Below are 52,083 nucleotides of genomic sequence, written 5' to 3' on the forward strand. Positions count from 1 at the left end.
CGTCCCGCCCGTCCTTTTTGGACGGGCGGGACGCCCATCCCACAATAACAATTAAAATTGTAAGTTATTTAATTCGCGATCCTTAGTCGTAAATTTTATTCCCGATCGCCAAACTTGCCGATCGAGTTTCATTTTTCTGTTTTCATTTTTTTTCTACTGTGCCGAATTCCGGCTGGCGACGGCAAAAAGCCCGATCGAACCCAGCTAAATACTTAAATCATTTTATACCACCGATCGGCTCAGTACAAATATCGGCTTTGCTTCCAACAGCCGCTGCTTTATCCGTTACGAAGCCTTTGACGTATCGCTGACACTCGATGCTTGGGTGGCGGACTCGGCCGATCGGTATCCGTAGAAATCTATCCGGTAGTCTACTATTTTGACACCCGTTTGCTCTTGAATTTGCTCGATCAAGTCGATCGGCAATTCCACATGAACGTCGAGAATCTGAGCCGTATCAAGACAATTGACATGAGAGTGAGAATCGCTGACATTGCCGTACAAGCGTCCCTCCGAGCGTTCTATGCACTCAATAATCCCTGCTTTCGACAAAGCTTCTAGATTTTGATAAACAGAAGTATGCCCGATCGAATGAGCTTGTTTGTTGAGGCGATCGTAGATTTCGCGAGCAGAGAGGTGTTCTTTTGCCTCCCACAAAAGTTCTAGAATAAATCGACGCTGGCGGCTCAAGCGCATTCCCATCGCCTGACAGCGGTTTAAAGCATCTTCTAATGAACTAATTGGTTTCACAGCTACCGCCTTATAAAGCCTGCTCGATTTTTAATTCTGGTACAATATTGCACGCCGATATATTCACTAATTCTAACGCAGGGTTGCCCAACAGTAGAAGGTAGAGGGCAAAAATCTCGAATGAGTGAATTTTTTCGAGTTGCTGCTCAACTCTATCTTCTACTGCCACACATCCTAGTTCGAGGATTTGATGGCGTTAACCAGTAACTTGGCGATTTCCGAAAGTTGCTTTTTGTTGAAAGTTTTGAGCAAAAGCTTGACTACCGCCTTCGGTTCGGCGGGAAGTGCGACTTGCTTCGACGCGGAGGCTGGGGCTGCTGGGGCTGCTGGGGCTGCTGGGGCTGCTGGGGCTGCTGGGGCTGGTTTTGGGCTTGCTGCCAAAAGTAGCAAATTTTTACTCGGAACGATCGTCTTAACTTTCCCCACTTGTACTAAATCGCCAGCTTCCTTGAGTTCTTTGATAATCAACGGAGCTAAGACTTTATAAGAGTTTTTGGGATTAACGATCGCTGCTCTAGCTGTTTTTACTAAATTTTGCCAAGTCTCTATTTTACCTCCCAACTTATAGAGGCGAACGCACACAGCCGTCAACTCAGAGCGACTAGCAGCCGATTCTTTCTGCTTGAACACCTGCAACATTTCTTTGAGTAAAGTCATCACTTCAACAGCAAAATTTGGCGGCACAGCGCCCGCTGTTGGAGCGGCGGGCGTACCAGACCCAGCAGCAACCACCTGCACTTTACCCGACGCCAATTTATCGAGGTGAGTTTCGAGTTGAGCAAAAACAGGCATCACCTGCTGCACGAGTTTTTCTCCCTCCTCATTCCTCAAGCCGAAAGGCCCCTCCAGTCGCCCCAGCAAGTCCTTAAGCGTATCAACTCCCTTTAAAAATAGGGATTCTGCCGTTTGGTCAACCTGCTTAACTGGCCCGTCCTTGAGCACCTTAAAACAATCTTCCAAGCGGTGAGCGGTTGTTTTAATACTATCTAAGCCAAGCATAGCCGCCCCTCCTTTTACCGAATGGGCAGCTCGAAACATCTCTTGGACGCTTTCGGGGTCTTTCATCGTGGACTTCAAATCCACTAAACCATTTTCTAGAGTATCGAGGTGCTCCTTAGCCTCCTCTATAAACAAACGCATTATTCGGTCTTGCTGATCTGACACGACAGTCCTCCTAACAATCTGTGCACCCTCCAGAAAGCACCCTCTTCGCGGGAGAAAACACGACTCCTGCCAAAAGTCGGAAGCTCCCATGCAAAACATTCTAGCCTGCCTCAGCTAGCAGACTCAAAATACGGGTGTGAGGGCAATCTTAGCTCTCAAACTGCTGCGGTGGAGATTGAGCCTAGAGTTCTGAGGGAGTATCTGGAGCGACTTCAATACCCATTCCTTGTTTCATCATCTGCTGAGTCGTAATCAAGTCGTTTAACTCCTTGACTTCGACGCCGATGTCTTGGCAAGCCTTTTTCAGTTCCCGCTCGAAGGTGTTGAGGTCGCTTCCGTAGCCGCAGAGCTTCGCGGCTGTGGCGATTCCTTGTTGGGCGTTAGCTTTGGCGCAGTCGATCAATTCAATGCCTTTGAGGGGTTGGGAGGATGCCATAATTTCAAGCCACAATTTATCTTTTCTCCCACTGTACCTAGAACGTTGAGGTCGATCGATCTATCGAAAGGCATGAAAAATCCTGCCTGTGCTCAGTGTTGCCCATTCATAGCTATTTGTCTGGGAGTTCCGGGCCAGATAGCAGTAGTTGGGATTTTCTAACCCCCATATTCGGAGCTGAAACCATGTTTTTGCGTAAGTCTTTATGTTTATTGACAAAACGAAGTCATAACGAGTATGATTTAACCATAAGCAAAAAAGAGAGCCGCCATGAGGATAGAAGAAATTCCCCTCAACCAGATTCGCCGCCCCCTGCCGCGAGTCAACGACCAAACCAAAGTCGCCGCCCTTATGGAATCCATCCGCGAGGTAGGTTTAAACGAACCCATCGACGTGCTAGAAGTAGATGGTCAGTATTACGGATTTTCCGGTTGCCATCGGTACGAAGCTTGCCAGCGTCTCGGTTTAGAAACTATCCGCTGTAATGTACGCCGAGCTCCCCGTACCGTGTTGCAGATGCACTTAGCCTGAGCCTCTCAACAGAAATTCATGACAGGCAAATATTCGATCGCCCAAAGCTTTCTAATATATTCGATCGACAATCACTAATAACAAGCTAAAAACCTATGACTACCAACAACCACAAACAACATCTTTACCCCACCCGCATCGATATGTCAGCCGCCACCCGCTCTCAAGTAGTCGGGCTGCTCAACGCAACGCTAGCAACGACTCTGGACTTAAAAACTCAAGTCAAGCAAGCTCACTGGAACGTCAAAGGCATGGACTTCTATCAGTTGCACTTGCTATTTGACGAAATGGCAACAGAACTCGAAGAATACGTTGATACGGTTGCAGAACGAGTCACAGCTTTGGGCGGTTTGGCTGTAGGAACAGCCCGCACAGCCGCTGCTGATTCGATTTTGCCAGAATTTCCTTTCGACATTTTAGACGGGAAAGAATATGTGACGGCTTTAGCCGATCGCTACGCACCCTACGCCCAACACCTGCGAGTCGCCATCGACAAAGCAGACGAACTCGGCGATGCCGATACAGCGGATTTGTACACCGAAATTTCGCGGACAATTGACAAGCGTTTGTGGTTCCTAGAAGCGCATTTGCAAGGTTCTGCGACAACTGCAACAGCTGCCGCTGCAAAAGTTGCCGTCAAATAGCACACTTTCAATAATTGAACTTGCATCTTCATAAATCGCCAAACTCTTGTGGGGCGGGCTGTTGGGCCCGCCCCACAGATGTATTTCCTTAAGGCTCCTGACAGCTTAGGATCGAGAATATGTCCATTTAGTGAACAAACCTGACGGTCAACTGAGTACAGTTAGACCGCAGGCTTCTTGTTCCTTTTTTTCAAAGGCTTTTTATAGTGAGGTAGTTCCACCTCCACTTGCTAATATAGTATCAGAGTATTTCCAGAGCATCTTGGGGTATAAAAGAATAATTGTCGGTTTCGGTACCGAAACCCGACGAGCCTTTCATCCCAAGGAGTAATTCCCAACGGGGTACGGGGCCGAGTGCTCAGATTAATCCCCTCTAAATATACCGAGGGACTTCCCGGCTAATAGTTAATTTGGATGAGTTTTTCGTGACTGCCAATATTCCAGATTATGCTCTTCAACTGCAACGCCTGATGGAACAGGCGGGGCTTTCGAGCGATCGAGAACTCAGCCAAAAAGCAGGAGTTTCCGAGATCCAGCTAAGTCGCCTGCGTCGCGGCTTAGCTTTGCAAACCCGAGCCGACATCCTGCTCAAAATTAGTCAAGCTTTGCAAATTTCCTTAACCGAACTGCTCGCAACCTTGGCGCCAAACTATGTAGATTTAGAAAAGACACCACCGACAGCCCTAGAACAAGAATATCAGCGCCTGCAAGCTTCGATCGAACAGCAGCGAGAATCTTTGATGCAGGAATTCCAGCTATCTAGCCTGCAAATTTTAGAATCTTGGATGTTGCAGTGGCCGACTGCTGCGAGCAAAGCTCAGGAAAATCACAACTTGCGGGCTCAGAAACTACTGCCCTTGCTGCGGCCAGTCGAGCAGTTATTAGAGCATTGGGGAGTGGAGTCGATCGCCCCAGTCGGAGCCGAGATTCCCTACAACCCCCAACAGCACCAGCTAATGGAAGGAACAGCCGAACCCGGAGAACCCGTCACAGTCCGCTACACAGGCTACAGACAAGGTGAAAAACTGCTCTACCGCGCCAAAGTTAGCCCAGTTTGATTCATACCAGAAGGCATTCGGCAGAACAAAGATTGTCCCCCTCTCAAAATTCACTCCCGGCGAAGCGCTGCGACTGCGATCGGCCTTAAGATCCGCGACGAGCACCATCTTTTGCACTCAAAACTATTCTCCCGCTCTCAGGCTCTGGCGCTTTCCCCCTCTCTTATTTGGCTCGGAGTCCATCTCGCAGCTATACTAGCCTAGTCTGGCTAGAAATTCTGACATTCCCACCGCAAAATATGAGTCCTGTAGTTAAAATTATTCAGCCCTCTGGCATTTTAGACGGCACCAAGGCAAGTCAATTCCGCCAAGAGATTAGCGACCTCGTGGAAGCGGGAGCCGATGTGGTATTGATAGACTTCACTGATGTGACATTTATGGATAGTTCTGGTTTAGGCGCTTTAGTCTTGGCGCTTAAAACAGTCCGGGCCGCTGGGAGTCAATTAGTTGTCTGTTCTATCAACGAGCAAATCCGCATTTTATTTGAACTCACCAGCATGGATCGAGTTTTCGAGATATTTCAGACCCGCGATGCTTTTAATAGCAAAATTCTCTCAACTAACTAAATCTTTGGGCTGCTGTCTTCTTGCTATTTTGTCACAGATGCACTGCAAGAAGTCAGCTAGCCAAAGTTTACCTTGAGTAAAGACCAATCATCATCAAAAACTGCTTTAGCGTTCAACTTTTGAATGTAGTTCAAAACCAGCTCTAACTGGTCGGCACTTGCACCGTTGTAAGCTGCTAACAAATCTACGAAAGGGTCAAGCCCCCAGATATTGCCGTCAGGTTGGTGGATCTCGTATACCCCGTCGCTAAAGATGTAGAGAGTGCTCAAATCCTCGACATCGCAGCAATTATCGACATAGGGGGCGTCAGGGAACATCCCGACCGGCATTCCGGGGGTTTTTAATCGCTGGATTTTAGCGGTGCTCGCAGGGGACTGGGAAATTAACACTGCCGGTGGATGGCCGGCGCTGGCATAAACTAGCTGGCGAGAAATGCGGTTGTAAACGCCGTACCAGATGGTGAAATACTTGTCATTTTGGTAGCTCATCTGGAAGGTGGTGTTCAGGGCGCGCAACACGTCGCTGGGTTTGTAGTAGTCTATGTTGGGGAGCGTGCGCGATCGCAGCAAATTCAGCACGGCCACCGAAGGCAGCGCCGCCCGCAAACCGTGACCGGCTACGTCTAGCAAGTAAATCGCCAAATAATCGGCATCTAGCCAGTTGTAGTCGAAGCAATCTCCCCCCAACTGCCGGGAGGGAATGAATTTTGCTTCGATGCTGAAAGGTTCCGTCATCGGATCTGGCAACAGCGATTGCACGTACTCGGCGGCCTCGGCTAACTCTGCTTCCAGACTTTGCTTGGCTATTTTCAAATCTCGGCTGAGTTGGTGCAGCCTCAATCCCGCGCGTACTCTTGCCTGTAACTCGTTGAGTTCGATCGGCTTTGAGATAAAATCGTCGGCACCGGCGTCGAGGCCTTTGACTCGATCGGCGATCGAACCCAAAGAAGTCAACAAAAAGAATTGTGTAGTTGACAGATCCGGATCTGCCTTGACTCGACGGCAGACATCGATGCCGGTCAAGCGCGGCATGATCCAATCGCAAATTATCAGGGCCGGACGCAATTTTTGCGCCTGGGCTACACCGTCTTCGCCATTGCTTGCTACTGTTACTTCGTAACCCTGTTTTTTCAGGGTTCTTCTCAGCAGTTCTTGAACAGCCGTATCATCGTCAATAACCAGAATTTGAAACATGGGCACTTAGGTACTACAAGTTTTTCAAGGTCTGGGGGTCATTTAAAATATATCCTGTCAGCGCCCTTGTCTGAGATTGAGTATAGTTGATTGACATCGCTTTCGAGGTAATTGCTTTTGAGGGCGGGTCGGTGAGTTCAATTTACGTTAAAATTTGATAGAAATTTGGCGCGATCGAACTTCACTCAGTTTATACTCAGAATATAAATTTTTATAGACTTTTATTTGCCACAGGCGATGGTTGACATGGAAGTGCTATTTATGGTATAATGGCTAACCGATTAGTGGATTAAACATCGATCGACGGCCCACCAAAGCTAGTATCCTCAAACAACCATTCAATTTGGCCGCCGTTATACTTTGTCTCGTGGTATTTTATCTGGTTGTATTTTGTCTCGTTGTATTTTGCCCACCGGCCGATGAAGAACTTGTGTGGTGAGCGTGATTGAATTAAAGGGTTCCGAAAAGTTGCCGATGCTAAAAAAAGCGGATCTTCAAGTCAATACAGGTCTGAATGGATTAAGCTGGGTTTTGTCGTGGTTTGCACAATTGTACGACTCGCGAATCCCTACAAGTGTGTGGATCAGGTGTCAGTTGGCTTTGGCTGAGGGCTTTACGAATGCGGTGCGTCACGCCCACAAGGGCAAACCAGCGGATTTGCCTGTTGACATTCAGGTGGCGGTGTTCGCTGAATCTTTAGAGATTAAAATTTGGGATTGGGGCGATCCGTTTGATTTAGAGACAAAAATCAAAGATATTTCGGAAAAAGTCGATATTCACTCTCCGGGCGGGCGGGGTCTAAAATTAATCAAAGACATCGCAGACAGTATTAGTTACGAGAGAATGGCTGATGGACGGAACTGTTTGTCGATCGTCAAAAATTATTCGCCCTGTATCGACGATCGATGAAGCTGATATTTTGTTGGCAACTGCTGATGGAACTTTCTGGTTAATAGGCTTTAAGCTGTGGAGCATTTAAACCAGTAACGAGGCTTGTATGGTGCGTCAGTTATAACACTTACGCGCTTATGCGGGAAACACTTCTGTACGCTGGGCACCCTACTATCGTCTTTTAAATGCCGAACAGCTTAGGAATGAGAATTAAATAACTTCCACAAGTTTGTGGGATGGGCTCTTATAGACCGTCCACTCATGACGGGCGGGACGCCCATCCCACAATAACAATTAAAATTGTAAGTTATTTAATTCGCGATCCTTAGAAGCTTTTAAACGCGGGACAGAGGATTAAGCCACAGCAGAATTGTCCGTTTTAATTCATTTAATTCTCGATACACTTCTTGTTTGACCCACTGCCCGATCGCGTCGAAGGGCGTAAAAATTTGACCCACAGGCCAGCTAACATCTTGGCCCAAGGGCGTTTGATGGTTGCCCGCCAGAGTCTGAACGGTAATCATGTCGGGAAATCGTGCTTTTAGCAGTTTGGTCAACAGCAGGGTTTGGTCGATGTTGTCACCGTTAAATTTGACTAAAAGATTGCGCCGGATTTGATAGCTATTTTGGACGAGGCGATTAGTCTCTTGCGGGGAAGGGGTAAACTCGACGTTAAAGACGGGGGAAATTTGCTCGACGATCGGGATTGCTTCGGATGCCGCATAATTGTTGAAAGAAATCAGAATATTGCCTGCCCTTTCTATGTCAAACACAGAACCGATCAGCAAGTGCAGTTTGCATCCCATGCTGTGTCCCATGCCGTAGATGGGGAGATACGAAGATTTGAGCAATTTAGTGGCGCGCAGCCGATCGAGGGCATTTTCAAATTTGTTGAGGACATCGCGGGCGATCGCAATATGATCCAAAGTATTGACAAACGGCGTTGCGACTACAAGATATCCTTGGTTTCCCAAAGCCTCTAACAGCCAGCGATAGGTCACTTGCGGTGCTGTCGCCACAAATGCACCGCCGAGAAAATGCACGATCGCGATCGGTCTTGAAGGAATTAATACCCAATTGCCTGAAATTTCTTGCCAGTCCATAAATTCAATCTAATAATAAATAAAAAGGCGATCGTTCTCTGAAGGTAAAAGGCAGAATGTTGGATAAATTTTTGCTTTTATTTTCTGCATCAAAAAGGGGTTTGCTACCCATTTTTAAATTCCAAAAACTTTCTTTTTTACTTATACATTATTTATTCTAACTGTTGTGGGGGTAAATAGCACGGCTGGCGATCGCTGCTATTTGCAAGCTGTATAGGGTTGAAGCTAGTAACCGAATAAATCAAGGCTGACATCCGCGGCTTTCAAAGATTTGTATATCGTGTCCTATCGCACGGCTGCAAGCCGCTGTAGCTGGTATCGCGGGTAATTCACCCGACAGGATATTAACAGTCAAATACCCCTCAAAACCCCAATATCGCGTATTAATCAGCCCCTGGGCGATCGGCTTCGATTCGGCTATACAACTATAACATCCTTTAGGACAGCCCCCCGATTTCAGACGATCGCTGGGGGTTTAATTCTGGCGAATGACCAATACCTTCTGCCGTTTGATGACTCAACTTTTCGTGAGTCTTCATCCATTTCCACTTGTTGACAGTAGCTTGAGGATTGAGCACTGTGGTAGCGATGCCGTAAACAATAGTCGGCAACACCTCCCGATTTAACCAACTTTGTCCCAGCTTTCTCATGTAGTGCAGTGCCAAAACTTCTCGAAATTTGTTCAGCCTTTGCAAAAGCGGCAAATTCTTAAAACATAACTCTTCGTACTCGTGGAGTGATAACTCTTTTTCTCCCCGCAAGCGCCGCAGTTGGTTTTCCTTGACACAATCAGAAGCTATGCGCTTTTTGAGCCAGTGCTTATCTGTGAGAGAATTCCCTCTAATTCGATAATTTCCCAAAGGTTCTGTCGCCGCTAGCAAGCCATACTTTTGAGCAAGTTTAGTAAATAATTCTGTATCTTCTCCTACCTCCCAATCTTCTGGAAACCCGCCTTCTTGGAGTAGAATAGAGCGATCGACTACAACAGAAGACGGGAAAACCCAAGGACTTTCGCCTGTCTCCTTAATCGCCTGCATTTCTGCTTTAGTTGTAGGATAGGTGGGAATATAACTCAACTTGTTGCCACGCTTGTCTAAATACCGCAAAGCGTGAGCGACAGCTTTGACTTCGGGATTGTCTGCGAGCATTTTCAGGCAAACTTCTAACTTATTGGGTTCCCAGGTATCGTCGCTGTCGATAAACGCTACATACTCGCCTGTGGCGCGATACATCATTAAATTTCTCGACTTAGAAACCCCGTAATTTTCGGGATTTCTGAAGTATTGAATTCTCGAATCTTGCTCTACCAGCTTAGCAGCAACTTTGTCAGTAGCGTCAGTAGAGCAGTCATCAACAATTAAAATTTCTAAATTCTTGTGGGTACCATTGAGTACGGAGGCAATTGTCTCGGCCAGAGTGTCGGCAGCATTGAATGCAGGAATGATGACGCTGACTTTTTGGCTGTTCATAACTTGCATTAAGGTGTGGTTTGGTAGTTATTCGCCGAAGTATAGTCTCGAAGCAGACACTCTGACTCCTTTACGTGCAAGTACCTGTAGTCAGGAAACTTGCCTACATACTGCCAATATAACAGGTTTACCACGTCAGTGTTATCTACCATAAGGAGGCAACAGCCCTTAGCAGGCGGAGTGCAGACTATGATTTGGCGGCCAATTTTTTTGACACAAAAGCCACGGGTGCGAGGGATTGAGGGATTTTTCTGGGGACTGGAGTTGTCCTAAATTCGATCGCATCTTTTTTTTTTGTTAAATAGGACTTACCCAGAAAAACCCGGAATCACCCAAAATTATTGGTTTGAGAAGTATGCAGCTACACAAAAATTGGTTTCTGACTCAGTTCGATTTCTGTTAATAGCTAATCATATTTTTTCGCCCGCCAAAACCGGGAATTTAGGAGTGTGAAACTTTACTATAGCAATCTTAAATCAATACTTCGGACAGTTTTATATCTAATCGAGTGTCCGAAACCCAGACTGGCTATATGGTGGACTATTATTTCAAGGTTTAACTCCAGCGCTAAGTTTCCTAAAATGCGTTAAAAAGGGCAGGGCTTTCTCTGCAAGGCTTACAGGCCCGTTAAAAAACTGTCCGAAGTATTGTTAAATCAGTTGTACAAATATGTAGGGGTAGTGCCAAGAATGCCTACCCCCAAGGATCGGGGCAACCGGGCGCGAGTTTTGGCCCTACAACACTTACACAATTCCTTGAGAATCGCTATACGAACCTAATTTAAAAATATCAGCCAAAATAGCATTTTCCTCCACCATTCTTCCCGCATCCGGCGAATCGTAAACCACTAACAGCGAATTCTGGCCTCCCAAATAGGGAAACAGGCTCAATCCCTCAGCATTGTCCGTACCCACCTTAAAAGGCAAGTCAAACAATACCTCCAAATCTCCCCCATCTTGCCCCGTAATACTGTCGCCCGATCGCCCTAAAATTCCCTTTAACCGAAAAACCCTCATCGCCCCAGATAAAGTCATCGTCGGCCCGGCTAAAACCATCAAATCTTCTCCATTCCAGCACAATTCTCGCACCCCCAAACCGTTCAAATCAACAAAATGTTTCTTGTACAATTTTTCTCCTTCCCCAATAGCCTTAAGCCTTAAAACTCCCGGTTCTGCCTCTTCAACTTCTATCTCTAAAATTATCGCCCAACCCCGCAGCACCGGCCCCCGCAAACCAAGAAAAATCCGATTTCCGCGCACCGCCAACCCTTCAATATCAAAGCCATTTTCTTTACTCGGAATCGGCACAGATAAATATAGACCGAGGTGGGTGTCATCTTTGAGCGCGTCTGTCAGCAAATTGCCTGTTTCTGTCCGCTGCAGGCATCCCACTGTCTGCTGAATTTCGGGATTGTCTGAATCGGGAATTGACTCGCACAAAATCCCGTCTTTCATAGGAATGCGCGCCAGTAAATAGCGGTTGACTTCTGTGACGATTTCTGCTAATCTTTCAATGTCTTTACCGGGGTCTTTGCCTTTAGCTTTCTTGCGTTTGGTGCTGTGAGAACCGACTAGCCAAAGATAATCGTTGCTGAAATCAATTCCTTCAATATCGATTTCAGATTCTCCAGATAAATCTATAAAATCTGCGATCGCAAATTTTTGATGTTCTCCAAAAATATGAGGGGCGACAGGCGACAAACGCTCGATCGAAGTCGTTTCATCGGAACCCAGCCACAAATGGCCGTCTGGAGTTAAAGCAACAGCGGATAAGTCTGTAATGATATCCGCGGCTTCGCTGGTGAATTGCAGCAGCAGCCGACCGAGCAAAAAAGATTCTGGCATAATTATTAGCACTAAAACTATTGTTATGGTCAGTCATTATAGCTAAATATGCTTAAAATTGATATCTTGCCACAGGTGTAATAGCTATAGTAGTAGGGTGCGTCATAACGGGAGATATTTGGGAGAATTAATCAGGCATCAACTGACGCACCATGGGATTAGGAAGGTGCGTCAGATGTATAGCAGGAGGCAGAAGGCAGAAGGCTTGAGGCAGGAAGCAGGAGGCAGAGGTAATCAGAGCAAGGGTTTCAGCAATCGATATCGTCGTAACCGCCAAGGCGGTGGCTATAAATTTTCCGAGAATAAATTAGATATGAACTGAGACACCCTAGAAATTAAGTTAATTGTCGATCGCATCTCTTCGCCGCTGGCTGTAGCGTTTCAATTCATCAATTAAATGAGTATCGTTAGATGCTGTTCTCGCGCCCGCTTCCGCCGCCCAGCGCTTCAAATCTTCAATTTGCGATCGCGCGATCGCAGCTAAAGGTACTGTATCCTCGATCGACCTTAAAATATCCTCGGTCATCAAATCCCGGCGCTGTCCGTTGACAAAAGTGCCAAAGGCTCGATACAATCCATCTATTACGACTTGTTCAATTTCTGCACCGCTAAAATTCTCAGCGCGTTTCGCCAAAACTCCCAAATCAAACTCGCGCAATCTAGTTGGCCGCAAACGCTGCAAATGCACTTTAAAGATATCTTGCCGTTCCGATTCTGAGGGCAAATTCAAAAAGAAAATTTCATCAAACCTGCCCTTTCTCAGCAACTCTGCCGGCAAAATCCGCACGTTATTTGCAGTTGCGACGATAAACACCGGACTGGTTTTTTCCTGCATCCAAGTAATCAAACTGCCGAATACCCGGCGCGAAGTTCCCGAATCGCCGTCGCTGCCGCTGATAATGTTGCCGAAGGCTTTATCTATTTCATCGATCCACAAAACGCAAGGTGCGATCGCCTCTGCTAATTGTATCATTTGCCTGACGCGACTTTCGCTTTCCCCGACCACGCCGCCAAACAATCTTCCAGTATCCAATCGCAACAGTGGCAAACGCCATTCTGAGGCTATTGTTTTCGCCGATAAAGATTTGCCCGTTCCTTGAATTCCTACTAACAAAACTCCTTTCGGATTCGGTATACCGTAGCGACGCGCTTCATCAGTAAAAGCATCTTGCCGCATCTTTACCCACTGTTTCAAATTCTCCAACCCGCCCACACTTTTTAGGGATTCTCTGGAGTTGAAAAACTCCAAAATTCCCGTTTGGCGAATTGCTTGTTGTTTTTCCTCCAAAACTCCGTCAATATCTGACTCGTTAATTTGCTGTTTGGCGGCCAAAGCTTTAGCCAAAACCCGCCCGATTCTAGCGCGACTCAAACCCTGACAAGCTTTAACCAATTGTTCCCTTGCTAAACCGCTAACTTGCAACTGTTGCGGTTTTTCTACAACGTGGGAAATTAAACTGTCGATTTCTTGGACGTTGGGCAAAGGAAAATCAATTACTGTGACTTCTTCTTTCAATTCCTCCGGCAATTCCAGGGTGTGAGAAGTAAGAACTATAGTTTTTTTGCTACGCTTCAATTCCCGCGTTAAATTCCGCAATTCCCGCACTACCGCCGCATTTTTTTCGGTGTAGGGATATTTCAAAATAGGGTGCAAATCCCGCAGTACAAATATGGTATATTCTTCAACAGCAGTTTTGCTGACGCGATCGAGCGCCGCCATTACCGAACCTTTCCCAGAACCGTTATCCTCCCAGCCCCGCACAAGATCCCAGAACAACACCCGGCGCGCGGGAGTTACTTGCAGCGCTACTTGGGCAATTACGGCTTCGACTGGTTCTTCCTCCGCGCCGACAATGTACAGCAGCGAATAGCGGGCGCGAATCATCAAATCTAGTCGTTTTACCAGTGCCTCGAAATGGTTATTTTTACTGCCATTGACGACATCTAATTCTTTGGGGTTTGGGTAATTTTCTGTCATTTTATTGGATATCTTAAATATATATTCAACCTTATTAAATATTTTGTTTGCAGTTAGGACTTTAGTCCTTAAAAAGGATTTAACCGAACTAAAGGTTAGTAGTAAGGACTTTAGTCCTTAACAACTATTTAGCCGGACTAAAGTCCGTACTGCGAACGTTAAAATTATAACAGAATCGTGAGCAGTTGGCTACTTAGCAGCTTTTCGAGCTTGTTTCACCATTTCAATCAGAGTATGGTGAGCATCTTCGGCATCGGTTAAAGTGCGATCGAAATTTACTCTGACGGGCACTGTTTCGTCGTTGACTTTAGCGGTTAAATCCATGCCGTTGGCATCAATAGCGAGCATTTGAGCTTCTGTCGCCTCCGGTTTGCCGCCAAATGCTTGAGCATATAGCACTACAGCACTAGCGTGGTCTTCGTTCATGTGAGTGCAGATGCGATCGCTAATCTCAGTGGAAAACTGTTCTGACATGGGGAGATTCCTCAGATGCAATATCGATCGATTGTACTGCGATCGGTACAAAGTTTTCAACCGCGATCAATTGCCTCAAGAGTTATGAGGGATAAATAACTAAATTCTATCCGCGTAAATCGGCGTTAATCTGCGGTTTTCAAAATGCCATCTTTCAACTATAATGATAAAATATTACTTTCTTAATAGTGCATAGTCAAATGAAAAAATCTAGCGCTTATATCGAACTACTCAAAACATTTCCGCCGCGACCCATAAGTGCTGAGGAGGAGTTAATGGCAACTCAAGAAGCGATCGACTCTTTGTTGGATAAAGGCGAACTGACTCCCGACGAACGCGACTATCTAAACGTACTTGGAACTCTCGTTTATGAATACGAGAAAACTTTAGAACCCATACCTGACATTTATGGTATAGAAATGTTAAAAGCTTTAACCGAAGAATTGGGTCTGAGACAAAAAGACCTAGTTCCTATTTTTAAAACCGAGTCTATTGTCTCAGATATCCTCCATGAAAAGCGTCAACTTACAACTGAACAGATACAAAAGCTTGCAGAGTTTTTCTGCGTCTCGCCGGCTGTTTTCTTTCCGCTGCATCCAGTTAAAACAACTGCTTGAATTGAAAAACATATTTTTGTTTGTAGTAAGGACTTTAGTCCAGAAACCTGGTTTTTACGATAACACGCATTGTCACCGAGAGATTCTCTAAAAACCCGGTTTCTTGAATCGGAGTGCGTAAATCCTGAGAATGCTTCCTTTTCATTGTTTTTTAAAGGCGAGACAGTTTATCATAATTAGCAACTAAATAGAATTTAAACAACCTGCCATGCTGTGGACACCCGGACAAATCCTCAAAACTCGCCCTTTCCGCATTGACACCATCCTGGGAATGGGGGGATTTGGCATGACTTACAAGGCCACACACTTGCAACTTAACTATCAAGTTGTCCTCAAAACACCGAATCTGAGTTTGCAAAATGACCCGGAATACGCCAACTTTGTTCGCAGATTTATCCGCGAAGGGCAAATCTTAGCAAAATTTTGCCAAAACGCACATCCTGGAATTGTCCGCATTAGCGATTTGTTTGAGGAAAAAGGCCTTCACTGTTTGGTAATGGATTTAATCGTCGGTCAAAGTTTATTTGATACAGTACGGCAACGGGGGCGACTCCCTGATACAGAAGCAGTGGCAATTATCCGCCAAATTGGAGAAGCATTAAGTGATGTTCACCAAGCCGGAATTGTCCATCGAGATGCCCATCCGGGTAATATTATGTTGCGTCCCAACGGGCAAGCAGTGTTAATTGATTTTGGTCTTGCGAATGAATTAATGCCAACTATTATTAGTAGCAGACATCCTCATAACCCTGCTTTTGCTCCTTGGGAACAGCATATTGAAGGTAGTGGTAAACCAACGGTTGATATTTACGCTTTAGCTGCATCTTTATATTATGCGGTAACGGGAAAAGTGCCAACAGCTTCCCTCAATCGGCATTTTAGGAATGAAGCATTGCCACCTGCGAAAAATTTTGGGGTGAAAGATTGGGTGAGTTTAGCAATAGAAAAAGGGATGGCATCCGATCCGCAAAAACGGCCGCAGTCGATGAAAGATTGGTTGGGTTATTTACGGGAACCGATTCCGTCAACGGTTGTCGGTGTTTCGGTACAGCTTAAATCAGCGCAGGGTGTTGACTATACTCGTCTGCGGGATTTATTGGCGGCCGGGAAGTGGAAAGAAGCGGATGAGGAAACACTCAAGGTGATGCTAAAAGCTGCTAGACAGGAGAAGGAAGGTTGGTTCACAAAGGAATCTATCGAGAATTTTCCTTGCGATGATTTGCGGACGATAGACCAATTGTGGGTAAAATACAGTCAGGGTCGCTTTGGCTTTAGCGTCCAGAAAAAAATCTGGTTGGAAGTAGGCGGTAAAGTTGATTATGACACTGAATGCAAGCTAGGCGATCGTGTCGGTTGGAGAAAAGGAGGACAGTGGTTGGACTACAGTAACCTAACCTTTAAGATTGCAGCACAAGCAGGCCACCTCCCTTGGGCTTTGGCGCACGCGGGGTGGTATGGTGGTTGGGGGGGGGCGGGGTTTGGGTGGGTCTGTTCTCTCGCATCGAGAGCTGTAAGCTGTAATCTATAGCGATTTCAGCCCTTTGTCAAGTCTTTTTTCTCGAACCTTTGTTTACGAAATTATCTGCTTTTAGTCATTTCAATATGTGTTACACCTTGATATCACTCTTCAAGCACTAGACTCGCGAAATTCGGGTCATAGCAATTGGCAAACACAGACTGTTTGGGGTTCAGAAACCGGGTTTTTTACGAAATATTTGGTTGTAGTCAGCAGATTCGGTAAAAACCCGGTTTCTTTGGTCAGTGTGTAAGTCCTAATCAACTCTAAATTCGAGACTATTAGTCCAACAGTAACAACTATATCATCCCAAATCCGCAAGAGCGACTTTCAAGCAAGCACGAACCTCCTTCCAGTCACGTTCCGACAGATGACCAATTAGAACTAAGTTGGAAGATGGGGGTAGAGTGACAATAAAACTGCGAAAAACTGAAGCGACTCGTAAACCTGCTGCGGCCCAATCTTGGAGTATATAATCAGTTAAACCTAAAGCAGTGGTCTGTGTAGTAAGGAGTCCAGCTATGACATCAGAGCGGGTTGTGTTATAGGTAACTGATGATAGAATTACAGCCGGACGACGTTTAATGCCAGTGACACCAGGAAAATCTACTGTCACCACATCACCAGGATTAAAAGACACTATTACATCTCCTCATTTTCAGAAAAAATGGTTGCCGCGTACTGCAAAGAAAATGCCGTCACATCGAGTTTATCTTCCTCAGTCCAAGTCTCGCTTTCATCGACAACCGACTGATTTTGCTGCACCAAATCGTTGAGAATAAGAGTTGCCAAGCGCAGTCTATCCTTTGGTGAAAGGGTAGACAGAACGCGATCGTAAACTTCTCGAACAGTAGTTAACATAGCAAATCCTCTTGCTTCTTATCTTGTGGAACACTTAGGACAGGTTGATTTGATTATAGCTCAAAAATTTAATAAAATTATGCTATAATTAAGTTCTAATTTTTAACCCCATATTCACCTATGCCAACTTTAACTGATATTGGCACTTTAATTATCCGCGATCCGCACCTTCGCGGTGGCATCCCTATTATTGCAGGTACTGCCACATCGGTGCAGCGAATCGTAGTCTTATACAAACAAGGTAATAGTGCTGAGGAAATAGCAGCGGATCTGGATCATCTCACCTTAGCACAGGTTTATGCTGCACTGACTTATTATCACGCAAATCGAGCAGAAATAGAAGCAGATTTAGCGGCTGAACAAGCAGAATATGAACGTTTGGCAGCATTAAATCGGCTAAAAATGCCGGAGAAAGCATGAGCCAAATTCGTCTTTACTTAGATGAAGATTCACGAAGTAAAAAACTATTGCAAGCTTTACAAAGTCGTGGTGTAGATGTTATTACAGTTGCCGAAACAGGGATGTTATCTCGCAGCGATGAAGAGCAATTAACTTGGGCTTTTACTAATCAAAGGGTAATTTATAGTTTCAACATTAGGGATTTTTATAGAATCCATACCAATTGGCTAGAAAGAGGAGATTCTCATGCAGGAATTATTTTAGGACAGCAAAATTATTCAGTGGGAGAACAAATGCGTCGCCTTTTGAGTCTAATTTCTGCCAAATCAGCGGCAGAAATGCAAAATCAAATAGAGTTTATCAGTGCTTGGAGTGAAGAGTAAAGATATTATCGATCGAGATAATTAGAATCCCGACTTCTCCAAGAAGTCGGGGTTGTGAGTATTCTGGTTTGTGACTACAAACTGCACAGCCTAACTAAAAGATCGATCGTCAAACGGCAATTCATCAAACAGCGGAGCAATATCAGCCTCAGAATTGGCAACAGGGGAATTAGCGCGAGATGCCGACGGCTTAACAGAATTCACCTGGGCTACTGATAACTTGGCCGCAGGTTCCGATTTCTGTAGGTTAACTAACGGTAACTCCCCGCCATTTTCTCCATTTTTGCTCGTTTGATTCCACATCATCATTCCCAGCAAACCATCAACCAAACCGCCACCGCTACCGTTGCCTGTTACCGCAACATCCGGCACAACTCGCACGTTGCGATCGCCTATAATTTGCATTAACTGCAAAGCCGTATAACCCGAACCTCCCAAAGCTACAACACCCGCGCGATAAGCTTCAGCTTGAGCATTTCCCTTCACCCGAATCGACTCAGCTTCGCCTTGAGCTTGTTTCACCTGAGAATTCGCTTTCAACTCAGAAATCTTCACGCCTTGTTCCGATTTCACCATCTCTTGTTGAATCTCAGCCAGTGCCGTTTCCCGCACCAATTGTTGCCGCTGAGTTTGTGCTAATTGCTGCACCTCATAAGTCTTGCACTGTTCCTCAGCAATTTTGCGATCTGTTTGAGTTTGCATCAACTCTGCAGGTGGCAAAATATCCCCGATCAAAGTATCAATTGCTTGCACGTCGTAGGTACGCAAAGCTGCTTTGATATACTCGGCGGCTTCCGCTTGCCTGCCGCTTCTTGCCGAGAGAAAATCTAATACAGAATAAGCTTGAGCCGAATTGCGGAAATAATTCCCAATTGTCGGCTGCAAAACGTGGTCTACTAAATTCTGCATCGAACCGACGCGAGAAATCACTTTGGGAGCATCCAAGGCTCCAACGTGAATAATCTGAGCTACTTCTAAATCAAAGGCAAAACCGTCTTGAGAACGCACGGTTAAAGACGAAAGTTGAGAATCGTAACTGTGCCTTTCTGTTTTTCCTGACCAGTTCAATACTATATTAGTAGTCGGCACTAACTCTACTTTCAAAATGCGAGTATTCAGCGGATGTTTCCCCGGATAAAGGGGAGTTACCCAAACCCCTTTATTGCCGACATTTACTAAATTTCCGTGAGTGAAAGCAGCGCCGCTCACATCTTCCGAGGTTTGGCCGACATAGGAAATAACCGCGCCGACATAGCCGATCGGGATTTCGGTCATCGCCACTTGGTCAACCCCGACAAACCAAGGATTTAAGTTCCACGAACCGGAAAGCAAAACCTGTTCCTGCAAACCGCGCCGCCCGCCGGCGGTGATAAATTTTTGCGCGTTTTGGAAGTTGTCGTGATTCGGAATAATTGGGCCAGCAATTTCGCCATCTTGAATCGGAACGCCGTCAAAAGTTGTGACAATTCCCACTTTATCAGGGGCAATTCTGTACAGCTTTAATTGTTCGGCTGTCATCCCGTGTTTGGCAGCATTTGCCGCTGTAATTACTGTAAATAATGCTGTATTAATTCGATAGCTACCGCCAGTCAAAATGCCGAGTTGTCTACCTTTTTCGCCGCCGCCTTTGAGGAATTGGCGAGCATCTTGAAAATTGTCACATTCTGTGATTTTGCCGAGGATGCGCTGCGGTGGAATTGACTTACCACCTGCTGCGATAATCAGGGCAATTTCACCTTGGGGAACTACAGTTAGAGACTCTTTGCGAACGTTGTACTGCAAAGGCCAATAACCCCAGTGCCAACCGGGGGGCAAAGTATCAGCTTGATATCCCGCTTCTCCGTTTAAGGCAATTAAATCTCCGGGCGGTAAAGACTTGCCGCCGAAGCTAAACTTTTTACTGACAATGCCAACTTCGCGATCGCCAATTACTACCAATCCGCCAAAAAATAATGGCAGCACTAGAATAATTATCATACCGCCGATCGCGATCGGGATAAATCCGCCCGGATCGAGCTGCATTGTCTGCACGGGAACAGTGGTACGCAACTGCCCTAACTGCAGGCTAGAATCAGGTTTTGCGACTAACTGAATCGAGGTTCCATTTGCGAGGGGGATATTGCTAGCTGCTAATACCGGCGAGGGTTTCAAACTGGTTGTTGCACTAAGTGCTAAAGACGCCGAAACAGCGGCTACAAACTGTTTTAAAAAGCGGATTTTGACTTGAGATTTGGACAAAAATGAATAAAGCATTTTTTTTTAGCAGGGCTAATTTATCCTAGGAGTTCCAGCTTAGCCTTACTAAAAAGTTTTGGCGTAAAACTTAAGGTCTTATCATTATTTGCCGTCATAATAGTCATATAGCAATCCTTGCAGGAGTCGTAAAATGTTTACCCCACCCCAACCCTCCCCTTATCAAGGGGAGGGAGTAAGAAATTCACAAATGATTTAGGATTCCTATATTTGTCAGTAAAAAAAATACTGCTCATTAAACTACAGGCTGACAATCCCCCGTTTTAAGGCGGAAATCGCGGCCTGCGTGCGATCGCTAACTCCCATTTTGCTCAAAATATTGTTGATGTGAAACTTGACGGTGCTTTCGCTGATGTGCAAAACTTCACTAATCTGGCTGTTGCTTTTACCAGCGACTATGAGGCGGATGACTTCTAATTCGCGATCGCTCAATTCAGGCCCACTCAGGCGATCGGCTAACTTAACACCCACTGCCAGCGGAATGTACTTTTTACCCTCAAAAACAGTCCGAATTGCTGCTAAAAGTTCCTCTGGTTCCGCATCCTTAAGCAGATAGCCCTTAGCGCCAGCTTGCAATCCGCGATAGATGTTTTCATCGCCGTCATAAGTCGTCAGCACCACAATCCGGGCGCTGGAAAACTCCGCACAAATCGCAGCAATGGCGGCGACTCCATCCATTTGGGGCATCCGCATATCCATAAGGGTGACATCGGGCTGATATTCGCGGAACATTGTTAATGCTTCCTGCCCGTTGCTTGCTTGCGCCACAACTTTAACATCTGATTCCTGATTCAGCAGCGCCACTAAACCTTGCCGCACAATATAATGATCGTCGGCAATTAAAACGCGAATAATATTTGATTGGTTAATCATGTTTACCCTGTTAATCTTATTAAAAAAACTGAATTTCTCACTACAAACTTACTATGTATGGTGCGAAATGTGCACCTTTACTGGCGATTAACTGAAACTATAACTTCTGTTCCGTTTCCGGGGCGGCTGTTTACTGTTAGCTGCGCGTTAATGCGATCGGCGCGTTCTCTCATTCCCAATAAACCAAAGCCATTCCTAAAACAGATACTTTCTGTATCAAATCCCTGTCCGTTGTCTTGCACCCGCAAAAGAAACTTGGATATTTCGTATACTAACTCAATTTTTATCGCCGTAGCTTTGGCATATTTGAAAGCATTTGTTAATGCTTCCTGCCCGATACGCAACAGATTATTTTCTACCTCTAATGGTAGGGAATATGCCGTGCCAACCACTTCAAAAATAGTGTACGTATCAGTATCTGATGACAGTTGTTTAGCGATTTGGTTGAGAGCGCTATACAAATCGCCCTCTTCTAACAGTTGCGGGCGTAAAGATTCTACGGATCGCCGCGCTTCGGCAAGTCCAGAGCGAGCCAATTCGCAGACTGTTTTCATGTATGCTTGTGCTTGTTCTGGATTGGCTGCTATTACCCGTTCGGCGGCTCCCAAATGTATGATGATGCCTGTAAAAGTTTGCGCTAAAGTGTCGTGAATTTCCCGCGCCATCCGGTTGCGCTCTTCGAGAATATTTTGGTCTAGGAGTTGTTTAGACATCCTTCTCAGACGCAATTGATTTTCGACGCGCACTAAAACTTCTTGTTGTTGAAAAGGTTTGGTAATATAGTCTATTCCGCCCAGAGAAAATGCTTTTACCTTATCTAAAACTTCTTGCAAAGCGCTGATAAAAATTATTGGGATATCTTGAGTTTTTGGAGTAGCTTTGAGCTGCTCGCAGACTTCGTAGCCATCCATGTGAGGCATCATAATATCCAGTAAAATTAAGTCGGGTAAATTGGCATTGATAAAGTTAAGAGCTAATTTCCCACTGGGAGCTAGGTGAACTTTATACCCAGCGACAGATAGTATGCTGCTTAAAAGTTTTAAGTTCTCAGGACAATCATCAATAACTAAAATACTTTCTTCGCGGGTAAAACGGAGGTTTTTCTTCATGTCTCATCCCTTAATGTGTGTATTAAATTTAGCAACTGTTCGTACTGAAAATTTTTAATGCAAGCTGCGATCGCCCTCGCTAAGGGCTGATTGATTTCGCGAATTTGACTGATGACTGTGTGCATCTGTTCCAAATCGAGATTGCTAATGGCTTGCTGAAGATTGGCTAGTAACTCAGGAGGCAATTCAGAAAAAGCGCTTTTTGTCAATACATTTACTTCATTTTCTGTGAAGCTGGGCGCAGCATTTAGTTCTTCAAAAACGAATTGCACTCCGATATGTTTGTGCAGAATATCAAATATGTTTGCTTCTCTAAATGGTTTGCGAATAAAATCATCGCAGCCGGTAGAAAGGACAACAGCTTTCTCTTCCTCAAAACTACTTGCTGTTATGGCAACAATTGCTGTCTGGGGTAGGCACGGGGGCACTACCCCTACAAAATCATCGTTTTCCGTAGGGGCAATCCCCCTGTGGTTGCCCTCTTTAATTTGTTTGGTGGCTTCATACCCATCCATCACCGGCATCCGCATATCCATAAAGATTAAGTGCGGCGAATATTGCTCCCACTTTTCTATTGCTTCTCTCCCATTTTTGGCTTCGTAAACTTCAAAACCGATCGCGGAAAGCAGTTTAACTAGCAGTTGGCGGTTGTCAAAAGCGTCGTCTGCAACGATAATCCGATAGCGGGGTTGATTGGGCGCGATCGCCATAACTCGTCTGGTTGGCTGTTCCCGTTGGCGATCGGCTTTTTCAACTGAATTAACTTTAATGTCAAATTTGAAAATAGTACCGCCTCCAGGACGAGAACTGACTGTCATTTCACCGCCCATTAAGTGTACAAAAGAACGTGCGATCGTTAAACCTAATCCTGTTCCTTGTTGCGATTCTTCCCCGGTTTTGGTTTGAACAAAAGCTTCAAATATCTTGTCTAATTCAATAACATCAATTCCATCTCCTGTGTCTTCAATCTCAAAGCTGATTTTCTGAGCAAAATCCTGATTTTTAACTTTTACATGAATGCCGCCTTCGGAGGTGAATTTAATCGCGTTAGAAAGCAGGTTAATCAAGATTTGGCGCAATTTTATTTCATCAGTTCGCACATATTGGGGAACGTCTTGCCTCCGCTCTACTAATAACTGCAATCCCTTATTTTGTGCCGGAATTTGGAACATATTTTTGATGTCGTCCAGCAGGCGGTGGAGGTCAAAATTGGTCTGGTTGAGAGTCGTGCGTCCCGCTTCTATTTTGGACAAATCTAATACTTGGTTAATCAGTTCGAGCAAATGTTCTCCGCTGCGGGTGATAATACTCAGGTGTTCTTGCTGTTCCTGCAATAAGTTAGAACCGCGATTTATTAATTGGGAAAATCCGAGAATTGCATTGAGGGGAGTCCGCAATTCGTGGCTCATATTTGCGAGGAATGTACTTTTTGCTCGGTTGGCTTCTTGTGCTGCTTCTTCAGCTCGTTGTCGCTCGATAATTTCCCGCTGGAGTTCGAGAGTGCGATCGCTCACTTGCTGTTCTAAAGTGCGGTTGTAGTCGGCTAAAACTTTTTCTGCTTGTTTGCGATCGGTGATGTCTTGAAATGTGGCGATCGCATAATTAATTTTACCCGTTTCATCCACAATTGGTGTGCTGGAAACTTCCAAGGAAACAATCTTATCAGGTAGGTGGAACTCGATATCATCTACTTTGACAGTTTCACCCCCCAAAGAACGCACGATTGGTATTTGTGCGGTGGGATATAACTCGTTAGTTCCCGCGAGATAAAGTTGATAAGCTTCTGCTAATTTCTCAGTATTTGCTTCGGCTATTGTGGGAATGCCACTTAGTTGATGTGCTGTCTGATTTGCGTAGGTAATTTGTCCGGTGGTGTCATGCACGGCTACCCCGATCGGCATAGCATTGATAAATTGAGTAAGCCGATTTTCGCGTTCTTTTACTTCTGTGTAGAGTTTAGCGTTAGTAAGTGCGATCGCCGCTTGTCCCGATAACAATTGCAAAACTTCCAGGCGATCGGGCGTAAAAGCTTGTGCGGTAAGGTTATTTTCGAGATAAACAATAGCAGCCAGTTGACCTTGATTCATCAAAGCAGCACACAAAATAGACTTGGGCTGACGTGCTTTGATGTAAGGGTCATTCGTAAACTTTCCTTCACGGGTGGCATCATTTAGCACTAAATTTTCTTGGGTTCGAGCGACATAATTGATAATAGCTTCGGAAAGTTCCGGGCAATTTTCAACTGGTTCAGATTGCAACACTGTTATCTGTTCATCATTCATTACACCTTCAGCTTCAATCAGCAATTTTCCCTGGGTTTCTATAATCAAATATCCTTTTTGAGCGCCGACATTTTCAATCAAAATTTTCATCAATCTGGAGAGTAATTTATCCTGTACAATTTCCCCAGCAATTGCCTCGGAAGCTTTCATGACTGTAGCGATATCCAAGGAAGAACTAGAACGGCTGCCCGTAGTTGATGTAGTGGTTGAAATTTCTTTATTTATCGGTTTATCGATCGTAAATAACTGCGGATATCGAGTTTCTAAATCTTTGACTTTAGCCGCTGCACCCCATAGCTGGTAGCAGTAACGAGCTTCCTGCATATAAGCTTTGGCTGTTAATTCTTTACCCCTAGATAAATAGAACTTAGCGGCGAGTTCGTAAGCGAGGGCGGCTTCGTGGATGTACTCGTTTTCTTTGGCGAGGGAAATTGCGCGATCGTAATAGTCGATCGCCCGTGCATCTTTACCAATAACCCGATATCTTTCTGCCTCAACTAAATTAAATTTGTGCAAGTGATTCATCGGAGCGTGATGCGCCCATTTTTTCATTTTTTTCTGATTAGCCCTGACTTTTTTTAAACCGTGCTTTTGCTGGTCAAAAGAAGCATTAGAATAAAACGAAAGTTGAGCCAGCGATTCATAAAAATAGCAGTAGGATACTTGCAGAGTTCCAGCGGCACTATCTACATACTGCATTGTGGAAGCTGCATTTGATACCGCTTCAGCATATTGCCCGAATAAATAACAGAGAATCATTTTATAAAAATGCAGGGCAAAAATCGAAGTGCGATCGTTAGCTTCAGTTAACAGTGATAGCGCAGTCCGCTCATCATAGGCATCCCCAATTAAATAGCAGGGATTTTCCGACTTACCTAATAAATTAAAAACCGACTGATCTAAGGGTCTAATCTGCCAAATAATTGGATCAAATTTTAACTTTTCTATCCCCTCGCGATAAGTAGCAATATCGCGTTCCAGCCCTGACAATTCAGCGCCGAAGAGGTACGAATAACCGCAGTAAGTTTGAGACGCACAAGCACGTTCTTCAACTTGTCCTGTTTCCAATCCGCTTTTGTAAGCTTCTAACAAAGATGGCAAACTTTCTTTAGCTGGTGCTTTCCAATGACGGATGAAGTCATTAAATGGAATAAGGACTTTAGTTTTTAATTCTGGCTTGCCAAATTGCTCCAACATCCTCAATGCTAGCTGACCAAATTTATAACCACCTTCAATATCTCCCACCACTCCGCACAAAATTAATCCATAAACTGCATAAGCATGGAGAGACTCAGGATAGTTGCCATACTTTACAGATAAAATCACCTGCTTAAACACAATTAAAGGCATCAGTTGAGGGGCAACGCCATAGGCGACAGTAGCCATAAATGACAAGATACGCAGTGCGGCTTGTTTAGCAGGATCGCTTCCTTGAGGTAAATTGGCTAAATCCTCAATGCGTTTCCCAGCTAGGGTTAACTTAACTTCCAGCAATCCGATTATGCTATCTAGATTGTTAGGCTTTGCGGGCAGTTTGACTCCCAACTGCCTCAGAATTTTTAGCCCCATATTAAGTGCCATATCTAGTTGATTTTGGGCAGCATGAGTACCCATTTTTACCTCGATAACTTTGACGCGATCGAACACTGTTTTAGCATTTGTTAGCACGAGGTTCCCTAAACTTTCCATCTGCTCAAAATCGCCCAATATGTAAGCTAGCTCTGCGGCTTCTTGATGCAGTTGTAAACTTAGCTTGTATTGCACCACCCAAGCGTTTTCGGCAAGCAAATTTATCCCCGTTTGCAGATAGTTAAAAGCTGCCTGATAAGCTGCCGATGCCTTGGCTTTTTTGCCAGCCATCAGATTTAACTGAGCCAGTTCATCTCTTTCTGTTTGATGGGAAATTAGCTGGCAGCCGAAATTGAGTTGATTAACAATGTCAAAAATTTGTTCTTCTGTGGGACAGGCATCTTGCCTGTCATCTGCGAGGGTATTTTGCAGCAGCAGTTTTCCTATTTGATGGTGAACCGCCGGCTTATCTTCTTCGGAAATCAGGGAATAAGCGGCTTGCTGAATTCTGTCATGAACAAACTTGTATTCTACGGATTGGGTACTGGGTAATTTGCCTGCAATTTCTAATTCCACATCTCCCATATTCCCCAGCAACACGACTAAATTCTCAGCAAGTGCTGCGTACAAATCATCCGCCGTTTGTCCCACAGATTTTTCGCAAAGTGAGGCGAGGGTTTTCAGGTCGAATAGATTGCCAATGCAGGCTGCTATCTTTAACGTTTCCTGCGTTTTCTCTGACAGTTGTTGAATTTTGCCAGCCATCAATTCGACAACATTATCAGTGAAATTTCTCGCTTGAATTTCTTCTAAATCCCACTGCCAACTCCCCTGTGTCCCCCCTTGGTGAGGCTGGGCTGTTTCATTCTCTTGTAGGGGCAATCCCTCCTGAAGAGCCCCGATATCTGAAACCCCTACCCCATCGTCTATGGGCTGGGCGGGCACGGGGGCACCGCCCCTACAAAACCCTGGTTTTTCGTAGGGGCAATCCCCCCGTGGTTGCCCCGAAACAGCCCTGGGGGTAAAGTCAAATTGTAACAGCCCTTCTGTATAAAGCGATTTGAGAAATTCATTCATAAAGAAAGGATTTCCGCCCGTTTTGAAAAAGACTAACTCGGCAAGGGAGTTGACTCTTGCTTCCGGGCAATTCAGGGCATCGGAAATCAGTTGAGTCACAGAGGATAAATCCAAAGGTGACAGGAAAATGCGATCGACTTTTGCCCCATTTTTGACAATCTCTTCAATTGTTAGCATTAACGGATGAGCAGCAGAAACTTCGTTATCCCGATAAGCCCCAATTAAAAACAGTCCCGCTGGCGAAGCATTCATCAGCAGTTGCATCAGTTTCAGAGATGCCCCGTCAGCCCACTGCAAATCATCGATAAATATTGTCAGAGGATGTTCTGGTTTAGTAAAAACTTTAATGAAGTTTTGAAACACAAAATTAAAGCGATTTTCCGCTTCACCAGCACCCAATTCTGGCGGGGCGGGTTGCTTGCCGATAATTAATTCAATTTCGGGAATCACGTCAATAATAACTTGACCGTTGATTCCCAATGCGGCTAATAATTTTTTCCGCCATTCTGTGAGATTGGCTTCGCTTTCTGCTAACAGTTGTTTGGCTAAATCCTGAAAAGAATTGACAATGGCGCTGTAGGGAATATTGCGCTGATATTGGTCAAATTTGCCGGAGATAAAATAACCGCGATGTTGAGTAATCGGTTTGTATAATTCTTGCACCAAAGCTGATTTGCCGATACCAGAATATCCCGAAATCAGCATCATTGAGCTTGTGGCACAGGCATCTTGCCTGTGACTGCTGGTGGCACAGGCATCTTGCCTGTGACTGCTGGTGGCACAGGCATCTTCCCCATGTCCACTTGTGGCACAGGCATCTTGCCTGTGACTGCTGGTGGCACAGGCATCTTGCCTGTGACTGCTGGTGGCACAGGCATCTTGCCTGTGACTGCTGGTGGCACAGGCATCTTGCCTGTGACTGCTGACTGTTTCAAAAGCTGTTAGTAAACTATCAATTTCTCGCTCTCTGCCGTAAAGTTTTTGCGGGATTTGAAAACGGTCATAAATATCTTGACATCCTAGGGTAAAAACTGATATATTGTTATGAGTGTGCAGTTGATTTAAACATTCTTCTAAATCGAGTTTAATTCCGATCGCACTTTGATACCGCTCCTCAGAATTTTTCCCCATCAACTTCATCACAATATCGGAAACAATTTGCGGAATTTCGGGATTCACCTGAGATGGAGATAAGGGCTGTTTAGCGAGATGACTGTGTACCAATTCCAGCACATCATTGGTGTCAAAAGGCAATTTGTTTGTCAGCAGTTCGTAAAAGGTAGCCCCCAGGGAATAAAAATCCGTGCGGTAATCTAAACTGCGGTTCATTCTGCCGGTTTGTTCCGGCGACATATAAGCAAGAGTTCCCTCTAAAATGTTGGGATTTTTGATGGTGTAATTCTCGCGCGTTAACTGCGTGGAAATGCCAAAATCGATAATTTTGAGTTCGCCGCTGGCTGGATTGAAGACAATATTTGAAGGGTTAATGTCTTTGTGAATGATGTGGGCGCTGTGAATTTGTTGTAAACTTTCTGTTGTGGCGATCGCAATTCGCAAGAATTCTGCAATACTAAATTTTTGCTGCTGCATCCAAATTTTCAAGGATTCGCCGCCAAAATCCTCAACAAACATTACCAGCGTGTTTTGATATGGCTGCAAATCATAGGCTTTTATACAGCCACTCAGATTCAGAGATTGTGTAATTTTATACTCTGTGCGATAGCGGGCGAGTTCTTGGGGTGTGGGATAATTTTCTTTGAGGACTTTGAGGATGACGGGGAGACTGTCGGGTTGTCGGAATCCTCGGTAAACCAGCGAGTTTGCGCTTTCGTAGATAAGCTCTGTGACTTCAACGCCAGGAAAAGTGAGCATATTCAGCCTGCAGTCAACTTTGCAGTCGAACATAGCATAAATTTGCTCCTCACACCAGAGGGGCGTGAGCCATCAGTCGATTTTAGATTTTAGATTTTAGATTTTAGATTTTAGATTTTAGATTTTAGATTTGACTCCACATCTGAGATTTTAGATTTTAGAAGCCAAGACAGGCTTCCCAGTCAATACAGCTTGTTCGATAATATCAGCGGCGCGCTTAGTTCCGCCCGATCGCCCGATCGCCTCTTGCATCTCGATCGCCCTTTGTTTATACGAATCTTGGGTTAGGACTTTCACAATTGCCGATCGGACTTTAGAAACGCTCAATTCCTTCAAAGGAACCACTTCGCCAACACCCGTATAAGCAATCCGCGCTGCCACTCCCGGCTGATCATTCGCCACAGGAATTGCCACCATTGGGACTCCATTGCTCAAAGATTCCAAAGTCGTATTCATCCCGGCATGAGTAATCGTGAGAGTGGCTTTTTGCAGCAATTCTAATTGTGGTGCATAGCCAACAACGATCGGATTTCCCAGCAAGGGCGGCAAAGATTCGGGAGTCGCACCACCTCCGAGAGATATTACCAATTGAGCGTCTAATCCTTCACAAGCAGAGGCGATTATTTGAAAAACATCCAGCAAGCGATTTTGCACAGTTCCCATCGAAGCATAAATCAATGGTTTGCCAGTTAATTTATCAAAAGGAAAAGGGACTGGTTTGCGCGTGGATCTGTTGTCATAAGGGCCAGTGAAATGGAAGTGTGCAGGTAAATCTTGCCTGGGAAAATCAAATTCTGCGGGTTGTTGGCTGATTTGAGCGAGTTTAGAGTAAAAGTCATTCGGGTGAGAGTAGACAGGTAATTTCCACTTTCGGCGATACTCGGCTATCGGTCCTCGAAGCGGTTTAACAACCAAACTGAGTAACTGATAGCTAATTTGATTGCGTAAACGTGCTCCCCAAGTTGGAGTGTACGGCCAAAGGGTACAAAAGGGAGGAATGTTGGGTTCTCGGTTGACGGCTAAGGCACTGCAAACTGTTATAAAAGGAAGGTTGAGAAAATCCGCGATCGTTCCTCCTTCGAGCGAAACTTGGTCTACAAGCAAAGCTTCTACACCTGCTTTTTTAATGGCGCTTGGAGCCTCTCTGAAAATAGCAGCCGAAATCTGGGTAAAAGTTTTAATAGAAGATCGAAAGGCAGCCAGTCCGCTGAGCTTCCCCTGTTGGCTCAAAGTTTCTGCATTTGTTCCTAGGGGAAACTCATCTTCAGCTAATGACTGGAATTCTAATCCACTGGCTAGAGTTGTGGCTTTAGCATCAGGGAAGTTAAATACAGTAACTCGATGACCGCGACGAAGCAGTTCGCAGCCCAAAGGTATCATAGTGTTGAGGTGGCTGTTGAATCCCGGACAGAGAATGCCGAAGTGAGTCATCAGTAAAGGCTCCTTTGAGGTTAAACTTTTTTTATTGCAGTGGGGTGAGTGGTTTGTGTTGGGGGGTTGGGGCGTGGGGGCGATCGCACTTTTTGGTTATAGATTACTGCTGTGAGGGAGGAAGTTTTGGGGCGTTCCTCGATCGGCTATACAACCAGACTGAGTAAGCGATCGCCCAACTACACTAACTAATAGGTTAGGTTGCCATCGTTATTATCAATTCCTAGTAATGTGACAGAAGATGGCTGATTTCCACCGCGGCAATTGGCAGACAGTTCGTCTCCCTTTATGCTGATGCCTGTGCAAGTTCGGTTGAACGTACTTTGTTCATTAAGATTACCTTGCACGAGTTGTCCATTTTGATTATGAACGCCTTTAATGGTAATGGAAGTGCGCTGACTGGTACCATTTTTTTTGTTACAAGTTGCTGATAATTGAGCGCCATTGATTGAAATGTCCGTGCAACTGGTAGCAAAGGTACTTGCTTTTTGAGCATGAGTCGGCTGCTGAAAGATGGATAACGATAGTACGATTGAAGCCGATAATCCCGACACTTTAATTAAGTTCATGGTCTTTTTTCTGGTTGATTTACTATTTTCAGCCTAAGATAATAACCCTAAAAAGCTTCTAGCTTTTAGTTGAGTATTAACTTAGCCAAATAGTCAGCTTGCGACTCAGAATCTGTGAGATAAAATCCTCAACTTTTGGCTAGGTGTTTCCCTCAAACATAGGCTGCGATCGCTTGGAGAAACTCAGGCATGGCACGCAGGCTTTAGTCATTGCCAGAGAGTGTTACCAGTATATATTTGTATGCGCTCTGCGATACCTAGCCAAAAGTTCAGGTTATCTCCTCAACTAAAGGTTAGTTACTAGCGGATTTGGGTACTCTAGCTCACAATCAAATTCAATCAACTATTAAGGGTGCTAGTTTTGTTTTTGATAAGATTACTAAACCAACCCCAGTGCAACAAAAGGCTCTAGATTTGCTTGGTGTTTCTCTGATTTATACGCAGTAAACCGGGCGCCAAAATCTTTAAAAAGCTTACTCTACACTGAATATGCCTTTGTTTGGTAAATTGGGGAAGTTCAGTGTAATTGGTGATTGGTAATTGTAGCTTGGGTAGAACGAAGGGAAACCGCACATACAATTACTATTAACAGTCAATCGATTTTAGATTTTAGATTTTAGATTTTAGATTGAAGCATTGACTTGCGCGAGATAAATACGTTCGGCAAGCTTCATCGGATACAGGTTTTTGATTTCTCCGTCCTGAGTCTGCGAAGGAATGAATCACGTGGCGGGTATCCTGGATGCTTTCGGTCAAAATCAAAACTCAAAAGTTAACAGTCAACAGTTAATTGTTAACCGTTGACTGTTAAACTGAATGCCTGTGCCGAACTCGCTATAAACTGTGGGAATGGCTGTTCATTCTTTGGATTTAGCACTTTTGGAGAGCTTACCCTCAAAAGGTTGAACTCCACTATTGGGATAGTTGTCATCGCTGGGGCTAAAAATCCGCACCGCTGCTTCCGAAACGTAACGCATCGCGTTTGCCAAAGATTTAGAAAGATTCATAGAATCTGCCTCTCTTGTCTGAGTTCTGATACTTTTAATATTACTCTGATTTTTGGGCTGTGGATGAGTTTAGCAATATTTATTTGAATTACTTATTGGTCTGCAACAATAAAGCAAGCTGAAGGTTTAAGAAATTACGCATTTTTGGACGATCGACCTTTTGCTGGTAGATTATTTCCTCGCTCAACTCCAGCACTCGCGATCGCCCTCCCGACGGTCAGAAACCGGGTTTTCTAACTCTATTCAAAGGCTGCAACGAAATATTTTCGCAAAAAACCCGGAACGCTTGAGTGTTTGTGCTTAATTCTGAGTTTGTTAAATTCAATATTTATATTGAATTTACCATAATATTAATGTACAAATTAACCGAGATCCGCTATCAAAGGGCATTATAAGCGAATTTATCCGACAAATATCTGCAATCTTCATCAAATATTTACAAAAAGATATGGTGTTTGTCACTATAATTAAGAAAAAGAAGTTTGTCCGGGGTTTTTTTTATGAAAACTACCACAGAAAGCCTGCAGCTCACAGGTTTTGAAGAAATCTTAGAAGACCAGGAACTAACGGTTTCTTCAGCAGATTACAGCCTTTTGACCGATCTCTACCAGCTAACGATGGCCGCTTGTTACGTCGGGGAAGGGCTCGACGGGCGGGCCGCGAGTTTTGAGTTGTTCGCGCGCAGGCTGCCAGAAGGTTTTGGCTACGCGATCGCGATGGGTTTGGCTCAAGTTATCGATTATTTGGAGAAATTTCGGTTTTCTCAGTCGCAAATTGAGGCTTTGCAGTCCACTGGGATTTTTGCCGGCGCCCCGGAACGATTTTGGACTTTACTCGCCACAGCCCGTTTTACTGGCGATGTTTGGGCGGTGCCGGAGGGGACGGCGGTTTTTGCCAATGAGCCACTGCTGCGAATTGAGGCTCCTCTGTGGCAGGCTCAGTTAGTGGAAACTTATTTATTGAATGCCATAAATTATCAAACTTTGATTGCGACGCGGGCAGCGCGGCTGCGGGATGTGGCGGGCCCGGAGGCTAAGTTGCTGGAATTCGGGACGCGCAGGGCTTTTGGGCCTCAAGCTGCTGTTTGGGCGGCTAGGGCTGCTCTGGCTGCGGGATTCGACGGAACTTCTAATGTTTTGGCTGCTTTGAAGTTGGGCCGCAAACCTGTCGGTACGATCGCCCATGCTTTGGTAATGGCTGTTGCCGCCCTCGAAGGCAGCGAGAATCAGGCGTTTGCAGCTTTTCACCGCTATTTTCCGGGGGCGCCACTGCTGATCGATACTTATGATACTGTGGGGGCGGCGCGGATGTTGGCCGATCGAGTAAACAGCGGTGAAATGCAGTTGGAAGGCGTGCGGCTGGATTCGGGCGATTTGGCGGTGCTGTCGCGGGAAGTTCGATCGATCCTGCCTGGGGTTCCAATTTTTGCTAGTGGCGATTTGGACGATCGAGAAATTGCTAAATTAAAAAGTAGCGGTGCTTGCATTGACGGTTACGGTTTGGGAACCAAGTTAGTCAGCGGTTCCCCTGTCAACGGTGTTTATAAGTTGGTGGAAATTGACGGAATTCCGGTGATGAAAGAGGCAAGCGGCAAGGTAACATATCCAGGAAGAAAGCAAATTTTTAGACATATTGAAAATGGGCAAATTCTCGGAGATTGTTTAGGATTGTCGGGAGAAACTATTCACAATTGCGATTCTTACTTACCATTAATGGAGTTGGTTTTCAAGGAGGGAAAACGAGTCAAGAACCAGGAAAGTTTGGAGGATATCGCCAAACGCACTGCTGCTTCTGTCGCCAGTCTTCGACCCGAAACTCGTCAACTTGACAACCCGATTTCGCCGTCAGTGGAAATTTCTACAGATTTGCAGAGTCTCACCGAAAAAACGAAAAAGAGTCAATCGATTTTAGATTTTAGATTTTAGATTTTAGATTGAAGTCAACAGTCAACAGTCAACAGTCAACAGTCAACAGTCAACAGTCAACAATTACCGATTCCCTATGCAGAAGATTGCTCTTTTTGGAACCAGTGCCGATCCACCAACAGCGGGACATAAAACAATTCTGAGTTGGCTTTCGCAACATTTTGATTGGGTAGCAGTTTGGGCGTCGGACAATCCTTTTAAGTCGCACCAAACTTCTCTAGAACACCGATCGGCAATGCTGCTGTTAATGATTCAAGAAATTAATTCGCCCAGACACAATCTTTGCTTGCATCCAGAACTCAGCAGTCCGAGGACTGTGGAAACTGTGGAACAAGCAAAATTGCTGTGGCCGAATGCAGATTTGACGCTGGTAATAGGTTCGGACTTGGTGGGGCAACTGTCTCGCTGGTACAAATTTGAACAATTGTTAAAACAAGTGGACTTGCTGATAGTACCGCGACCCGGTTATCCATCAGAACAATTAGATTTGTGGCAGTTGAGGCGCATGGGTGCAGAGGTGGCGATCGCATCTTTGAGTGCTCCCAATGTTTCTTCTACTTCCTATCGGGAAAAAGGAGACAGGGAAGCTCTGACTCCCACCATCGAAGATTACATCCATAGGGAGCATTTGTACGCATGGCACGAGGCACAAACAAGAGCGAGGGTTGCTCATTAGCTGACTTTAAAGTAGGAGTAGATAATGTTATTTTTTCCGTCGATACCGTGCAGAACCGCTTGTTGGTGCTGTTGCTAATGCGGCCAGACGAACCGTTTATCGATTCTTGGAGTCTTCCCGGTACTTTGGTGCGACACGGAGAGTCTCTTGAAAATGCGGCTTACCGGATTTTGTCTGAGAAAATTCGGGTAAAAAATTTGTATCTGGAGCAATTGTATACTTTCGGAGAACCGGGGCGCGATCCTCGGGAAATTACCAGGGGCAATCGCTATCTTTCGGTGAGTTATTTTGCTTTGGTTCGTTTTGAGGAAGCTGAGTTAATTGCTGGGAGTGTAGTCGCGGGTGTGGGCCACCGCGTCGGCGGCATTGCTTGGTATCCCGTGCAACAAGTTCCTAAGCTGGCCTTCGATCACAATCAAATTCTCGAATACGGATATCGGCGACTGCGTAACAAACTTGAATACAGCCCGGTAGCTTTTGAAGTGTTGCCGGAACTTTTTACTTTGAGCGATTTGTATCAACTTTATACAACTATTTTGGGGGAAAATTTTTCTGATTATTCTAATTTTAGAGCTCGATTGTTGAAATTGGGTTTTTTGTGCGATACCGGTGTTAAGGTTTCGCGCGGGGCGGGCCGCCCTGCTAGTTTGTACCGCTTTGATGCGACCGCTTTTGCTCCTTTCAAAAATAAGCCTCTGGTGTTTATCTAGCTGTTTATTGGATGACATTCGGGGAGCAATTTAGTAACATGAGAATAGAAGCTATTAAGGAGTACGGACTATGAAAGATCCAGATGAATGCGCTAATATTCACGAAGTTCGGGAGGAAATTGATATCATCGATCGAGAAGTGATCGAGGCTTTGAGCAAGAGATTTCAATACGTCATCGCTGCAGCAAGGTTCAAAACGAGTGAAGCTAGCGTTAAATCGTTCGATCGCTTTCACGATATGTTACAGCAGCGGCGCGAGTGGGCTCAACAATCGGGTTTGAATCCTGATGTGGTTGAAAATATTTACCGGGATTTGGTAAATTATTATATTGAGGAAGAGTTGAAACATTACAAATCCAAGTAATCTTTCGCTACATTCAAATCTAGGACTATAGGAAAGTGAGTCCGCGCGGGCGGACTGTTAGCAATATTTATTAGGTGATTTGGTGAGATGAAAATTGCGATCGCACAACTCAACCCTACTATTGGTGATATCTTGGGCAACTCCAACCTAATTCTGGAGGCTGCGAAAAAAGCTGAGGTTGAGGGCGCAAACTTATTGCTAACACCGGAACTTTCCCTGATCGGTTATCCGCCGCGCGATTTGTTAATCAATCCGAGTTTCATTGCAGATGCAGGTGCACAGTTGCTGCAACTGGCGCAAGCTTTGCCGCCGGAGTTGGCAGTCATAGCAGGCACTGCCTTACCTAATGCTAATGCTGTTCAACTAGGCGGAAAATCATTGTTTAATAGCGCTGTTTTGTTGCAAAATGGCGTGGTCAAACAAGTTTTTCATAAACGCTTGTTGCCTACTTATGATGTATTTGATGAAGATAGATATTTTGAACCGGGAGAAAACAGCAATTACTTTTCTATTGGCGAAGTCAAAATCGGCGTGACAATCTGTGAAGATTTGTGGAACAATGAGGAGTTTTGGGGTAAACGCAGTTACGCGGGCGATCCTGTTTCCGATTTGGCAAAATTGGGTGTAGATTTAGTGGTGAATTTGTCGGCATCGCCTTATTCTGCTCTGAAGCGGGGAGTGCGATCGGCTATGTTGCAGCACAGCGTCATCCGCTGCGGGATACCGATTATTTATGCTAATCAAATAGGAGGAAATGACGATATTATTTTTGACGGCAGCAGTTTTGCTGTGAATCGAAAGGGTGATTTAATTCAGGTATTAGCTTCTTTTGAAACGGATTTTGCGGTGCTGGAATATGATGCAGCTAAACAAGATTTAGTTGCCAGCGGGAACGGGCAAGATGCCCGTTCCACAACTGATTTGGGATTAGGTGAAGGACGACAAAAACTAGGTTCGATCGGCAGTGGCGTTGGCAGCGGGAACGGGCAAGATGCCCGTTCCACAACTGATTTGAGTTTTTATCCGGCGGTTGGAGATGCCGAAATTTGGGCTGCTTTGGTTTTGGGAGTGCGAGATTATGTCCGCAAGTGCGGTTTTTCTAAGGTTGTACTCGGTTTGAGTGGCGGGATAGATTCGGCTTTGGTGGCTGCGATCGCCAGTTGCGCGATCGGGCCCGAAAATGTTCTAGGGGTGTTGATGCCTTCTCCTTATAGTTCGGATCATTCGGTTAATGATGCTTTGGAATTAGCCCGAAATCTGGGCATCGCGATCGAAATGTTGTCGATCGACGATTTGATGAAAACTTACGATCGCACTCTCGCCGATTTGTTTGTCAACACAACTTTCGGCATTGCTGAGGAAAATATTCAATCGCGGATTCGAGGCAATCTGTTGATGGCAATTTCTAATAAGTTCGGACATTTGCTACTTTCGACTGGCAATAAGTCGGAAATGGCGGTGGGTTACTGCACCCTCTACGGCGATATGAATGGGGGATTGGCGGTGATTTCCGATGTGCCGAAAACTCGCGTTTATTCGCTTTGTAGGTGGCTGAATTCTGGCGGATATGTAGGGGCGGTGCCCCCGTGCCCGCCCTCTCCCTACCCACCCCCGTACCCGCCCCAGGGAAAGGAAATTATTCCGGTTAATATTATTACTAAACCGCCTAGTGCTGAACTGAAGCCTGGACAAATTGACCAAGATTCTTTGCCGGATTACGATGTTTTGGATGACATCTTGCAGCGGTCGATCGAACATCACGAATCGGTTCAACAAATTGTCGCTGCTGGACACGATGAAGCCGTGGTTAAACGTGTAGTAAAATTAGTCAGGCAAGCGGAGTTTAAGCGGCGGCAAGCAGCCCCAGGTTTGAAAATTAGCGATCGAGCTTTTGGTACCGGTTGGCGGATGCCGATCGCCAAATCTTCCTTCTATTAAACCCATCCTTAAACGCAAAATGGTTAACATCGACGGTACTTTTGGCTTCGATTTTCTCGCGGGAACTCTCAGCAACGATACGATTAGAGGATTTGCGGGTAATGATACTATTCAAGGTTTGGGGGGAAACGACCGAATTTTTGGCGATCGGGAAAATGACTTGCTAGCAGGAAATGAAGGCGCTGATACGCTGTCTGGCGGGCAAGGAAGCGATACAATCTATGGAGGACAAGGTGAAGATGGGATTTTTGGCGATCGGGGTCAGGATTTGCTAATAGGAGGCGAAGGCAGGGATCTCTTGACAGGAGGCGCGGGGGAGGATTTATTTGTGATGGAAAAAACCGCCGCCGCATCTACTATTAGTGAAGCCGATATAATTACCGATTTTGGCAACGGCAATGATAAAATTGTCTTGACAGAAGGCATGAAGTTTAGCGATTTAGAGCTTTCTGTTTCCAACAACCAAACTATTATGAAAGATAAAAACTCTGGTGATTATTTAGGAGTTGTTTTGGGAAATTCTAATCTGACAGAATCCAACTTTATGTCGCTGTTTGGCGGACTAGATAGGGGTCAGCTTTTGCCAATTTCTGTTAACACGATTATAGCCGATCGCGCGTTAGCGCAGCCCTCGCAGAGGATCGGACTAGAAGTGGCGCAAACTCCCCAAGAACAAGCGACAGGTTTAATGTTTCGCACAGAATTGCCAGACGACAGGGGAATGCTTTTCCCGATCGAACCCCCGCGAAACGTGCGTTTCTGGATGAAAAACGTGTTTATTGAACTCGATATGGTTTTTCTGCGGGAAGGCGTCGTGCAGGCGATAATTCCTAACGTACCGCCGTGTTTGAGCGAAACCTGCCCCAACTACGGCCCGGATGTTCCCGTTGACGGAGTGATTGAACTCAGAGGCGGAAGGGCGGCCCAATTGGGATTGAAAGTGGGCGATCGGATTCCCAATTTACCCTAAAAAGGTAGATGAAATCATGTCTGTTTGATTCGGACTTGTATGATGTTAAATTTTGTAGGGGCGGGTTCACCAACAATAATTGCCCATAATCTACAATATAATAAACCCGCCCCCGCCCATACTACCGGACATGATATGATTTTATCGCAGCATTCAACATTTGTGCATCCAATGAATCCTATTGAATTAAAAATAATCCCCAATCAAACTCAAGACGGTTTAGCTTACCAACATTTGCGCTTGCGAATTACAACTCAAGACGGTATCATCACACCCGATGATTTACAAGGTTTGAAACTTCCTCAACACGTTCAATTAAGCCAAGGAATTGTCATTGAAGGTAGAGGAGCAATTTGGCTGTACGGGTATTTAGTGCACGAATGTCATCCTGCAGCTTGGGTTGGATGTTACGATCCGCGATTAGAAGGTGCGGTGGTAGTAGCGACGCACAAGCACGAGGTATCAGTTGGACAGGTATTAAAATTGAGTTTACCGAGCGATTAAGACTCTCCTGAGTTTTAGGTAATAATAAATAAAAATAAAACTTCCCGTGGTGGGGGCATCTTACCTGCCTTAGCGACTGTGAATTTCTTACTCCCTCCCCTTGCTAAGGGGAGGGTTGGGGTGGGGTAAAAAATTTACGAGTCATTTAGCATTGCTATAGCTGCCTCAGAAGATTATTAGCCACAGATGCACGCACAGCAATCCGTATAAATTCACAAAACATCTGCGCTGTTTAGCGTGCAGTTGGTGTTGTCATGCACCTTGCTGAATCCGCACTAAGGCAAAAAAATAGTTTGACGGGCAATATACTATTGTTAGTTGTTATTTCTTAGTTATTAATTATGGCAAATTACAGAACTGTATTGTTTTTCAACGGTCTAACTTTAGTGTTAGTAGGGCTAGTGACGGCGTGTCTGACTTTATTTGGTTCTTCGGTAAAAGGGTTGTTTTTGCCGCCTTGTTCTGCCACGTATCCGGGTGCAGGTTTCTTTTTCTTGGCGTTTCAAATGTTATTTTATTTATCGGTAATGGTGTGCGCTTTTACCTTTGGATTGCTGAGAATTATTCAACCCGATCGCCCAGAAAATCGATTTATTTTATATTCGGCACTGTTTGCAGGTTGCTTTCTGTTCAATGAAGTTTTTCGCACCCACGTTCATCTGGGACGTGCGGGTTTCCCGAAAGCGACAATTGTCATATTTTACGCGGTGCTGGCAATTGCATACGGATTAGCTTTTCGGAGACAAATTCGCTCGACTCCCTATCCTTTACTGCTGAGTGGCGTTGGTTTGTTATTTGTTGCCTTTTTTGCAGAAGCGCTGCCTTTGAAAAACGAGATTGTTTCGAGCTTGCTGGAGGGAATACCGAAGCTGTTGAGCGGGATTAATATTGCACTTTATTTTTGGTTTTTGTGTCAGGGTTTGATAGTGCGATCGCTCAATTTTTCTAACAATAAATTACATCCCGAATGAAGTAAGATGAAAATTTGCCGTTGGGTGGGGGCGGGTTTTTGAGATAGTCGGTTTTTGGCAAATATTGTTGGTAAAACCCGCCCCTACATGATTGTATAATCGGTTAAAACTGAGATATTGCACAGTGTCAATTAGCTTTTTAGGAACAGGCTTTCCGGCCTGTTCCACAAGAAAATTTATATGTTGTGGAACAGGCCGGAAAGCCTGTTGCTGACAATGGTGCCTGTTCCACAAGAAAATTTATATGTTGTGGAACAGGCCGGAAAGCCTGTTGCTGACAATGGTGCCTGTTCCACAAGAAAATTTATATTTTGTGGAACAGGAATCTTGCCTGTTGCTGAAAATGGTGCAAAATATCAGTTAAAACAAAAAGTACCGCTGCGCCATTGGCAAAACTGTTGCCGGTTCGCAAGTTAACAATTCCCCATCCGCCCTGACTTCATAAGTTTCTGGATCGACTTCCATTTGTGGCAAATAATCGTTGAGTTTCATATCTCTTTTACTAATTTGTCGTGTGCCGGAAACTGCTACAGTGGGCTTTTGCAAACCAAGCTGTGCGGCAATGTCTCGATCGCGCGCAGCTTGGGAAACAAACGTCAGACAAGTCGCCCCAATCGCACCGCCAAAACTGCCAAACATCGGCCGCATATGCACCGGTTGCGGCGTCGGAATGCTGGCGTTAGCATCTCCCATCTGCCCATAGGCGATCGCCCCTCCTTTAATTACCAGTTCCGGTTTCACCCCAAAAAAAGCCGGCCGCCACAAACACAAATCCGCCAATTTCCCCTCTTCCACCGAACCGACATACTGACTAATTCCGTGAGTAATCGCCGGATTAATTGTATATTTCGCAATGTACCGCTTCACCCGAAAATTGTCATTAATCCCCTCTGTTTCCCCCCCTTGGTAAGGGGGGGTTATCCCTCTTGTTTCCCCCCCTTGATAAGGGGGGGTTAGGGGGGGTAAATTCCCCCGCTGCACTTTCATTTTATGTGCCGTTTGCCAAGTCCGAATAATCACCTCTCCCACTCTTCCCATCGCCTGCGAGTCAGAAGAAATCATACTAAACGCACCTAAATCGTGCAAAATATCCTCAGCAGCAATAGTTTCCCTTCTAATTCTCGACTCAGCAAAAGCCACATCTTCAGGAATGCCTCGATCCAAATGGTGGCAAACCATCAACATATCTAAATGTTCTTCTAAAGTATTGACAGTGTAAGGGCGAGTCGGGTTAGTTGACGAGGGCAAAACATTAGCTTGTCCGCACACTTTAATAATATCCGGTGCGTGTCCGCCGCCAGCACCTTCCGTGTGGTAAGTGTGAATAGCGCGATTTTTAAATGCGGCAATTGTAGCTTCCACAAATCCCGCTTCATTGAGAGTGTCGGTGTGAATTGCAACTTGCACATCGTACTCGTCAGCGACACTCAAACAAGTGTCGATCGTTGCTGGTGTAGTTCCCCAATCTTCGTGGAGTTTCAAACCCATTGCACCGGCAAAGATTTGTTCGACTAATCCTTGGGGTTGACTGCTATTTCCTTTACCTAAAAACCCTAGATTTACCGGGAAAGCGTCGGCTGCTTGCAGCATTCGGTACATATGCCAAGGCCCAGGAGTGCAGGTTGTGGCGTTTGTACCCGTTGCGGGGCCAGTGCCGCCGCCGATCATTGTCGTGATTCCAGAGGCGATCGCCACTTCAATTTGCTGCGGACAAATAAAGTGAATGTGAGTGTCAATTCCCCCAGCAGTCAGAATCATTCCTTCACCGGCAATTACTTCAGTACCAGGCCCGATAATAATATCTACCCTATCTTGAATGTAAGGATTTCCGGCTTTACCAATTTTGTAAATTTTCCCGTCTTGAATCCCAACATCTGCTTTAACAATTCCCCACCAATCTAATATTAAAGCATTAGTAATTACCGTGTCAACAGCGCCGTCCGCATTAGAAATAGGCGACTGTCCCATGCCGTCGCGAATAACTTTGCCACCGCCAAATTTAACTTCATCCCCGTAGGTTGTGAAGTCTTTTTCAACTTCTATGAATAATTCTGTATCGGCTAACCGGACGCGATCGCCCGTTGTCGGCCCGAAGGTTTCCGCGTAGGCGCGGCGATCCATTCTGTAACTCATATTAATTAGCTCCTTACTTGATTTAATTTTCCCACAAACTGGTTCACCTGTTCTTCTGTTTTAAAGAATCCTTCAGCAATTAAACCAAAGGAATCATTTTGTTCTATTTCTTGATAGTTAGGCAACAAATTAGCAAACTCTTCTGCATCAATGTTTAAATAGTTTGAAATTCTATCTATGTATACCTTAACTTTTAGACCATTCCTAGGCGTGCTTTCAGTTAACAAAAGATTTAAGATAAGTTTGCCATTTTGACTTCTTTCTCTCAATGCCAGACCTTTTGTTGTTGTATTTATCCAAAATATATCTGGTACAACTTCGTCATAAAGTAGTCTATAGACTTTTCCAAATTCATTGCTATCTGCTATTTCAAGTAATTGTTCCAGGGTCAAAGTGGGATTTTTTTTTGATATATTTACAGGTTTTATTTCAGGCTCGATAAACATTTTTCTTGCTAGTAACTCTCTACCGCTTGAGTCACGGAAATACTGGAATGTTGCGACATTGATTCTCACACCATAAGTTTCTGACAAGTATTTAATAATCCTTTCAGAAATAATATCTATCTGTGCAGCTACAATTATAATGTTGTGCTGATAATTCAAAATATCAGGGAATTCTGAGCTAAATTTATCACAGAAAGCATCTTCTAAGTTACTGCCATTTTTAGTCAGTAAATAAGCATTGGCAATTTCTGTAACTCTCTCCTTTGACAAATCCTTAACCCATGAGGCGTAATCCAAGGCTTGTGCTGTTACTTCTCTTGATGTTTTGTCCTTCTTTAACTCAACAATGACTAAATCTCCGTACCTATCTATACATAAAAGGTCAAGTTTTCCACCATAATCAGTAATCACTTGCCGACCAATTACTAAGAGATCATCTGCTAGGAGGGAAATATCATTATCTAGCCAGGTTTCCAAACGAAATTCTAAGTCTAACTTAGATTCGGTAATTTCATTCAATTTATCCTTTGATATTTCCCACAATCTAATTTGATCGGGCATATCGAATTATCCTCCTACTAATTATTCTTTTTAAGTTCGGCCAAAAAGTCTCGTCCCTCTAAAAATCTCATCCATCTAACTCACCATTCACTTTTCCATTGAAGCCGTAGACTTGACGACTACCAACAAACGGCACTAATTGCACTTCCCTTTCATCTCCCGGTTCAAACCTGACTGCTGTACCTGCGGGGATATCCAACCGCATTCCTTTTGTTTGTTCTCGATTAAATTCTAAGGCTTCGTTGGCTTCATAAAAGTGATAGTGGGAACCGATTTGAATGGGTCGATCGCCTTTATTTCCTACCAGCAACCGTAGTATTTTACGCCCTGCATTTAATTCTATTTCGCCTGCTGAAACAATCATTTCTCCGGGAATCATCTTTTCCTCCTCTGAGTCTATGTGGTTGATTTTTTAACGTATCGGATCGTGGACTGTTACCAACTTAGTTCCATCGGGAAAAGTCGCCTCAACCTGGACTTCATGCACCATTTCTGCTATCCCTTCCATCACATCTTCCCGCGTCAGGAGAGTTGTTCCGTAACTCATTAAATCGGCGACGGTGAGGCCATCTCTGGCTCCTTCTAAAATGGCGGCGGAAATGTAGGCTAGTGCTTCTGGATAGTTTAATTTTAAACCTCTTTGTTTGCGGCGCTCTGCTACCAGGGCGGCGGTGAAAATCAGCAGTTTGTCTTTTTCTTGGGGGGTGAGTTGCATTTTTATTCTTGTAAGTGCGATCGCATTATTTGGTTATGATATCGTTTACGGTTGTTGCTGAATGATTAAGAATGATTAAACCGCAGAGGGCGCAGAGGGCGCAGAGTCTCCAGAAGAGAGAGATGAATAATCTAGTTAGGAGGGCAACTATAGATTGAAACTCAAATATCATCCTATTTTATCCAAACTCTGGGCAAACAGCAAGGGCGTTCTGAAAAAGACAAGCGCAGCAAGTGCCAAATGCTGACAAACCAGTCTCTCGCTGCAGTTGTGGATGTACCGCGATATCGGCACAGCAAACCGTTAGGAATACGAGTCACGCCGACGGTGGAATTACCAGGATAAATTGTTGCCTCAGATGGCAAATCTCGCACTTTTTCGACGACTTCTGTGGTTACGGGTTCGCCTACCCAAGCGAGGGTGGCGACTACGGGTTTTCCTGCGAGGCCGTGAGGACTTTCGAGCATTTTTTCTCCACCTTTTAGCAATTGTCTATCAATCCATAAAGGACTGTTTTGTTGCCAGACTTCGGTGTGCGAGATCCATTCTCCCGACAAGAACTTTTCGCCCCTAGCACTGCGTCCAAATCTGGTAATTTCCCACAGTAAAATCTTCGCTGTTGGTGCTAATTCTACCCGCAAATTTTGCCGATATATGGCGCCATCAAAAACTATAGTTTCTTGGGGCAGCCATTCTAAATTAGCACCAGATTCTAGTTTAATGTCAATATTTTGTTGTGATTCTAGTCCGCTGCTGCGATAGATTTTACCAGCGGCGGCCGTGGTAATCAAGGCTTTGGCGTTGGCTTGGAGGTGAAAATGGCCCGAAAGTCGATCGCCCCCGACAACTCCCCCAGCCGTGTGCAAGATGACGCTGTGGCAAATCTCTTTCCCTTCAGGATAAAACGGGCGCTGCACCTTGAGGGGTGCTTGCATTTGATTGTGAATGATTTGAGTTGCACCGCTGCGGTTAGCGTAGACTAAATTGAGGTGGCCGTGCCATCCAGTTTCAACTTGATCTATATGTTGTTTGGTCAAATTTTCAGTCACTAATTTTTTAATTTAAAAACATTCACTATCAAAAACATACCACGACTGCGGCGCTTCCCTCCAATTAGTTAAATAATGATAATCGTTATCGGAAATATTTTTGGTTTCTCCACTTATTAGTATAAGAATTTACATTTATCAACCATCAGATCGGCGAAGATGCGCGTACCATGTAAAAATCAGTAACTAGAGGAGTGCAGAATATGCCTCAAGTTCTCTTCAAAGTTGATTTGACCAAACCGATGTCCGAACAGGAATTAGTCGGTCACAATCGCTGGCATCCAGATATTCCAGCAGTAGTTTCCGTCAATCCCGGCGATGTATTTCGCATCGAGTGCAAAGACTGGACAGACGGACAAATTAAAAATGACGACAATCCCGACGACATTCGCGATGTAGACTTAACAGTAGTTCACGTTTTGAGCGGGCCAATTTACGTTAACGGCGCGCAGCCCGGGGATATTTTAGTAGTCGATATCCTCGATATCGGGGCTTTGCAAGGGGACGAATGGGGTTTTACGGGAATTTTTGCTAAAGAAAACGGCGGCGGTTTCTTGACCGAACATTTTCCGACTGCTGCTAAAGCAATTTGGGATTTTCAGGGAATTTATACCGCTTCCCGACACATACCAAAAGTCAGGTTTGCTGGGATTACTCATCCGGGTTTAATCGGCTGCGCTCCTTCTCAGGAATTGTTGAATAAATGGAACAAACGGGAAGCGGAATTAGTAGCCACAAATCCCGATAGAGTGCCGCCTTTAGCAGCACTGCCGAACCCCAAAAATGCTGTTTTGGGGTCGCTGCAAGGGGCAGAATTCGAGCGAGTGGCGGCAGAAGCGGCGCGCACTGTTCCTCCCCGCGAACACGGCGGCAATTGCGATATTAAAAACCTGTCGCGGGGTTCGAGGATTTATTTCCCGGTTTATGTCGAAGGCGCGAAACTTTCGATGGGAGATATTCACTTTTCTCAAGGAGACGGGGAAATTTCATTCTGCGGGGCAATTGAAATGTCGGGTTACATCGACCTCCACGTTGATATTATCAAAGGTGGCATGGATAAATACGCGATGGTCAACCCGATTTTCAAACCCGGGCCGGTGGAACCCCGCTATTCTGAGTACCTCGTTTTTGAAGGGATTTCTGTTGATGAATTTACGGGTCAGCAGTATTATATGGATGCCCACGTTGCTTATCGCCGAGCTTGTTTGAATGCGATCGAATATTTGAAAAAGTTTGGTTTTACCGGAGAACAAGCGTATTTACTGTTAAGCTGTGCTCCGGTTGAGGGTCGCATCAGCGGCATTGTGGATATTCCTAATGCTTGCTGCACGATTGCTTTACCGACAGAAATTTTCCAGATGGATATTCTGCCGTCTTAATTACAGTCCTGGACGCACGTCGAGGTCAGAAACCGGGTTTCTTCGTAAATCTCTAGTTATCAACCAACGATTTTGCAGAGAAACCCGGTTTCTTTGCCTAAGTCCTGTTAGTATCAGCAATCAAAAATTGATATGCCTCTCTACGATTTTAAGTGTGAAACTTGCGGCACTTTTGATAAGTGGCGCCCTCTTGCAGAAGCAGATACACCGGTGCTTTGTCCGAGTTGCGAAACTGTTGCTAAACGCATCTTTTCGCCGCCGATGATTCTAACTGGAAAGCTGCGGTTGAAAGGTCAAGAAAATCGGGAACCGGAGGTAGTTAAGCGTTCTGAGGAACCTAAACCGCAGCGGAATCGCGAACACCGAGGGGGACGGCCTTGGATGATCGGTCACTGATGTAGTTTGATATTCCGACAGTCCGATAGTCCGGCAGGGAATGAATTCCCTGCCTCAAAGCGAAAGTCCTCGCTATGAGGACTGTAAAGTTAGTATTTGCTTGCTGTGCGTAAGTCCTGTATTTCAGTCGGTTTCAACCGACTTTTGCTATTAGACAGGGACTTCAGTCCCTGGCGGGCATGGCGGGCATGGCGGGCATGGCGGGCCAAGGAAGTATGAATCAATTCTACTCTCTTTAAAAAAGGCTAGGGAGTATCGAAATTTTAAGCGATCGCTGCGTAACTTCTAACCAGATTATACTAATTAATATGCGTTTTAAATTATCCTCCCATGCCAGCCACCCCTGAAAGCCTCCAAAAATTCGTCACCTACTGCCAACAACACATTACAGGCGATGAAAAAGGACAAGCACAGGTATTTTTAGACCGCTTCTTTCGGGCTTTCGGCCACGAGGGGGCATTAGAAGCCGGCGCAACCTATGAGGAACGCATAGAAAAAAGCAGCAAAAAAGGTCAACTCGGATTTGCTGATTTGGTGTGGAAAAAGCACGTTTTGATTGAAATGAAAAAGCGCGGTGAAGATTTGACTAAAAGAGAACACCGCACCCAAACAGAACGCTATTATATTCGCCTCAAAAAAGACGATCGCCCGCGCTACGTGATGATGTGCAATTTTGACGAGTTTCACATTTACGATTTCGACCTTCAGCCGGATCAGCCTGTAGACATTATATCCCTAAAGCAATTGCCCGCGCGATCGCCCGCTTTTGCCTTCATGGAATCTACCAGCCGCCGCCCCATATTCAAAAACAACCAAGTCGAGATTACCGAAAAAGCTGCTAGCAGAATGGGGATGCTGCTGGAAATGTTAATCGATCGCGGCCAAGAGCGCAAATTTGCTAAATTTAATCAGTTTCAGGCCCAGCGATTTGTGTTGCAGTGCGTCTTAGCAATGTTTGCCGAAGATAGAGGACTTTTGCCGCCGGCATTCTTTACTCGCTGCGTCAAAGATTGCCTAGAAGGAGCAAGTTCTTACGATGTCTTGGGCGGCTTATTTCAAGCAATGAATCAGCAGGGAGTCACGCCCGCAGGACGTTATGAAGGAGTCGAGTATTTCAACGGCGGATTATTTTCGGAAATACACCCCATTGAACTGCAACAGGGAGAGTTGAAAATATTAGAAGTTTGTGCCGAACAAAATTGGAGTCAGGTACGCCCTTCTATTTTTGGCAATATCTTTGAATCCGCTTTGAAAACAGATAAAAAACAGCGCCGCGCTTACGGGATTCACTTTACTACTGAGGGAGACATTCGTCGCATTGTTTTGCCCACAATTAGCTATTACTGGGAAGAGCGAATTAACGCTGCAAATACCGTAGCCAAACTGCAAAATCTGCACCAAGAATTAGGTCGCTATCGCGTCCTAGATCCGGCTTGTGGTTCGGGTAATTTTCTGTATGTAGCTTATCAGGAACTCAAGCAAGTTGAAAAGTTACTTTTAGATAAGCTAAACGAGTTCGACGGTACAAGAGGTTATATGAATTTAGTCACGCCGCTGCAATTTTACGGCATGGATATTAACTCGTTTGCGGTGGAGTTGGCGCGAGTGACGTTGATGATTGGCCGCAAGGTGGCGATCGACAATTTGGGATTGAAAGAACCTTCTCTGCCTTTGGATACTTTGGATAAAAATATTGTCTGTGCTGATGCTTTATTTACTGATTGGGTAAAGGCTGACGCGATTATCGGGAATCCTCCGTTTTTAGGCGGAAAGCACATGAGAATTGCCCTGGGAGATGAATATATTGACCGCGTGTTTAAACGCTTTCCTGATGTGAAAGATTCGGTTGATTTTTGTGCTTATTGGTTTCGCATTGCTCACAATAATTTAGAACTAAATGGCAGGGCTGGTTTAGTTGCTACTAATTCAATTAGTCAAGGTAAAAGTCGTGCTGCTGCTTTAGATTATGTCGCGCAAAATGGCGGTTACATTTATGCAGCCGTTTCTACTCAGCCTTGGTCTGGGGAAGCTAAGGTTCATGTTAGTTTGATTAACTGGAGCAAGGAAAAGCCGAAAGTTTACTATTTAGATAATCTCGCGGTTTCAAGTATTAACTCTTCGCTACAAGCTACGATTGATGTTTCTCAAGCTGCCCGGTTGTCAGCGAACTCAAACAAATGCTTTCAAGGTGTAATTCCAGTGGGAATGGGGTTTATTGTTACTCAACAGCAGGTTAATGATTGGATTAAAGCTGATGCGAAAAATCAAGAGGTTCTTAAACTTTTTTCAATGGGGGCAAATCTCGCAAAAAATCCTAATTGTACGCCGGAACGCTGGATTATTGATTTTAATGATATGAGTATTGAAGAAGCTAGCAATTACGAACTACCACTAGAGCATATTAGGATTCATGTTAAACCTGAACGCGAGCAAAACCGCGAAGCTATTCTGCGAGAAAAGTGGTGGAGATTTAAGCGTACTAATCAAGGAATGAGAAAGGCGATCGCCCCCTTATCTGACTACTTCACTGTACCGAGAGTCTCAAAGTGGGCTGTCTTCATTCCCGCCCCCGTTAGTTGGCTGCCGGGAGACAAATCAGTAGTTGTTGCCTCAGAAGACTTTTATATTCTCGGCATTCTCTCATCTAACATTCACCGAATTTGGATGCACGCTCAAAAATCAACTCTCAAAGGAGATATCGCATACACCCACAATACCTGCTTTGAAACTTTCCCATTTCCCCAGACACCGACTCGTAAATCAGTAGAGCAAATTCGGGCAACGGCGGTCGAATTGCATCAATACCGCACTCAACAAATGTCCGCAAAGCAGTGGGGAATTACTCAAGTTTACAATAAGTTTTTTGAAGAACCCACAAGTCAACTTTATAAACTTCATGAAGCGCTCGATCGCGAATGTAATGCAGCTTATGGATTTACTGACAGCGACGATATTTTAGCAAAAGTGCTGGAATTAAACCTAGAACTGGCAGAAAAAGAAAAACGGGGAGAGCCGGTAGTTGGGGCTTGTGTTCCAACTGACTACAAATACTAATCGCTCTTATCATAACTTTTGTAAATTTGCGTATAATCACATAGATTGTTGATATAGATCACAAACACTCTAGTCGAAAAAGAGAGATACTAGGGGAAGCCTTGAGTCTTGAGTTGTGATTTTTGAGTTAAAAATTTAAAATTTAAAAATTAAACACTCAAAACAGCTTTCTGCTTTCAGCATAAGTGCCTTCTGCATTTATTCGCTCAATTACTCCTGATTGTTTTGGGAGGAGCTTTCAATGTTATTATTTACCCACACTCAGCCCCAAGATAGCAAAGTAGAGCAAGAACACTCTGCTAAAAAAACCTTGTTACACCATTCAAACATTAATATAAGTTGGCTAAAAGGACGATTCAACTATTTGCGGATCGGTCAAAAAATCAGCTATGGCTATGCTTTAGCTATCGGCATAGCGATTTTGGGAACTGGTGCGGGACTGAGATTGGGAGACTACTTTCACCAGCAAGCTTTAGTTCAGGTAAATGTTGCTGGGCAGCAGCAGCAACTGCTGCAAAATTTGCAAAATACCGTATTTGAAGCCCGATCGCACGCGGCGAGATTGCCAGTCGTTTTGGGAAACGCCGTGTGGCTGCAATACGAACACGATCGCTTTGTCGGGCAAATCAATCAGGCCAAAATCCTGATTTCAGAACTTGAATCTTTCGCACGAGAACATCCCAAGAGACTAGCAACAGAAGAGGCAGCATTGCACGCTATATTGAAGAAATCTGCCCTCGTCATTGATTACTACGGTCAGCTAATTAAATTGCAGTTAAAAGAAGCGGAAGTTTGGAATTTGCCCCCCAACAGCATCGAGTCCGCACAGCTACAAATGTTGAGGACTAGCAGCGGCCAAGAGGCGATCGTACTAGATAACCTCGCTCAACGTTTAACTGAGCTAATTTCTCAAGTAGAAATTCACAAACAGGAAGGAACCCAAGCATTAGAAGAATCTGAAAATTTGCGAAACCGAATTATTCTCGGAAGTATGCTAATTTCAGCACTCATCGCCGCGGCGCTAGCGGACAAAACCAGCCGCGCGATCGCCCAACCCCTCGAAACAGTCACTAATGTCGCTCAGCAAGTTGCTCGCGAATCGAATTTTAACCTGCAAGTACCAGTCACAACCGACGACGAAATAGGAGTTTTAGCTGTCTCTTTCAATCAATTGATTCAGCGAGTTAGTGAGTATACAAAAGAACTCAAAGAAACTCAATCCCAATTAATTCAAACCGAAAAAATGTCGTCTCTCGGTCAAATGGTGGCAGGGATAGCCCACGAAATTAACAATCCTGTCAACTTCATCGGGGGCAACATTGACTATGCCAACCAATACATCGAAGATTTGGCAGGTTTGGTAACTCTCTATCAAGAATACTATCCCAACCCACCAGATGCCATTCTAGAGCGCATCGAAGACATTGAACTCGAATTTCTCAGAGAAGATTTGCCAAAAACCCTCTCTTCGATGAAAATGGGAGCCGATCGCATTCGCGAAATTGTCGTATCCATGCGGAATTTTTCGCGATCGGACGACGGAAAAATGAAATCAGCCGACATTCACGAAGGAATTGATAGCACCCTCGTAATTCTCAATCATCGGATCAAACAAGGTATTCAAGTTATTAAACAATACGGCAATTTGCCTGCGGTTGAGTGCTATCCCGCGCAACTGAATCAAGTATTTATGAATATTATTAGCAATGCAATAGATGCGCTGGAGGAGGTGAAAAAGGAAGACAAAGGCTATTCGCCAACGATTTGGGTGAGCACGGAAATTACAGCCGACAATACTGTCACCGTCAAGATTCGGGATAACGGGCCGGGAATTGCAGCAGCCTGTGTCCAACAGATTTTTGACCCATTTTTTACTACAAAGTCGATCGGCAAAGGTACTGGATTAGGATTGGCTATTTCCTATCAAATCCTTGCCAAGCATCAAGGCAAAATAGAGGTGAATTCTCAAATAGGACAAGGTACGGAATTTGTGATTACTTTGCCAGTTGCTGTGTAATATTCGCGGGGCGACTTCGTTTTTGTTTGGACGTGCAAAAATTAGACAATCAAAGTCCTCTTGAGGCGTGCTGGTGATACGGGATTGTACACCATCAGAGATCCGTTGAGGCGATCGCTCCCTTCAAAGCGGTTGCAGGATAGCCAGACGCTTAAGCGCGATCGCACCCTCGATCCAATCTCCGAAAGCCTGCCCATCACCTACGTTATCGATCGCAATACAATTTTTCTAAGTTTTGGCATCTCCGGGGCCGAAACTCTCAACGCCGATCGCGTTTACATTAGCGGGACTTAAACAAATTTTAAGCCCAAACAAAGCCTAAACTGGCTTTATAAGCGGAGAATACGTCCCAATTT

General features: G+C 44.9%; 46 protein-coding genes. 22 read left to right on the forward strand and 24 right to left on the reverse strand.

What is annotated here, in order from left to right:
• Positions 1–285: 285 nt before the first annotated feature.
• From QUB39_RS24110 to QUB39_RS24125, 4 genes are all read right to left on the reverse strand, one after another.
• The gene (locus QUB39_RS24110; RefSeq protein WP_333056302.1) at positions 286–750 is read right to left on the reverse strand and encodes a Fur family transcriptional regulator; all 465 of its coding nucleotides are present in this window, start codon (positions 748–750) and stop codon (positions 286–288) included.
• A 10-nt stretch (positions 751–760) separates the two neighbouring features.
• On the reverse strand, positions 761–919 hold the full coding sequence (locus QUB39_RS24115) for a hypothetical protein (protein WP_333056303.1): 159 nt from the start codon (positions 917–919) through the stop codon (positions 761–763).
• A gap of 5 nt (positions 920–924) precedes the next feature.
• Positions 925–2,013, reverse strand: a complete 1,089-nt coding sequence (locus QUB39_RS24120) for an Hpt domain-containing protein (protein ID WP_333056304.1) — start codon at positions 2,011–2,013, stop codon at positions 925–927.
• An 82-nt stretch (positions 2,014–2,095) separates the two neighbouring features.
• Positions 2,096–2,350, reverse strand: coding sequence for a hypothetical protein (locus tag QUB39_RS24125; RefSeq protein ID WP_333211393.1), 255 nt, complete (start codon positions 2,348–2,350; stop codon positions 2,096–2,098).
• A gap of 270 nt (positions 2,351–2,620) precedes the next feature.
• Between QUB39_RS24125 and QUB39_RS24130 the strand changes: the two genes are divergently transcribed.
• The 4 genes from QUB39_RS24130 (at position 2,621) to QUB39_RS24145 (ending at position 5,149) form a co-directional block, all read left to right on the forward strand.
• Positions 2,621–2,881 (forward strand): sulfiredoxin, encoded by a 261-nt coding sequence (locus QUB39_RS24130; protein ID WP_332985662.1) that lies wholly within the window; start codon positions 2,621–2,623, stop codon positions 2,879–2,881.
• Positions 2,882–2,976: 95 nt separating this feature from the next.
• Complete coding sequence (dps, locus tag QUB39_RS24135) at positions 2,977–3,525, forward strand: DNA starvation/stationary phase protection protein Dps (RefSeq protein ID WP_333056306.1); 549 nt, start codon at positions 2,977–2,979, stop codon at positions 3,523–3,525.
• Between the two features lie 425 nt (positions 3,526–3,950).
• A complete protein-coding gene (locus tag QUB39_RS24140; RefSeq protein WP_333211395.1) occupies positions 3,951–4,583 on the forward strand; it encodes a helix-turn-helix domain-containing protein in 633 nt (210 codons plus the stop codon).
• Between the two features lie 239 nt (positions 4,584–4,822).
• Positions 4,823–5,149, forward strand: a complete 327-nt coding sequence (locus QUB39_RS24145) for an STAS domain-containing protein (protein ID WP_041623653.1) — start codon at positions 4,823–4,825, stop codon at positions 5,147–5,149.
• Positions 5,150–5,205: 56 nt separating this feature from the next.
• On the opposite strand, the gene QUB39_RS24150 is transcribed toward QUB39_RS24145, so the two are convergent.
• Complete coding sequence (locus tag QUB39_RS24150) at positions 5,206–6,342, reverse strand: PP2C family protein-serine/threonine phosphatase (protein ID WP_006632014.1); 1,137 nt, start codon at positions 6,340–6,342, stop codon at positions 5,206–5,208.
• Positions 6,343–6,774: 432 nt separating this feature from the next.
• On the opposite strand from QUB39_RS24150, the gene QUB39_RS24155 reads away from it, so the two are divergent.
• Positions 6,775–7,251 carry an ATP-binding protein gene (locus QUB39_RS24155; protein ID WP_333056308.1) on the forward strand — a complete coding sequence of 159 codons (477 nt, stop codon included), beginning with the start codon at positions 6,775–6,777 and terminating at the stop codon, positions 7,249–7,251.
• A 317-nt stretch (positions 7,252–7,568) separates the two neighbouring features.
• Here QUB39_RS24155 and QUB39_RS24160 read toward each other — a convergent pair whose 3' ends face one another.
• The 5 genes from QUB39_RS24160 to QUB39_RS24180 all read right to left on the reverse strand — a co-directional run bounded on the left by QUB39_RS24160 (position 7,569) and on the right by QUB39_RS24180 (position 14,101).
• On the reverse strand, positions 7,569–8,336 hold the full coding sequence (locus tag QUB39_RS24160; RefSeq protein WP_333056309.1) for a DUF1350 family protein: 768 nt from the start codon (positions 8,334–8,336) through the stop codon (positions 7,569–7,571).
• A 437-nt stretch (positions 8,337–8,773) separates the two neighbouring features.
• Entirely contained in the window at positions 8,774–9,805 is a 1,032-nt protein-coding gene (locus tag QUB39_RS24165) for a glycosyltransferase family 2 protein (protein ID WP_333211398.1), read from the reverse strand.
• Between the two features lie 743 nt (positions 9,806–10,548).
• Positions 10,549–11,649 carry a DUF3616 domain-containing protein gene (locus QUB39_RS24170; RefSeq protein WP_333211400.1) on the reverse strand — a complete coding sequence of 367 codons (1,101 nt, stop codon included), beginning with the start codon at positions 11,647–11,649 and terminating at the stop codon, positions 10,549–10,551.
• Between the two features lie 340 nt (positions 11,650–11,989).
• Positions 11,990–13,627 carry an AAA family ATPase gene (locus QUB39_RS24175; protein WP_333211402.1) on the reverse strand — a complete coding sequence of 546 codons (1,638 nt, stop codon included), beginning with the start codon at positions 13,625–13,627 and terminating at the stop codon, positions 11,990–11,992.
• Between the two features lie 189 nt (positions 13,628–13,816).
• Entirely contained in the window at positions 13,817–14,101 is a 285-nt protein-coding gene (locus QUB39_RS24180; protein WP_333211405.1) for a DUF2470 domain-containing protein, read from the reverse strand.
• Positions 14,102–14,301: 200 nt separating this feature from the next.
• Between QUB39_RS24180 and QUB39_RS24185 the strand changes: the two genes are divergently transcribed.
• Both QUB39_RS24185 and QUB39_RS24190 read left to right on the forward strand, forming a co-directional pair.
• Positions 14,302–14,718, forward strand: coding sequence for a transcriptional regulator (locus tag QUB39_RS24185; RefSeq protein ID WP_333211407.1), 417 nt, complete (start codon positions 14,302–14,304; stop codon positions 14,716–14,718).
• A 208-nt stretch (positions 14,719–14,926) separates the two neighbouring features.
• The gene (locus QUB39_RS24190; RefSeq protein ID WP_333211409.1) at positions 14,927–16,246 is read left to right on the forward strand and encodes a serine/threonine-protein kinase; all 1,320 of its coding nucleotides are present in this window, start codon (positions 14,927–14,929) and stop codon (positions 16,244–16,246) included.
• Positions 16,247–16,538: 292 nt separating this feature from the next.
• On the opposite strand, the gene QUB39_RS24195 is transcribed toward QUB39_RS24190, so the two are convergent.
• Both QUB39_RS24195 and QUB39_RS24200 read right to left on the reverse strand, forming a co-directional pair.
• Positions 16,539–16,874, reverse strand: a complete 336-nt coding sequence (locus QUB39_RS24195) for a type II toxin-antitoxin system PemK/MazF family toxin (protein WP_333211411.1) — start codon at positions 16,872–16,874, stop codon at positions 16,539–16,541.
• 2 nt (positions 16,875–16,876) lie between these two features.
• Complete coding sequence (locus QUB39_RS24200; protein ID WP_333211414.1) at positions 16,877–17,095, reverse strand: hypothetical protein; 219 nt, start codon at positions 17,093–17,095, stop codon at positions 16,877–16,879.
• A 120-nt stretch (positions 17,096–17,215) separates the two neighbouring features.
• Here QUB39_RS24200 and QUB39_RS24205 point away from each other — a divergent pair, with 120 nt between their 5' ends.
• Both QUB39_RS24205 and QUB39_RS24210 read left to right on the forward strand, forming a co-directional pair.
• A complete protein-coding gene (locus tag QUB39_RS24205) occupies positions 17,216–17,515 on the forward strand; it encodes a DUF433 domain-containing protein (protein ID WP_333211415.1) in 300 nt (99 codons plus the stop codon).
• The gene (locus tag QUB39_RS24210) at positions 17,512–17,877 is read left to right on the forward strand and encodes a DUF5615 family PIN-like protein (RefSeq protein WP_333056320.1); all 366 of its coding nucleotides are present in this window, start codon (positions 17,512–17,514) and stop codon (positions 17,875–17,877) included. Before QUB39_RS24205 ends, QUB39_RS24210 begins: the two co-directional genes overlap by 4 nt.
• Before the next feature lie 90 nt (positions 17,878–17,967).
• Here the strand turns inward: QUB39_RS24210 and QUB39_RS24215 are convergent, their stop codons facing one another.
• The 7 genes from QUB39_RS24215 to QUB39_RS24245 all read right to left on the reverse strand — a co-directional run bounded on the left by QUB39_RS24215 (position 17,968) and on the right by QUB39_RS24245 (position 31,919).
• Positions 17,968–20,130 (reverse strand): flotillin family protein, encoded by a 2,163-nt coding sequence (locus QUB39_RS24215; protein ID WP_333211417.1) that lies wholly within the window; start codon positions 20,128–20,130, stop codon positions 17,968–17,970.
• Positions 20,131–20,370: 240 nt separating this feature from the next.
• Entirely contained in the window at positions 20,371–21,000 is a 630-nt protein-coding gene (locus QUB39_RS24220) for a response regulator transcription factor (RefSeq protein WP_333211441.1), read from the reverse strand.
• A gap of 80 nt (positions 21,001–21,080) precedes the next feature.
• On the reverse strand, positions 21,081–22,112 hold the full coding sequence (locus QUB39_RS24225) for a response regulator (RefSeq protein ID WP_333056324.1): 1,032 nt from the start codon (positions 22,110–22,112) through the stop codon (positions 21,081–21,083).
• Positions 22,109–28,912 carry an AAA family ATPase gene (locus QUB39_RS24230; protein WP_333056325.1) on the reverse strand — a complete coding sequence of 2,268 codons (6,804 nt, stop codon included), beginning with the start codon at positions 28,910–28,912 and terminating at the stop codon, positions 22,109–22,111. The genes QUB39_RS24225 and QUB39_RS24230 overlap by 4 nt, the downstream gene beginning before the upstream one ends.
• Before the next feature lie 150 nt (positions 28,913–29,062).
• Positions 29,063–30,343 (reverse strand): glycosyltransferase, encoded by a 1,281-nt coding sequence (locus QUB39_RS24235; protein ID WP_333056326.1) that lies wholly within the window; start codon positions 30,341–30,343, stop codon positions 29,063–29,065.
• Positions 30,344–30,531: 188 nt separating this feature from the next.
• Positions 30,532–30,912 carry a CVNH domain-containing protein gene (locus tag QUB39_RS24240; RefSeq protein ID WP_333056327.1) on the reverse strand — a complete coding sequence of 127 codons (381 nt, stop codon included), beginning with the start codon at positions 30,910–30,912 and terminating at the stop codon, positions 30,532–30,534.
• Between the two features lie 857 nt (positions 30,913–31,769).
• Positions 31,770–31,919, reverse strand: coding sequence for an isochorismate synthase (locus QUB39_RS24245; RefSeq protein ID WP_333056328.1), 150 nt, complete (start codon positions 31,917–31,919; stop codon positions 31,770–31,772).
• Positions 31,920–32,419: 500 nt separating this feature from the next.
• Here QUB39_RS24245 and QUB39_RS24250 point away from each other — a divergent pair, with 500 nt between their 5' ends.
• The 8 genes from QUB39_RS24250 to QUB39_RS24285 all read left to right on the forward strand — a co-directional run bounded on the left by QUB39_RS24250 (position 32,420) and on the right by QUB39_RS24285 (position 39,977).
• The gene (locus QUB39_RS24250) at positions 32,420–33,844 is read left to right on the forward strand and encodes a nicotinate phosphoribosyltransferase (protein WP_333056329.1); all 1,425 of its coding nucleotides are present in this window, start codon (positions 32,420–32,422) and stop codon (positions 33,842–33,844) included.
• 76 nt (positions 33,845–33,920) lie between these two features.
• Complete coding sequence (locus tag QUB39_RS24255; protein WP_333056330.1) at positions 33,921–34,520, forward strand: nicotinate-nucleotide adenylyltransferase; 600 nt, start codon at positions 33,921–33,923, stop codon at positions 34,518–34,520.
• Complete coding sequence (locus QUB39_RS24260; RefSeq protein WP_333056331.1) at positions 34,481–35,230, forward strand: NrtR DNA-binding winged helix domain-containing protein; 750 nt, start codon at positions 34,481–34,483, stop codon at positions 35,228–35,230. The genes QUB39_RS24255 and QUB39_RS24260 overlap by 40 nt, the downstream gene beginning before the upstream one ends.
• Positions 35,231–35,300: 70 nt before the next feature.
• Positions 35,301–35,594: an isochorismate lyase gene (locus tag QUB39_RS24265; protein WP_333056332.1), complete on the forward strand. Its 294-nt coding sequence runs from the start codon at positions 35,301–35,303 to the stop codon at positions 35,592–35,594.
• 87 nt (positions 35,595–35,681) lie between these two features.
• A complete protein-coding gene (locus QUB39_RS24270; RefSeq protein WP_333056333.1) occupies positions 35,682–37,532 on the forward strand; it encodes an NAD+ synthase in 1,851 nt (616 codons plus the stop codon).
• 19 nt (positions 37,533–37,551) lie between these two features.
• Positions 37,552–38,502: a DUF192 domain-containing protein gene (locus QUB39_RS24275; protein ID WP_333211422.1), complete on the forward strand. Its 951-nt coding sequence runs from the start codon at positions 37,552–37,554 to the stop codon at positions 38,500–38,502.
• A 171-nt stretch (positions 38,503–38,673) separates the two neighbouring features.
• Positions 38,674–39,006: a CRISPR-associated ring nuclease Crn3/Csx3 gene (gene crn3, locus QUB39_RS24280; RefSeq protein ID WP_333056335.1), complete on the forward strand. Its 333-nt coding sequence runs from the start codon at positions 38,674–38,676 to the stop codon at positions 39,004–39,006.
• A gap of 341 nt (positions 39,007–39,347) precedes the next feature.
• Positions 39,348–39,977 (forward strand): hypothetical protein, encoded by a 630-nt coding sequence (locus tag QUB39_RS24285; protein WP_333211424.1) that lies wholly within the window; start codon positions 39,348–39,350, stop codon positions 39,975–39,977.
• Between the two features lie 360 nt (positions 39,978–40,337).
• Here QUB39_RS24285 and ureC read toward each other — a convergent pair whose 3' ends face one another.
• The 5 genes from ureC to QUB39_RS24310 all read right to left on the reverse strand — a co-directional run bounded on the left by ureC (position 40,338) and on the right by QUB39_RS24310 (position 44,881).
• Positions 40,338–42,110, reverse strand: a complete 1,773-nt coding sequence (gene ureC / locus QUB39_RS24290) for an urease subunit alpha (RefSeq protein WP_333211426.1) — start codon at positions 42,108–42,110, stop codon at positions 40,338–40,340.
• Positions 42,111–42,115: 5 nt separating this feature from the next.
• A complete protein-coding gene (locus QUB39_RS24295) occupies positions 42,116–43,117 on the reverse strand; it encodes a DUF91 domain-containing protein (RefSeq protein ID WP_333056339.1) in 1,002 nt (333 codons plus the stop codon).
• A 67-nt stretch (positions 43,118–43,184) separates the two neighbouring features.
• Complete coding sequence (locus QUB39_RS24300; RefSeq protein ID WP_333056340.1) at positions 43,185–43,496, reverse strand: urease subunit beta; 312 nt, start codon at positions 43,494–43,496, stop codon at positions 43,185–43,187.
• A 33-nt stretch (positions 43,497–43,529) separates the two neighbouring features.
• Positions 43,530–43,832, reverse strand: coding sequence for an urease subunit gamma (ureA, locus tag QUB39_RS24305; protein WP_006635319.1), 303 nt, complete (start codon positions 43,830–43,832; stop codon positions 43,530–43,532).
• 173 nt (positions 43,833–44,005) lie between these two features.
• A complete protein-coding gene (locus QUB39_RS24310) occupies positions 44,006–44,881 on the reverse strand; it encodes an urease accessory protein UreD (protein WP_333211429.1) in 876 nt (291 codons plus the stop codon).
• Between the two features lie 203 nt (positions 44,882–45,084).
• Here QUB39_RS24310 and fmdA point away from each other — a divergent pair, with 203 nt between their 5' ends.
• The 5 genes from fmdA (at position 45,085) to QUB39_RS24335 (ending at position 52,021) form a co-directional block, all read left to right on the forward strand.
• Positions 45,085–46,260 (forward strand): formamidase, encoded by a 1,176-nt coding sequence (gene fmdA, locus QUB39_RS24315; RefSeq protein ID WP_333211431.1) that lies wholly within the window; start codon positions 45,085–45,087, stop codon positions 46,258–46,260.
• Between the two features lie 132 nt (positions 46,261–46,392).
• Entirely contained in the window at positions 46,393–46,656 is a 264-nt protein-coding gene (locus tag QUB39_RS24320) for a zinc ribbon domain-containing protein (protein ID WP_333211433.1), read from the forward strand.
• Between the two features lie 330 nt (positions 46,657–46,986).
• Positions 46,987–49,710, forward strand: a complete 2,724-nt coding sequence (locus QUB39_RS24325; RefSeq protein ID WP_333211435.1) for a DNA methyltransferase — start codon at positions 46,987–46,989, stop codon at positions 49,708–49,710.
• A 241-nt stretch (positions 49,711–49,951) separates the two neighbouring features.
• Positions 49,952–51,727: an ATP-binding protein gene (locus QUB39_RS24330; RefSeq protein WP_333211437.1), complete on the forward strand. Its 1,776-nt coding sequence runs from the start codon at positions 49,952–49,954 to the stop codon at positions 51,725–51,727.
• A 60-nt stretch (positions 51,728–51,787) separates the two neighbouring features.
• On the forward strand, positions 51,788–52,021 hold the full coding sequence (locus QUB39_RS24335) for a 7-cyano-7-deazaguanine synthase (protein WP_333211439.1): 234 nt from the start codon (positions 51,788–51,790) through the stop codon (positions 52,019–52,021).
• Positions 52,022–52,083 lie beyond the last annotated feature (62 nt).

Origin of the sequence: Microcoleus sp. AT8-B5, assembly GCF_036705565.1 — a bacterium.
GTDB lineage: Bacteria > Cyanobacteriota > Cyanobacteriia > Cyanobacteriales > Microcoleaceae > Microcoleus.

Bases quoted from the DNA above. Each gene is read 5' to 3' on its own strand.
- QUB39_RS24255 (WP_333056330.1), top strand. From the start codon at position 33,921: ATGCAGAAGATTGCTCTTTTTGGAACCAGTGCCGATCCACCAACAGCG.
- ureA (WP_006635319.1), bottom strand. From the start codon at position 43,832: ATGCAACTCACCCCCCAAGAAAAAGACAAACTGCTGATTTTCACCGCC.
- ureC (WP_333211426.1), bottom strand. From the start codon at position 42,110: ATGAGTTACAGAATGGATCGCCGCGCCTACGCGGAAACCTTCGGGCCG.
- QUB39_RS24170 (WP_333211400.1), bottom strand. From the start codon at position 11,649: ATGCCAGAATCTTTTTTGCTCGGTCGGCTGCTGCTGCAATTCACCAGC.
- QUB39_RS24160 (WP_333056309.1), bottom strand. From the start codon at position 8,336: ATGGACTGGCAAGAAATTTCAGGCAATTGGGTATTAATTCCTTCAAGA.
- QUB39_RS24325 (WP_333211435.1), top strand. From the start codon at position 46,987: ATGCCAGCCACCCCTGAAAGCCTCCAAAAATTCGTCACCTACTGCCAA.
- QUB39_RS24120 (WP_333056304.1), bottom strand. From the start codon at position 2,013: ATGTTTTGCATGGGAGCTTCCGACTTTTGGCAGGAGTCGTGTTTTCTC.
- QUB39_RS24250 (WP_333056329.1), top strand. From the start codon at position 32,420: ATGAAAACTACCACAGAAAGCCTGCAGCTCACAGGTTTTGAAGAAATC.
- QUB39_RS24215 (WP_333211417.1), bottom strand. From the start codon at position 20,130: ATGCTTTATTCATTTTTGTCCAAATCTCAAGTCAAAATCCGCTTTTTA.
- fmdA (WP_333211431.1), top strand. From the start codon at position 45,085: ATGCCTCAAGTTCTCTTCAAAGTTGATTTGACCAAACCGATGTCCGAA.
- QUB39_RS24130 (WP_332985662.1), top strand. From the start codon at position 2,621: ATGAGGATAGAAGAAATTCCCCTCAACCAGATTCGCCGCCCCCTGCCG.
- QUB39_RS24295 (WP_333056339.1), bottom strand. From the start codon at position 43,117: ATGCCCGATCAAATTAGATTGTGGGAAATATCAAAGGATAAATTGAAT.
- QUB39_RS24245 (WP_333056328.1), bottom strand. From the start codon at position 31,919: ATGAATCTTTCTAAATCTTTGGCAAACGCGATGCGTTACGTTTCGGAA.
- QUB39_RS24225 (WP_333056324.1), bottom strand. From the start codon at position 22,112: ATGAAGAAAAACCTCCGTTTTACCCGCGAAGAAAGTATTTTAGTTATT.
- QUB39_RS24240 (WP_333056327.1), bottom strand. From the start codon at position 30,912: ATGAACTTAATTAAAGTGTCGGGATTATCGGCTTCAATCGTACTATCG.
- QUB39_RS24200 (WP_333211414.1), bottom strand. From the start codon at position 17,095: ATGTTAACTACTGTTCGAGAAGTTTACGATCGCGTTCTGTCTACCCTT.
- QUB39_RS24320 (WP_333211433.1), top strand. From the start codon at position 46,393: ATGCCTCTCTACGATTTTAAGTGTGAAACTTGCGGCACTTTTGATAAG.
- QUB39_RS24210 (WP_333056320.1), top strand. From the start codon at position 17,512: ATGAGCCAAATTCGTCTTTACTTAGATGAAGATTCACGAAGTAAAAAA.
- QUB39_RS24275 (WP_333211422.1), top strand. From the start codon at position 37,552: ATGGTTAACATCGACGGTACTTTTGGCTTCGATTTTCTCGCGGGAACT.
- QUB39_RS24175 (WP_333211402.1), bottom strand. From the start codon at position 13,627: ATGACAGAAAATTACCCAAACCCCAAAGAATTAGATGTCGTCAATGGC.
- QUB39_RS24205 (WP_333211415.1), top strand. From the start codon at position 17,216: ATGCCAACTTTAACTGATATTGGCACTTTAATTATCCGCGATCCGCAC.
- QUB39_RS24235 (WP_333056326.1), bottom strand. From the start codon at position 30,343: ATGACTCACTTCGGCATTCTCTGTCCGGGATTCAACAGCCACCTCAAC.
- QUB39_RS24265 (WP_333056332.1), top strand. From the start codon at position 35,301: ATGAAAGATCCAGATGAATGCGCTAATATTCACGAAGTTCGGGAGGAA.
- dps (WP_333056306.1), top strand. From the start codon at position 2,977: ATGACTACCAACAACCACAAACAACATCTTTACCCCACCCGCATCGAT.
- QUB39_RS24150 (WP_006632014.1), bottom strand. From the start codon at position 6,342: ATGTTTCAAATTCTGGTTATTGACGATGATACGGCTGTTCAAGAACTG.
- QUB39_RS24165 (WP_333211398.1), bottom strand. From the start codon at position 9,805: ATGAACAGCCAAAAAGTCAGCGTCATCATTCCTGCATTCAATGCTGCC.
- QUB39_RS24145 (WP_041623653.1), top strand. From the start codon at position 4,823: ATGAGTCCTGTAGTTAAAATTATTCAGCCCTCTGGCATTTTAGACGGC.
- QUB39_RS24180 (WP_333211405.1), bottom strand. From the start codon at position 14,101: ATGTCAGAACAGTTTTCCACTGAGATTAGCGATCGCATCTGCACTCAC.
- QUB39_RS24285 (WP_333211424.1), top strand. From the start codon at position 39,348: ATGGCAAATTACAGAACTGTATTGTTTTTCAACGGTCTAACTTTAGTG.
- QUB39_RS24190 (WP_333211409.1), top strand. From the start codon at position 14,927: ATGCTGTGGACACCCGGACAAATCCTCAAAACTCGCCCTTTCCGCATT.
- QUB39_RS24125 (WP_333211393.1), bottom strand. From the start codon at position 2,350: ATGGCATCCTCCCAACCCCTCAAAGGCATTGAATTGATCGACTGCGCC.
- QUB39_RS24300 (WP_333056340.1), bottom strand. From the start codon at position 43,496: ATGATTCCCGGAGAAATGATTGTTTCAGCAGGCGAAATAGAATTAAAT.
- crn3 (WP_333056335.1), top strand. From the start codon at position 38,674: ATGAATCCTATTGAATTAAAAATAATCCCCAATCAAACTCAAGACGGT.
- QUB39_RS24330 (WP_333211437.1), top strand. From the start codon at position 49,952: ATGTTATTATTTACCCACACTCAGCCCCAAGATAGCAAAGTAGAGCAA.
- QUB39_RS24260 (WP_333056331.1), top strand. From the start codon at position 34,481: ATGGCACGAGGCACAAACAAGAGCGAGGGTTGCTCATTAGCTGACTTT.
- QUB39_RS24230 (WP_333056325.1), bottom strand. From the start codon at position 28,912: ATGCTCACTTTTCCTGGCGTTGAAGTCACAGAGCTTATCTACGAAAGC.
- QUB39_RS24185 (WP_333211407.1), top strand. From the start codon at position 14,302: ATGAAAAAATCTAGCGCTTATATCGAACTACTCAAAACATTTCCGCCG.
- QUB39_RS24270 (WP_333056333.1), top strand. From the start codon at position 35,682: ATGAAAATTGCGATCGCACAACTCAACCCTACTATTGGTGATATCTTG.